50 protein-coding genes, 1 tRNA gene and 4 pseudogenes (2 of these 55 only partly in view) are annotated in these 56853 nt (G+C 65.9%); 32 read left to right on the top strand and 23 right to left on the bottom strand.

The features are described 5' to 3' along the window. A protein-coding gene (locus tag FHY09_RS07485; protein ID WP_166925749.1) for a membrane-bound PQQ-dependent dehydrogenase, glucose/quinate/shikimate family crosses the window boundary here: on the top strand, positions 1 to 1928 show its 3' portion. 622 nt of this gene lie to the left of the window's left edge; the window shows 1928 of its 2550 coding nt (coding positions 623-2550); its start codon lies off the left edge, out of view; the stop codon is at positions 1926 to 1928. 64 nt (positions 1929 to 1992) lie between these two features. On the opposite strand, the gene FHY09_RS07480 is transcribed toward FHY09_RS07485, so the two are convergent. Beyond that, complete coding sequence (locus tag FHY09_RS07480) at positions 1993 to 3159, bottom strand: aldo/keto reductase (RefSeq protein ID WP_166925747.1); 1167 nt, start codon at positions 3157 to 3159, stop codon at positions 1993 to 1995. A 355-nt stretch (positions 3160 to 3514) separates the two neighbouring features. On the opposite strand from FHY09_RS07480, the gene FHY09_RS07475 reads away from it, so the two are divergent. The 3 genes from FHY09_RS07475 (at position 3515) to FHY09_RS07465 (ending at position 5616) form a co-directional block, all read left to right on the top strand. Next, positions 3515 to 4063 carry a YqcI/YcgG family protein gene (locus FHY09_RS07475; RefSeq protein ID WP_456362760.1) on the top strand — a complete coding sequence of 183 codons (549 nt, stop codon included), beginning with the start codon at positions 3515 to 3517 and terminating at the stop codon, positions 4061 to 4063. Beyond that, positions 4053 to 4673, top strand: a complete 621-nt coding sequence (locus tag FHY09_RS07470; protein WP_166925743.1) for a LysE family translocator — start codon at positions 4053 to 4055, stop codon at positions 4671 to 4673. The genes FHY09_RS07475 and FHY09_RS07470 overlap by 11 nt, the downstream gene beginning before the upstream one ends. 421 nt (positions 4674 to 5094) lie before the next feature. Beyond that, entirely contained in the window at positions 5095 to 5616 is a 522-nt protein-coding gene (locus FHY09_RS07465; protein ID WP_166925740.1) for a hypothetical protein, read from the top strand. A 120-nt stretch (positions 5617 to 5736) separates the two neighbouring features. On the opposite strand, the pseudogene FHY09_RS07460 reads toward FHY09_RS07465, so the two are convergent. Then, positions 5737 to 6892 (bottom strand): annotated as a pseudogene (locus tag FHY09_RS07460) (IS3 family transposase). Positions 6893 to 7222: 330 nt separating this feature from the next. Here FHY09_RS07460 and FHY09_RS07455 point away from each other — a divergent pair. Together FHY09_RS07455 and FHY09_RS07450 are read left to right on the top strand one after the other, a co-directional pair. After that, positions 7223 to 7750, top strand: coding sequence for a hypothetical protein (locus FHY09_RS07455; protein ID WP_166925737.1), 528 nt, complete (start codon positions 7223 to 7225; stop codon positions 7748 to 7750). Between the two features lie 142 nt (positions 7751 to 7892). After that, on the top strand, positions 7893 to 10586 hold the full coding sequence (locus tag FHY09_RS07450) for a T6SS phospholipase effector Tle1-like catalytic domain-containing protein (protein WP_166925735.1): 2694 nt from the start codon (positions 7893 to 7895) through the stop codon (positions 10584 to 10586). 194 nt (positions 10587 to 10780) lie between these two features. Here the strand turns inward: FHY09_RS07450 and FHY09_RS07445 are convergent, their stop codons facing one another. Beyond that, positions 10781 to 12976, bottom strand: a complete 2196-nt coding sequence (locus tag FHY09_RS07445; RefSeq protein ID WP_456362736.1) for a hypothetical protein — start codon at positions 12974 to 12976, stop codon at positions 10781 to 10783. 166 nt (positions 12977 to 13142) lie between these two features. Here FHY09_RS07445 and FHY09_RS07440 point away from each other — a divergent pair, with 166 nt between their 5' ends. Both FHY09_RS07440 and FHY09_RS07435 read left to right on the top strand, forming a co-directional pair. Then, positions 13143 to 13934, top strand: coding sequence for an SGNH/GDSL hydrolase family protein (locus FHY09_RS07440; RefSeq protein WP_166925732.1), 792 nt, complete (start codon positions 13143 to 13145; stop codon positions 13932 to 13934). A gap of 11 nt (positions 13935 to 13945) precedes the next feature. Beyond that, positions 13946 to 14281, top strand: a complete 336-nt coding sequence (locus FHY09_RS07435; RefSeq protein WP_166926556.1) for a hypothetical protein — start codon at positions 13946 to 13948, stop codon at positions 14279 to 14281. Between the two features lie 46 nt (positions 14282 to 14327). Here FHY09_RS07435 and FHY09_RS07430 read toward each other — a convergent pair whose 3' ends face one another. The 5 genes from FHY09_RS07430 to hutI form a co-directional block, all read right to left on the bottom strand. Next, positions 14328 to 16451 (bottom strand): TonB-dependent receptor domain-containing protein, encoded by a 2124-nt coding sequence (locus FHY09_RS07430; protein ID WP_166925729.1) that lies wholly within the window; start codon positions 16449 to 16451, stop codon positions 14328 to 14330. A 126-nt stretch (positions 16452 to 16577) separates the two neighbouring features. After that, the gene (gene hutU / locus FHY09_RS07425) at positions 16578 to 18251 is read right to left on the bottom strand and encodes a urocanate hydratase (protein WP_166925727.1); all 1674 of its coding nucleotides are present in this window, start codon (positions 18249 to 18251) and stop codon (positions 16578 to 16580) included. Next, positions 18248 to 19096, bottom strand: a complete 849-nt coding sequence (hutG, locus tag FHY09_RS07420; RefSeq protein ID WP_166925725.1) for an N-formylglutamate deformylase — start codon at positions 19094 to 19096, stop codon at positions 18248 to 18250. Before hutG ends, hutU begins: the two co-directional genes overlap by 4 nt. After that, complete coding sequence (hutH, locus tag FHY09_RS07415) at positions 19093 to 20637, bottom strand: histidine ammonia-lyase (RefSeq protein WP_166925723.1); 1545 nt, start codon at positions 20635 to 20637, stop codon at positions 19093 to 19095. The genes hutG and hutH overlap by 4 nt, the downstream gene beginning before the upstream one ends. Beyond that, the gene (gene hutI, locus FHY09_RS07410; RefSeq protein WP_166925721.1) at positions 20634 to 21857 is read right to left on the bottom strand and encodes an imidazolonepropionase; all 1224 of its coding nucleotides are present in this window, start codon (positions 21855 to 21857) and stop codon (positions 20634 to 20636) included. The genes hutH and hutI overlap by 4 nt, the downstream gene beginning before the upstream one ends. A 67-nt stretch (positions 21858 to 21924) precedes the next feature. Between hutI and FHY09_RS07405 the strand changes: the two genes are divergently transcribed. Next, positions 21925 to 23301, top strand: coding sequence for a formimidoylglutamate deiminase (locus FHY09_RS07405; RefSeq protein ID WP_166925719.1), 1377 nt, complete (start codon positions 21925 to 21927; stop codon positions 23299 to 23301). 19 nt (positions 23302 to 23320) lie between these two features. After that, positions 23321 to 24049: a histidine utilization repressor gene (gene hutC, locus FHY09_RS07400; protein WP_456362735.1), complete on the top strand. Its 729-nt coding sequence runs from the start codon at positions 23321 to 23323 to the stop codon at positions 24047 to 24049. Positions 24050 to 24088: 39 nt separating this feature from the next. On the opposite strand, the gene FHY09_RS07395 is transcribed toward hutC, so the two are convergent. The 3 genes from FHY09_RS07395 to FHY09_RS07385 form a co-directional block, all read right to left on the bottom strand. Next, positions 24089 to 25051, bottom strand: a complete 963-nt coding sequence (locus FHY09_RS07395) for a restriction endonuclease (protein ID WP_166925715.1) — start codon at positions 25049 to 25051, stop codon at positions 24089 to 24091. A gap of 249 nt (positions 25052 to 25300) precedes the next feature. Beyond that, on the bottom strand, positions 25301 to 25804 hold the full coding sequence (locus tag FHY09_RS07390; protein WP_166925713.1) for a phasin family protein: 504 nt from the start codon (positions 25802 to 25804) through the stop codon (positions 25301 to 25303). Between the two features lie 114 nt (positions 25805 to 25918). Beyond that, positions 25919 to 26194, bottom strand: coding sequence for a polyhydroxyalkanoic acid system family protein (locus FHY09_RS07385; RefSeq protein WP_166925711.1), 276 nt, complete (start codon positions 26192 to 26194; stop codon positions 25919 to 25921). A 131-nt stretch (positions 26195 to 26325) separates the two neighbouring features. Here FHY09_RS07385 and FHY09_RS07380 point away from each other — a divergent pair, with 131 nt between their 5' ends. The 4 genes from FHY09_RS07380 (at position 26326) to aroA (ending at position 30949) form a co-directional block, all read left to right on the top strand. Further along, positions 26326 to 27141 (top strand): FHA domain-containing protein, encoded by an 816-nt coding sequence (locus FHY09_RS07380; RefSeq protein ID WP_166925709.1) that lies wholly within the window; start codon positions 26326 to 26328, stop codon positions 27139 to 27141. A gap of 126 nt (positions 27142 to 27267) precedes the next feature. Continuing rightward, positions 27268 to 28353: a 3-phosphoserine/phosphohydroxythreonine transaminase gene (gene serC, locus FHY09_RS07375; protein WP_166925707.1), complete on the top strand. Its 1086-nt coding sequence runs from the start codon at positions 27268 to 27270 to the stop codon at positions 28351 to 28353. A gap of 43 nt (positions 28354 to 28396) precedes the next feature. Continuing rightward, a complete protein-coding gene (gene pheA, locus FHY09_RS07370; protein WP_166925705.1) occupies positions 28397 to 29599 on the top strand; it encodes a prephenate dehydratase in 1203 nt (400 codons plus the stop codon). A 33-nt stretch (positions 29600 to 29632) separates the two neighbouring features. Beyond that, the gene (aroA, locus tag FHY09_RS07365; protein WP_166925702.1) at positions 29633 to 30949 is read left to right on the top strand and encodes a 3-phosphoshikimate 1-carboxyvinyltransferase; all 1317 of its coding nucleotides are present in this window, start codon (positions 29633 to 29635) and stop codon (positions 30947 to 30949) included. A gap of 65 nt (positions 30950 to 31014) precedes the next feature. Here aroA and FHY09_RS07360 read toward each other — a convergent pair whose 3' ends face one another. Together FHY09_RS07360 and FHY09_RS07355 are read right to left on the bottom strand one after the other, a co-directional pair. Then, positions 31015 to 31584 (bottom strand): energy transducer TonB, encoded by a 570-nt coding sequence (locus FHY09_RS07360; protein WP_166925700.1) that lies wholly within the window; start codon positions 31582 to 31584, stop codon positions 31015 to 31017. Between the two features lie 159 nt (positions 31585 to 31743). Next, entirely contained in the window at positions 31744 to 32388 is a 645-nt protein-coding gene (locus FHY09_RS07355; protein WP_166925698.1) for an energy transducer TonB, read from the bottom strand. Positions 32389 to 32506: 118 nt separating this feature from the next. On the opposite strand from FHY09_RS07355, the gene serS reads away from it, so the two are divergent. After that, complete coding sequence (serS, locus tag FHY09_RS07350; RefSeq protein ID WP_166925696.1) at positions 32507 to 33787, top strand: serine--tRNA ligase; 1281 nt, start codon at positions 32507 to 32509, stop codon at positions 33785 to 33787. Positions 33788 to 33937: 150 nt separating this feature from the next. Here the strand turns inward: serS and FHY09_RS07345 are convergent, their stop codons facing one another. After that, a complete protein-coding gene (locus tag FHY09_RS07345; protein WP_166925694.1) occupies positions 33938 to 34516 on the bottom strand; it encodes an NAD(P)H-dependent oxidoreductase in 579 nt (192 codons plus the stop codon). A gap of 120 nt (positions 34517 to 34636) precedes the next feature. Between FHY09_RS07345 and FHY09_RS07340 the strand changes: the two genes are divergently transcribed. The 3 genes from FHY09_RS07340 to FHY09_RS07330 all read left to right on the top strand — a co-directional run bounded on the left by FHY09_RS07340 (position 34637) and on the right by FHY09_RS07330 (position 36887). Next, complete coding sequence (locus FHY09_RS07340; protein ID WP_166925691.1) at positions 34637 to 35629, top strand: LysR family transcriptional regulator; 993 nt, start codon at positions 34637 to 34639, stop codon at positions 35627 to 35629. Between the two features lie 101 nt (positions 35630 to 35730). Next, a tRNA-Ser gene (locus FHY09_RS07335) sits at positions 35731 to 35820 on the top strand. 374 nt (positions 35821 to 36194) lie between these two features. After that, positions 36195 to 36887, top strand: a complete 693-nt coding sequence (locus FHY09_RS07330) for a hypothetical protein (RefSeq protein WP_456362734.1) — start codon at positions 36195 to 36197, stop codon at positions 36885 to 36887. Between the two features lie 50 nt (positions 36888 to 36937). Here FHY09_RS07330 and FHY09_RS07325 read toward each other — a convergent pair. Continuing rightward, positions 36938 to 37663: pseudogene (locus FHY09_RS07325) on the bottom strand (IS3 family transposase); the annotation flags it as partial. On the opposite strand from FHY09_RS07325, the pseudogene FHY09_RS16420 reads away from it, so the two are divergent. Continuing rightward, positions 37611 to 38390: pseudogene (locus FHY09_RS16420) on the top strand (hypothetical protein); the annotation flags it as partial. The pseudogenes FHY09_RS07325 and FHY09_RS16420 overlap by 53 nt on opposite strands. A 123-nt stretch (positions 38391 to 38513) precedes the next feature. Here FHY09_RS16420 and FHY09_RS07310 read toward each other — a convergent pair. Next, positions 38514 to 38702, bottom strand: a complete 189-nt coding sequence (locus tag FHY09_RS07310; RefSeq protein ID WP_166925685.1) for an AlpA family phage regulatory protein — start codon at positions 38700 to 38702, stop codon at positions 38514 to 38516. Between the two features lie 1182 nt (positions 38703 to 39884). Here FHY09_RS07310 and FHY09_RS07305 point away from each other — a divergent pair. Together FHY09_RS07305 and FHY09_RS07300 are read left to right on the top strand one after the other, a co-directional pair. Then, positions 39885 to 40526: a DUF1629 domain-containing protein gene (locus FHY09_RS07305; RefSeq protein WP_456362733.1), complete on the top strand. Its 642-nt coding sequence runs from the start codon at positions 39885 to 39887 to the stop codon at positions 40524 to 40526. Positions 40527 to 40558: 32 nt separating this feature from the next. Beyond that, the gene (locus tag FHY09_RS07300; protein ID WP_166925681.1) at positions 40559 to 43138 is read left to right on the top strand and encodes an XVIPCD domain-containing protein; all 2580 of its coding nucleotides are present in this window, start codon (positions 40559 to 40561) and stop codon (positions 43136 to 43138) included. A 267-nt stretch (positions 43139 to 43405) separates the two neighbouring features. Here FHY09_RS07300 and arsB read toward each other — a convergent pair whose 3' ends face one another. Continuing rightward, positions 43406 to 44476: an ACR3 family arsenite efflux transporter gene (gene arsB / locus FHY09_RS07295; protein WP_166925679.1), complete on the bottom strand. Its 1071-nt coding sequence runs from the start codon at positions 44474 to 44476 to the stop codon at positions 43406 to 43408. Between the two features lie 18 nt (positions 44477 to 44494). Next, positions 44495 to 44809, bottom strand: a complete 315-nt coding sequence (locus FHY09_RS07290) for a metalloregulator ArsR/SmtB family transcription factor (protein ID WP_166926554.1) — start codon at positions 44807 to 44809, stop codon at positions 44495 to 44497. Positions 44810 to 45279: 470 nt separating this feature from the next. On the opposite strand from FHY09_RS07290, the gene FHY09_RS07285 reads away from it, so the two are divergent. The 3 genes and pseudogenes from FHY09_RS07285 (at position 45280) to arsC (ending at position 46826) form a co-directional block, all read left to right on the top strand. Then, positions 45280 to 46014: a hypothetical protein gene (locus FHY09_RS07285; RefSeq protein ID WP_456362732.1), complete on the top strand. Its 735-nt coding sequence runs from the start codon at positions 45280 to 45282 to the stop codon at positions 46012 to 46014. 84 nt (positions 46015 to 46098) lie between these two features. Further along, positions 46099 to 46410: pseudogene (locus FHY09_RS07280) on the top strand (arsenical resistance protein ArsH); the annotation flags it as partial. Continuing rightward, complete coding sequence (gene arsC / locus FHY09_RS07275; RefSeq protein ID WP_166925677.1) at positions 46407 to 46826, top strand: arsenate reductase (glutaredoxin); 420 nt, start codon at positions 46407 to 46409, stop codon at positions 46824 to 46826. The pseudogene FHY09_RS07280 and the gene arsC, both read left to right, overlap by 4 nt. Before the next feature lie 55 nt (positions 46827 to 46881). Here arsC and FHY09_RS07270 read toward each other — a convergent pair whose 3' ends face one another. Beyond that, positions 46882 to 47700, bottom strand: coding sequence for a hypothetical protein (locus tag FHY09_RS07270; protein WP_166925675.1), 819 nt, complete (start codon positions 47698 to 47700; stop codon positions 46882 to 46884). Between the two features lie 68 nt (positions 47701 to 47768). Beyond that, positions 47769 to 48125: a DUF1428 domain-containing protein gene (locus tag FHY09_RS07265; RefSeq protein WP_166925673.1), complete on the bottom strand. Its 357-nt coding sequence runs from the start codon at positions 48123 to 48125 to the stop codon at positions 47769 to 47771. Between the two features lie 314 nt (positions 48126 to 48439). Between FHY09_RS07265 and FHY09_RS07260 the strand changes: the two genes are divergently transcribed. The 3 genes from FHY09_RS07260 to FHY09_RS07250 all read left to right on the top strand — a co-directional run bounded on the left by FHY09_RS07260 (position 48440) and on the right by FHY09_RS07250 (position 51603). After that, a complete protein-coding gene (locus FHY09_RS07260) occupies positions 48440 to 49456 on the top strand; it encodes a histidine kinase (RefSeq protein ID WP_166925671.1) in 1017 nt (338 codons plus the stop codon). Next, the gene (locus FHY09_RS07255) at positions 49453 to 50157 is read left to right on the top strand and encodes a LytR/AlgR family response regulator transcription factor (protein WP_166925669.1); all 705 of its coding nucleotides are present in this window, start codon (positions 49453 to 49455) and stop codon (positions 50155 to 50157) included. The genes FHY09_RS07260 and FHY09_RS07255 overlap by 4 nt, the downstream gene beginning before the upstream one ends. Positions 50158 to 50262: 105 nt before the next feature. Continuing rightward, positions 50263 to 51603: an acyl-CoA thioesterase/bile acid-CoA:amino acid N-acyltransferase family protein gene (locus FHY09_RS07250; RefSeq protein ID WP_166925667.1), complete on the top strand. Its 1341-nt coding sequence runs from the start codon at positions 50263 to 50265 to the stop codon at positions 51601 to 51603. A 97-nt stretch (positions 51604 to 51700) separates the two neighbouring features. On the opposite strand, the gene FHY09_RS07245 is transcribed toward FHY09_RS07250, so the two are convergent. Beyond that, a complete protein-coding gene (locus FHY09_RS07245; RefSeq protein WP_166925665.1) occupies positions 51701 to 52099 on the bottom strand; it encodes a DUF2628 domain-containing protein in 399 nt (132 codons plus the stop codon). A gap of 238 nt (positions 52100 to 52337) precedes the next feature. Between FHY09_RS07245 and FHY09_RS07240 the strand changes: the two genes are divergently transcribed. From FHY09_RS07240 to FHY09_RS07230, 3 genes are all read left to right on the top strand, one after another. After that, complete coding sequence (locus FHY09_RS07240) at positions 52338 to 52940, top strand: biliverdin-producing heme oxygenase (RefSeq protein WP_456362731.1); 603 nt, start codon at positions 52338 to 52340, stop codon at positions 52938 to 52940. Between the two features lie 195 nt (positions 52941 to 53135). After that, positions 53136 to 54344 carry an OmpA family protein gene (locus FHY09_RS07235; protein ID WP_166925661.1) on the top strand — a complete coding sequence of 403 codons (1209 nt, stop codon included), beginning with the start codon at positions 53136 to 53138 and terminating at the stop codon, positions 54342 to 54344. 34 nt (positions 54345 to 54378) lie between these two features. Further along, positions 54379 to 54768, top strand: a complete 390-nt coding sequence (locus FHY09_RS07230) for a DUF6180 family protein (protein WP_166925660.1) — start codon at positions 54379 to 54381, stop codon at positions 54766 to 54768. Between the two features lie 73 nt (positions 54769 to 54841). On the opposite strand, the gene FHY09_RS07225 is transcribed toward FHY09_RS07230, so the two are convergent. After that, complete coding sequence (locus tag FHY09_RS07225; protein WP_166925659.1) at positions 54842 to 55510, bottom strand: NAD(P)H-binding protein; 669 nt, start codon at positions 55508 to 55510, stop codon at positions 54842 to 54844. Positions 55511 to 55631: 121 nt separating this feature from the next. Here FHY09_RS07225 and FHY09_RS07220 point away from each other — a divergent pair, with 121 nt between their 5' ends. Next, the gene (locus FHY09_RS07220; protein WP_166925657.1) at positions 55632 to 55892 is read left to right on the top strand and encodes a DUF3253 domain-containing protein; all 261 of its coding nucleotides are present in this window, start codon (positions 55632 to 55634) and stop codon (positions 55890 to 55892) included. Between the two features lie 39 nt (positions 55893 to 55931). Continuing rightward, complete coding sequence (locus FHY09_RS07215; protein ID WP_166925655.1) at positions 55932 to 56489, top strand: DUF1543 domain-containing protein; 558 nt, start codon at positions 55932 to 55934, stop codon at positions 56487 to 56489. Positions 56490 to 56529: 40 nt separating this feature from the next. Here the strand turns inward: FHY09_RS07215 and FHY09_RS07210 are convergent, their stop codons facing one another. Further along, positions 56530 to 56853, bottom strand: partial view of a type IV secretory system conjugative DNA transfer family protein gene (locus tag FHY09_RS07210; RefSeq protein WP_166925653.1) — the 3' portion only. Its footprint extends 1335 nt past the window's final position; the window shows 324 of its 1659 coding nt (coding positions 1336-1659); its start codon lies beyond the right edge, outside the window; it ends in the stop codon at positions 56530 to 56532.

The following is a 56853-nucleotide window of genomic DNA, read 5'->3' as shown; positions in this document are numbered from 1 at the left end:
TGACGCAGATCACCGCGGACAACGTGAAGGACCTGCAGGTGGCCTGGCAGTTCCGCACCGGTGACCTGCCGCAGAAGCGGTGGGGCGCGGAAACCACGCCGCTGAAGATCGGCAACCGGCTTTACCTGTGCTCGGCACGCAACCAGCTCATCGCACTGGACGCCGCCGATGGCCGGGAAATCTGGCGCTACGATCCCAAGGTCAAGGACGATGCCATTCCCTATACCGCCGCCTGCCGCGGTGTTTCGTACTACGAACAGCCCTCTGCACAGGCCAGCGCAGACGCCATGCTGGCCGAGGCCGCCGCAGACCTGGCATTGCCCGCACCGCCGCCGACGCCGGTGGCCGCAAGCGTTCCCGGCCAGCGTGCCGCATGCACCGCGCGCATCATCGAAGGCACGCTGGACGGCCGCCTCATCGCCGTCGATGCCGATACCGGCACGCCGTGCGCGGGCTTCGGCAACAACGGCCAGGTCGATATCAAGGTGGGCATGGGCACCACCCCGCCGGGCTATGTTTCCATCAATTCGCCGCCCGCCCTGGTGCGGGGCGTCATCGTCACCGGTCACCAGGTGCTTGACGGCCAGCGCCGTGACGCGCCTTCGGGCGTGATCCAGGCCTACGACGCGGTGACCGGCAAGCTGCGCTGGGCATGGGACATGGACCAGCCCGAGCTCACCGGCCTGCCGCCGGCGGGCAAGGAATACACACGCGGTACGCCGAACATGTGGACCGTGGCGACCGGCGACGACGAGCTGGGCCTGGTCTACCTGCCGATGGGCAACTCGGCGGGCGATTACTGGAGTGGCTCGCGCACGGAAAACCAGAACAAGTACGCGACCTCCCTGGTGGCCATCGATGTGACCACCGGCAAGCCGGTGTGGCACTTCCAGGCCGTGCGCAAGGATGTGTGGGATTACGATCTCGGCTCGCAGGCCAGCCTCATCGATTTCCCCACGCCGGCCGGCAAGGTGCCGGCGATCCTGCTGCCCAGCAAGCAGGGCGATATCTACATCCTCGACCGCCGTACCGGCAAACTGCTGACCCCTGCGGCCGAGCGCAAGGTTCCCACCGGCGGCGTGGAGCCGGCGCAGCGCTCGCCGACACAGCTGTTCTCGCTGTACCACACGCTGCGCCGCGACCATGTACTGACCGAGCGTGACATGTGGGGCATCACGCCCATCGATCAGCTGGTCTGCCGCATCCAGTTCAAGCAGGCCAGCTACGAAGGGTTCTACACACCGCCCACCGCGGACCGTCATTCGATCGAATATCCCGGTTACAACGGGGGTTCGGACTGGGGCAGCGTGGCGATCGACACCCGTCGTGGCGTGATCGTGGCCAACTACAACGACATGCCGAACTACAACAAGCTGGTGCCGCGCGCGGAAGCCGACCGCAAGGGCTGGAAGCCCCGCGAGGACGCGGGCAATGATCCGGGCAAGGCCGAAGGTGCGGGCGATCCGCAGGTGGGCACCCCGTATGCCATCGACGTGAACGCGGGGTGGCGCCTGCCGTTCACGGGCCTGCTGTGCAAGCAGCCGCCCTACGGTGGCATCCGCGCGATCGATCTGCGCACCGGCAAGACGCTGTGGGATCGCCCGTTCGGCAGTGCCCGGGCCAACGGTCCGTTCGGCATCCATTCCGGCCTGCCGATCGAGATCGGGACGCCCAACAACGGCGGCTCGGTGGTCACCGCCAGCGGCCTGATCTTCATCGCCGCGGCCACCGATGACCTGCTGCGCGCGATCGACCTGAAGACCGGCAAGGAACTCTGGCACGCCAAGCTGCCTGCGGGCGGCCAGGCCAACCCGATGATCTATGAGCATGCGGGCCGGCAATATGTGGTCATCATGGCCGGCGGCCATCATTTCATGGAGACCCCGGCCGGCGATTACGTGACGGCCTACGCGCTACCGAAGCTGTGATGCGGCCGTAGACACCGAGGCTGCGCGGCCACCCGCATACCGGGCGGCCGCGCAGCGCGAGGCTTCAGGCTTTTGGTACCGGTGCATCACTGGCAATCAGCTTTTCCTGCTTCAATTCCGCCCAGAATCCGGCCGGAATCGCGATGCGCATCGATTCGACATTCGCCCGCACCTGTTCCGGCGTGCGCGCGCCGGGAACGATGCACGACACCACCTCCGGTGCATCGGCGAACTGCAGGGCCGCCGTGCGGATATCGATACCGTGGCGGACACAGATCGCGTTGATCCTGGCCCGCTTCGCCGGCGCCCAGTCCGGGATCGGACTGCCATACAGATAGCGCTCGCGACCCGTGAGATAACCCGCCAGCAGGGGCGAGCCGACCATCACCGAGACGTTCTTTTCAGCGAGTTTGGGGAATGTTTCGTGCAGCGCCACCTCGTGATCGAGCAGCGAATACTGGCAGGCCAGCAGCATGATGTCCGGGTCGGCTTCGGCGACCGCGCGCAACGCCGGCTGCGGACGGTTCACGCCAAATCCCCAGGCTTTGATCAGGCCTTCTTCGCGCATGCGGGTCAGCTCGGGCATCGCCCCGCGCAGTGCCTCCTCGAAACGCTGTTCCCAGGGCATGCCCAGGTCTTTCTCGTTCTCCGGTGACAGGTCATGGATGAACACCATATCCAGTTGCGCGACACCGAGGCGGTTGAGGCTGTCTTCCACCGAACGGCGCGTGCCTTCGGCCGAATAATCGTATCGGTAACGAAACGGTGCCGGATCATGCCAGCTGGTCTTCTGGAGAGGACCCGCGGTGGCGGTGAGCAGGCGGCCGACCTTGCTGGACAGAGCGTACGCCTGCGCCGGGTGGCGATGGAGTTCCTGGCCCATGCGTCGCTCGCTCAGTCCCAGCCCGTACCACGGCGAGGTATCGAACAGGCGCACGCCTGCCGCCCAGGCAGCCGCCAGGGTCGCCTGCGCCGCCTCATCCGAGGTCGGGGCCAGGCTGCCGCCCAGTGGTGCGCCGCCCAGGCCCATCCGGGTCGGCGGCCGGTAGCGTGGACCGGTGCGTGGGTTGGTGGGCAGCGCGGCGTCCTGGCGTGGCGTGCCGCGCGTTGGCAGCACGCTGCCCGGGGCAGGCGAGGGCGCCGCGCTGGCGGTGCGGGCCAACAGCGGGGCAGCGGCCAGGGCGGCGGCGCCGGCAGCTGCAGCGGAAAGGAACTGGCGTCGTGCGTTCACGGAAGACTCCTGGGGTGAGTGCGGGCAGGTCACGCAGGGGCCTCCGAGGGTAACGGCGCGGTCTGTCAACGCAGTGGGAACGGGAGCCGAGGCCGCACTGACCGAATTCCGGAAGTGCAGGTAGGGGCAGGACAAATAGTCTGCAGCTATCGAGTGCTGACCCGGAGGGCAAGATGTGTGACTACCCGGACGCCCATCGGGCCGGCAAGCCGTGGGAGCACGATGCGCTCGGCGCGTTGGCGGCACGGTTGACTGATCCCCGCTTTCCGTGTGTTTTCGCGCGTACCGCATGGCGTGCAGGTGCTGTCCGGATCGCGTTCTGCGATGACGCAGGGGGGAGGCGGCGTACGCGGCGCTGCTTGATTACACCGCGTTCGTGCAGTGCACGCCCGTCAATGACCGCCTGCTGGTGCCGCTGTGTCTGGTGGTGCGGACACCGGACGCGGCAGGGGCCAAAGGGCAGCACGCGCACGCATGGCGTCTGCTCGCGGAACTGCATCGACGCGATCCTGCGCCCTGGCCGGCGACGGTGCCGGTGGACACCGATCACCCGGCCTGGAGTTACTGCTTCAACGGCGTGCAGCTGTTCGTCAACATGAGTTCGCATGCCCATGTGCAGCTGAGAAGCAGGAATCTCGGCCCTTGGCTGACACTGGTCATCAACCCGCGCGAGAACTTCGATGTGGTCGCCGGTGCCGCCACGTCGCACGGGCGCGCTGTGCGCCTGCGGATCCGCGAACGGGTCAAGGCCTACAACGGCAGCGAGCTGCCTCCCAGCCTGGGTTTCCATGGCGAAGCCGGAAACCGTGAGTGGCGCCAGTACCAGCTGGATGAGCCGGCACACCCGGCGCCCCGGACCTGTCCGTTCACCGTGCGCAAGGGGGCCTGTCGAAATGGTCCTTGATCTGCAGCTGCTCGCCCTCTACGTGGTCACCGTCGTGGCGATGATCGCGCTGCCCGGACCGGTGGCGGTGCTGGTGGTGGGGGCCGGCCTGTCCGGTGGCGCGCGCCGCGCCCTGGCGACCATCGCGGGCACCAATGCGGCCTCGCTCCTGTTGATCCTGCTGTCGGTGCTGGTGGTGCGTGGACTGCTGGCGCTGGATGAAACGTTCTTCAACCTCATCAAGCTGCTGGGTGCTCTTTACCTCGGCTACGTTGGCGTGGGGCTGCTTCGTGACGCGCCTGCCGACACGCTGGCGCACGCACGCAAGGGGGCCGGCGGCTTCGCCAACGGCTTCCTCGTCGCGGTCTCCAATCCGAAGGACATCGTGTTCTTTGCGTCCTTCTTCCCGCAGTTCATCGCCATCACGCCACACGCCGGCAGCAGCCTGGCCGTGCTGACGCTGCTGTGGATCGTGCTGGATTTCGCAACGCTGATGCTGATGTTCCATCTCATCAGCCGGCTCCTGCAACCGCGCGTGCAACGCATGCTGCTGCGGGGCTCCGGCGGCGTGCTGCTGGTGGTGGCTGCGGTGGGCGGGTGGGCCGCCGGGTCAGCGTTGTGGGTGTCCTGACGGGTGAGCGGGTCTTCGTGTAACAGCGATTGAGGCTTGATGCAGTGCCTCGTGGCGGTCTGCTGTTCGTGACGGAACTACATCGCCGCACCGTGCTCGATGGGGATGGCATTTTCGACGCATGACATTCTGGGGATTTGAGCGCTGGATTTTTTGATATTCAAGAGACGGGCGATAAGGCACGGCACCAGCGAGGCCGTAGGTCAATTGCGAAGTCGTATTCAAACAGGTTGGGCGTGCCCAGATGCCCGCATGAGCCGCACGAGCGGCCTACTGGACGTTATGCAATGCCGCGGAAGAGGGCACGATTGATCCAGGCGCTATTCGAGGATTGCGGCATTCCGATACTGGAGGATGGAAACTGCCTGTTTTACGCCCTAGGATGAAGGCAGTATCCATCGCGGGACGAGGCAGCCTAACCATGCTGAGCTTGAAATCACTGTTCGCCCCAGCGGACCCGTGGCCGTTGAAGTTCAAGCAACACAACTTCAATGCGTACTGCTACAACACCCTCCGGTGTAGCGTCATCTACAACAAATTCCAGTTCTCGCTCAGCCTGTTCGAATCGTCCGGCCCGACACCGGCCGGCGACTACCGATCCCGCTGGAGTGGAACCAACATTATTGGCGATCATTTTGCCAAACCGGTAAAGGTCGACTGGCTGTCCTTGGATGGCAGCAGACATCACGCGCAGGTAGACCTGGCGAAGATGTTCAAGGACCGGCTGGTACGGCATAACGTGCCCAGAGAGGACATTCCAGAGGGCTGGTTGGCGGCATGGGGCGTTGAACCGTTGGGGGTGGATATCCTGATGGAAGTCAACGACCGCACGATCAGTGTTTATATGAAGGCGCTGATCATCACCAAGGAGCCTCAGATACCAGGTATTCCGGGTAGCAAGGCCCGCGAAGACCTGATTCAGGTCTGGACCAACACCTACTGAGACTTGCGCGAAGTGCGAACTAAGGGGGGCGTAGCATTTGGACCCATCAAACGTGTGCAGAAGCTCGCGCGAACCGCACGAGTGACCTCAGTGACCTGCCCCCTGTAACAGGACCAATTCTTACTTCGTAGAGTCCGTGGTTGCGAGCTTATCGCTCGGGTTTGAGTTCGCAAGTGATCCATGCTCGCGAAGCATGGCGGCGAACTCGGCCGGGGTGCTGTTGCCGAGCGAGCTGTGGGGACGTACCTCGTTGTAGTCACGCCGCCAGACACCGATCGCCGCCTTGGCGTGCTCCAGCGAAGTGAACCAGTTTTCGTTGAGGCATTCATCGCGGAACTTGCCGTTGAAGCTCTCGATATAGGCGTTCTGCGTGGGCTTGCCTGGCTGGATCAGCATCAACTTGACGCCGTTGGCGCTGGCGCACTGATCCAGGGATCGACCCGTGAACTCAGGGCCTGGTCGGTCCGGATGGCCGTGGGATAACCGCGAAAGCGGCACACAGACTCCAGTATGTCGGCAACGCCTTGACCGTTGATTCGGCGCGCGACCGCGATCTCCACAGCTTCCTAGGTGCAGTCGTCGACCACAGTCAGGCATTTGACCGGCTTGCCGTTGGCCAATGCGTCGAACACGAAGTCCATCGACCAGGTGTGGTTCGGCCCGGACGGAACCTGCAACGGGCATCGCTCGACCGCCACGCGCTCGCGCTTGCGGCGCTTGCGCACAGCCAAACCGGCCTGCCGGTACAACCGATGGACCCGTTTGTGGTTGACCACGTAGCCCTCGCGCTCGACCAGGATGTGAAGCCGTCGATAGCCGAATCGCCGGCGCTCACCAGCCAGCTCGATCAGGCGCTGCTGTAGTCCGTCATCCGTCCGCTGTGACTGGTAGTGCAGCACGCTGCGCGACAGATCCAGCAGGCGGCAAGCTCGACGCTCGGAGAGTTGGGTTTGAGCCCGCACGGCCATCACGGCATTGCGCCGCGCCTGCGGGCTCAGAATTTTCCCCGCGCCACGACCTTCAGCGCTTCGTTATCCAGCATCGCCTCGGCCAGCATCTTCTTGAGCTTGGCGTTTTCCGCCTCCAGCACCTTCAGCCGCTTAGCGTCGGGCAGCCGCTTAGCGTCGGGCACATCCAGGCCGCCGAACTTGCGACGCCACTGGTAGAAGGAGGCATCGCTGAAGCCGTGCTTGCGGCACAGCTCCTTGATCGGGGTGCCTGCGGCCGCCTGCTTCAGGAAGCCAATGATCTGCTCGTCGGTGAAACGCTTCTTCATGTCCATCCTCTGTCTGGGAACGGACTCTACTTAAATCAGGTTGGATCTGAAAACTGGGGGCAGGTCAATGGCAACGTTGCCATTGCGCTCGGCGTAATGCGTCGATTGCGATGCCTCGTTTAGCGACACCAATTCAGTCCAGAAACTCTCGCGCACCGCACGAGCTGCTTGGTTGCAGCTGCGAGGTGCGAGGGAATGCGACAGATGTTGACGGACAGGCCTGATGGCGGCGCTTCCACTTGCCGGCATCTCGACGTTGCCCGATGGCAAACATCCATTGTGCGCCGTAGGATGAGGCGCGAATCCATCATGGAACGAGGAAATCCACCTATGCAGGGCTTGAAGTCACTTTTTTCCCCGGCGGACCCATGGCCGCTGAAGTTCCGCAATTACGGCTTCGGCGTGCGTTGCTACAACACACTGCGCTGCAGTGTGGTTTATAACCGGTTTCAATTTGCGTCCGAGAAGGCCATGTTTGGTCCCTCCGGTGAACCGAGATCTCCAGACTGGAAGGATCACTGGGACGCAGGCTACGGCAGCGGAAACAGGTTTGCGCCACCTGTTGAGGTGGACTGGTTATCTTTGGATGGTAGTGAACATCACGCGCAGGTGGATCTAGCGAAGATATTCAGGGACCGGCTGGTACGACACAACGTGCCGAAGGAGGACATTCCGGAGGGCTGGCTGGCGGCGTGGGGAGTTGATCCGCTGGGAGTGGATATCCTGATGGAAGTCAACGACCGAACCATCAGCGTGTATTCCAAGGCTCTGATCATCACGAAGGAGCCTCAAATACCCGGTAATCCGCACAGTAATGGCCGGCGCGACCTGATTCAGGTGTGGACCCACACCTACTGAACCTCACGCAAGGAGCGCGGTAATGAGTGACAAGGACCTGATCGGCATCACGCCGATGGATGACGATGTAACGTTCTATGCTGCCGATGAAGCCCGGCTACGGAGCTAGCAGGAGGCCAGCGAGGCACTGTCTCGTTTCGAGGTGCCTCGGCTGGTTGACTCTGGAAATCCACATGAGCGGCTATTCATCGCCGCGTTCGATGGAACCGGGAACAACTTTCACAAGGACCCGTTGCATGCGACGAATGTAGCGCGCATCTTCAAGCAGCTGGAGGACGTTGAAGCCGAAGGCGATCCGATTTTCATTCGCTATTTGGAGGGCCCTGGAACCCAAAGCAATCCGATCACACGTACCGTAGATGCAGCTCTTGGCCATACCTACGAAGAGCGGCTTGAACAGATGTATGCTGATTTGGCGGATAAAGCAAAGGAATGGAGGCAAGCAGATCCGGAGGTGCAGATTCGTGTCTTCAGCACCGGCTTCAGCCGTGGTGCCAGCCAAGCCGCTGGCTTCACCAATCTGCTGCACGAGCGCGGCATCGTCGATCTGGCCAGCCGCGCCGTCGACGCCAATGGCCGAACCATCTACACCCGCCATATCGCCGCCCCCGGCCTGACCCCACAGGCCGTGGGCCTGTTCGACCCGGTGGCCACCGGCATTCCCGAGCGGTTTGATCGACGCCTGGCCCCGTCGGTAGTGTCCGGTTTGCAGATCACGGCGCTGGACGAAACCCGCGTCCGGTTCCCCAGCGACCAGGTGATACCACCCGGCGCCTCCGCCGATGGCCGTTTCCTCAACCTGCAGGTGGCCGGTGCGCATTCGGACATTGGTGGCGGCTACCTGCGGGATGGCCTGGCCATCCGCAGCTGCAACCTGATGACTGACTACTGCAATGCCCTGCGTCCCGGCGCCCCGTTGCTGGAGAAAGTTCATGAGCCCAGCGATCCGCGTCTGAATGTGGTGCATCGCTCCCACGAGGGCATGGTGCTCTTTCAGGTGGATCGTCAGGTGGACCGGGCTACGCCGGAGGGGGTGAACGCACGTCTGGCACCGGACAGGCTTGCTGCCGCCGATGCCTTGGCACACGCCCCCAAACCGGTGTCGCGTGCGCTGGAGCGCGGCCCGTTGGACCGTGTGTCCATCGGGCTGGTACCGTCCGAGGCAGGTGATCTTGCGATGGCAAACCTGCGGCGTATTGAAGCGGCAGAGGCGGCGGGCATTCGCCCGGCGAGCGGAGCCACAAAACTTGCACGGTCACTGAGCCACGGCGCTGCCGTGGTAACCACGGGCGTAGAAGCGGTCAGCGTCGCGCACGATTACAGCCAGCTGCGCAACCAGGGAAACCTGACCGCGGCCCGGGCAACTGTCAGCCGTTCGGCAAGCACCGGTGCCGGCACGTGGCTTGGCTTTGAAGCAGGCATGGCGGTGGGCAGCCCGCTGGGACCCGGCGCTCTGGCGACGGGAGCGGTGGGCGCCGTCATCGGCGGGGTGGCCGGTGACAAACTGGCCGATGCCATGGAACACCGTCGCATCTACACCCAGCGCGGCAGCGACGGCAATACTTGGCAGGCCGACCCGACCCATCCGGAGCAGGGCTGGAGGCGCCAGACTCTGCCGCCACTACCCAGCTCGCCGCAGGGCCAGTACGCGATTGCCAGCCCTGCATTGGCCGACGAACTAAATTACAAAGCCGTGGCCAAAGCCACCGAGCTGGGCATGGCCGCAGCGACTGCGCGTGATCCGTTCAAGCTACCGGCCAGCAGCGCTGATGGGTTCAGTGGGTATGGGGGTGATTGGCGGCGTAACCCGGCCAATGGTGAGTGGCAGCGGCAGATCAACTATGACAAGCCCGGCTTGGGCCACACCGAGACCGCGGCGCCGGAGCGGGCCCAGCAGCTGGACAGCCAGTCCCGCCAGATAGTCGCCGACAACGCCGCACGCAGTCCTGCCGCCCTGGCTGCAGCCTTCAGTGTCCTGTATGCACAAAACAACTGGCAAGCGCATGGCAAGTTGCCTGAGGCAGTTGACAACAACCTGGCGCATCCGCAACGGGTGACCGCTTCCGATGGCCTGACCTATGACCGCAACGCCAACGGTCAGTGGACGCATGACGGAGTGTTCTGGAACAGCCATGCCGACGGCAACCTGCGGACCGAGCTGGAGTTGGCCGTTGTGGCCCAGCGCGAACACGTACAGAAACTGATGCATCCGGGACGTGGCCCCGAACCCGCAACGCCGACTCTGGAAACGGTGCGCGTGACGCCATCTCCCGAACAGCAAGCCGAAGGCCCGCACGTTGCGCCTGCGCCAGTGACGCCAGATGATCCCGACAAGGCACGTTCGGTGTCGATGGAGCACCAGTCCCCGCAGGGCCCGCACGGAGCAGCCCACCACGCACGGGATGAAGGCACGCCGCGTCGGCTGGCCGACCTCAGGCCGGGCCACCCCAGCCATGCGCTCTACGCGCAAATTGCAGAAGGGGTCAGCAAGCTGGATGCGGCGCACGGCCGGAGTTTCGATGAAACGAGTGAACGGCTGACCGCCAGCCTGCTGGTTCGCGCCAGCGAGAGTGGGCTGAGCCGGGTTGATCACGTGCTGCTGAACATGCAAACCGCCAAGGTAGCCGCCGGTGAGAAGGTGTTTCTCGTACAGGGCGACCCGAGCGACCCTTTGCACAAGCGAGTCACGATGGCCACGATGGAGGCCCTGCAGACGCCGGTGGAGGTGTCTCTGGCACAGCTCCCCGCAGCCGAGGAACAGGGTAGGCACGTGGCGGCCATGCAGATGGACCAGCAGGCTGTGACGATGCAGGCGCAGCCGCTTCAGATGGGTTGAGCGCGGTCCCATCCGCATTGCGCGCGCCCTCGTCATCGGTGCACGTGGTCTACCACCTTGCCAGTCCCGAGGTGCGTGATTTTCACCCGGATCTCCGCGCCTGCACGGGTGTGTGGAACTGCTGCTCAGCGAGCCGTCGTGCGGCACTGCGCGGGCCAGGACGTACGGACGCGCTCGGGCGGGCAGAGCGCCCCTCAGCGCGGCGGCAGCAGCCGCGGACGTCTGTCGTACCACTCGCGCGCGCCACTCAGGTGCCATTGCTTCTGCTCGCCATCCAGTTCGATGCCCGCACCGAGGATGCCCCAGCGCAGGTACAGATCGCCCCGCCGGCCGGCTTCGCCGATGGCCAGCCGGCCACGCAGCGAAAGCCGCTGGTTCTCCGCGTGCAGATCATCGACCAGCAGTTGCCCGTTCTGCCGCCAACGCAGCTGGCCCGTGGCCTGCACTTCACCCGAGTCGATCAGCCCGAGCACCCAGCGCGGTGACTTGCCGCGCTCGCTGAAGATGTCCAGGATCGGCCCGGCGTCGCGCAGGGTGATATCGGCCACCGCGTCGGCACGCAGCGGCGCGGCGGCGGAGAGGTGGCCCTGCCGGATGGCCACCTCGCCCCACCAGCCGGCATCGCCGCCCGCGCCGACGCGCACGTCCTGCAGGCGCACCGTGGTGCCATTGAGATCGAATTGTTTCTGCTCGAAATCCGCGCGCTTCAGCCGTGCCTGCACGGCGGCGTTGCCGCTCAATGCCAGGCCGGCCAGGCGCAGGCGCGCACCATTGCCGCGCAGGTCCGCGTGCCCGCTGCCGACCCGTCCGGAGGTATCCAGTTCCACGTCACCGCTGAGCAGGCCGGCCCCGCCCAGCAGCTCGAGCTGGTCGTTGCCCACATAACGGTTGTAGCGGGCGAGGTCGGGCACGCGTGCATCCTTGAACGCCAGCTGCACGCGGCCGCCTTCCTTCAGTTCCTGCAGGCGCGCGTCGCCGTTGAAGGTCATGCGCATGTCCTTGCCGTCGAACAGAACCTGCTTCGGCGCATCACCCGGCGCGGCCTTGAACTCGGCAAGGGTCACCGCGACCTGTGCCTGCGGAGTGCGGCCTTCGATGATGCGGCCACGTGCGTGGGCATCACCCTGCATGCGCACACCGGCGACCTCGGCCACCGCCGCTACGCGCGGGATCTCCGCCGTGCTGCCCGGCGCCAGTTGTCCATCGGCGAGGGTGACGTCCGCCTTCACCGTACCGCCGCCCTGCAGGCGGAACCACGGCTTGCGCACGATCAGATCGGAGATCCAGTTGAGTGAATCGAACGCCCACGCCGTCTGCACCCGGCCGGAGGTGCGCGGCAGCAGGGCGGACAGCGCCTGGAACGGAACATCGCGACCGCGGACGCGCAGGTCGGCATCCAGGCGGTTGCCGCTGTCTTCGTCCGGTGGCAGGCGCGCCTGTACCCGGATGTCCTCGGCGACATCGAGCTGCAGTGCAAGCAGCCCCTGGTCCTGCGTCTGCCGGCCGAGCAGCACCGGCAGCCGCCAGACCAGGTGCCCGCCAGGGCGCAGAGCGCCGTGGTCGATCGCCAGGTCTGCCTGCAGGCGAGCGGTGGAAGGCACCGTGCCGACCGTGGCCTGCGCGCCGCCGGTGTCCACGCGCACGGCCTGGCTGCGGCCCTCGATCTTCAGTGCGGCGGTGAGAATGTTCAATTTGCGCACGCCCGGCGCTTGATCGCGGTAATGGCGCGGGAAGTGCGCACTGGCCTGGACATCGGCCTGGTCGAGCAGCGTGGTGCCATTCCAGCTGATGCGCGCGTTGCGGAAATGCGCCTGCGAAGGCAGCAGCTCGGACGGGCCGCCGCGGATCTGCTTGACGAAGCCCACCGTTGCGCTGGCCTCACCGGAAACAAGCAGTTTGCCGAACTCGCCACTGCGGATGCTGTCGCTGTGGATTTCGTCCATGCGCACGGTCCAGCCTTTGTCGCTACGCGGAGGCGGTTCAATCCGGTCTTCAACATTCCCGATGACAGCGCGCACGCCATCGGCGTCGGTCCGCGGGATATGGATCTCGCGGCGGAGCAGGGCCGGCAGCGAGATCGTGGCGCTGGCGCGTTCGGCGGAATAGATCTGCACCGTCCGTCCTGCATGCACGCGCACATGCACGTTCCAGAACACCACGTGGCCGGGCACCACGGTGAAGCCCGGACCGGTGCGAAGCTGGAACTTCTCCGGCTTCTGGTTGGTGGTCATGTCGAACAGCGGGGTGTTGAGATAGACGTTGCCCGCAACGAAGTACAGCAGGTAAAGCAGCAACAGCGCCGCCAGGACCCAGCGTACGGGGCGTGGCCAGGCCGGCATGCGCGAGAGCAGTGCGGCTGGAGAGGAACCGCGGCGGATCTGCAGGGGCATGGGCGGAAGCGGTCTGGTCGGCAGACTGCACTATGGACAGACGCCCGGCGCCGCAACGTGAAGAGGGCAGCCTCTCGCGCAGGCCATCGTGTCGTTATCGGCTTGTGGGTGCCTGCACGGCGAACGTACCATGCCTCCACTGTCTTTCTGATCGGATCCTTCGAGCATGGGTATGTCTGCTTCCCGCATCGTGTGCGGTCTCCTGTTGTCGGCTGCGGTGCTTTCCGCGCATGCCGCGCCTGTGACCGGGCCAGCCATCAACCCGTTGCTGACCCGAGCGCCCGACACGCTCTCTACCGATGATGTGCGCGGGCTGCAGCTGCGCGTTGCCGACTTCGGGCAAACGGCGCATTACCGGCAGGCGAATGCGATCCTGAAGCCGTCGGCCGCGCCGCGCGTGGTGTTCTTCGGTGACTCGATCACGCAAGGGTGGGGTGAGCAGGCCGGTGCCGCGTTCTTTCCCGGCAAGGGCTACATCAACCGTGGGCTGTCAGGACAGACGACGGCCCAGATGCTCGTGCGCTTCCGCGAAGATGTGATCGACCTGGCGCCGGCTGTGGTGGTCATTCTGGCCGGCACCAACGATATCGCCGGCAACACCGGTCCGGCACCGCTGGAGACGATCGCAGGCCATCTGTATTCGATGGCGGAGCTGGCGCGTGCGCATGGCATCGACGTCGTACTTTCTTCGGTGCTGCCGGTCAGCGAGTACCCGTGGCAATCGGGCGTGGCGCCCGCACCCAAGGTGCGGGCACTGAATGCTGCGCTGAAGGCGTACGCCACGGCGGGCAATGCGGTGTACCTGGATTACTACACGCCGATGGCCAATGCTGCCGGCGGACTTGATCCCGCACTGGCCAAGGATGGCGTCCATCCCACGCCGGCAGGGTATGCGGTGATGGCACCGCTGGCCGAGCAGGCGATCCAGCAGGCGCTCGACCAGCGCGGCAAGCGCTGAGCGCCAGCGCACTGGCCACGCACGCGCCCGCACCCCTGCGTACGCCGGATGGCCGTTACCTGGTGGTGCGCGGGCGTCTATGGCGCACCAGCAACCCAGCGCTGCCGGACGCCCAGCGCCAGCGCCTGGTCACCCAGCTGATGGATGCAAGGCGCGCGGTGAAGGATGCGCTGGCGTCCGGTGACGAGCAGGACCTTCGCGATGCGCGCGGTGACGTCGATGCAGCCAAGGTGGCGCTCGGCGAGCGCGGGCCGGTGTGGTGGGAGGACGGCGCGCCGGATTACAACCGCCATCTGGCGAAGAACACGCCCTATGCGGCGTGGTTCGCGCAGCAGGGCGGTGCGTGACCGCAACGGGACTGCAGCCTGCCGACCCGCACGCCATCGGCGTGCCTCAGTCGAACCGCAACCGCACCCCCGCAAACACGCCACGGCCATCGCCCGGCGTTGACCGCGCGACGTCCCGGCCGCCGTCGTCGTACCCCGGCGTCACGGTGGCCGCATAGCGTCGGTCGCCGATGTTGCGCATCTCCGCCCAGGCCTGCCAGCGGCCGTCGGGTGCGTCATACCCGATGCGGCTGCCGAAGATGGCGCGGCTGTCGGCCCAGAAGCTGTTCGCGTAGTCCACTGCGATGCGTGAAGCGTACTCGGTGTTGAGCGCGGCGTAGAACCCGGAGCCGTGGTCGAAGCGCAGTTCGCCCTGGTAATGATGGCGGGGCAGACCCGGCAGCCGGTTGCTGCCGAAACGCGCATCATCGCGGTAGTGGAAGTCACTGAACGTGTAGGCCTGGCGCAGCGAGAGGCGCCCCGCGCTGCCTTGCCACACGGTGCCATCCAGCCCCGCTTCGATGCCACGATGGACCGTGGCACTGGCGTTGTTCTCGGCGATGAACAGATTCGGCACCGGCGCGACCTCCACGCTGAGCAGCTCGTGGTTCACGCGCGCGTGGTAGGCGGTCAGCTCCCAGCGTCCCAGCGTGCTTTCGCCTCGCGCGCCCAGCTCGAACGTGGTCGCGGTCTGGTTGTCGAGCGGCACGGGCGCGCGCTGGCGGCCGGTGGAGGCGCCGTTGCCGGCCGCGAAATACTGGTTGGACCCCCAGATCATCGACCACGGATGGGGCGGCTCGACCGAGCGGCTCACATTGCCGAACCACTGCAGCTGCGGGTTCTGCTGCCAGGTGAAGCCGATGCGCGGGGCGTAGTCCCATTCGCGCACGGCCAGCCGTGGCTGAGCGGCAGGCCAGGTGACCTGCACCTCGCGCCGCGTCTGCAGCAGCGCCAGGCCGGTCTGCAGGCGCAGCGTCTGGTTGAGCATGAGTTCGTTGCCGAGGTGCAGCACGCTGTCGGTACCGTGGTGGGAGAAATCGCGGGTAGGCGTGCCTGCTGCATAGCCATTGCTGGCAAAGCGCAGGGTTTCGCGCGCGTCCGCATCCAGGTCATGGGTGAGCTTCAGTCCCACGGTCGTGACCGCCGCGCGGCCAAACAGCCGGTGCCGCTGCGTGTAGTCCAGCGTGGCGTTGAGGTTGGTGTAATCCAGCTGCTGGCGGTACAGGCTTTCGTTCAAGTCCATCGGATAGTGGTGGTACACCAGGCCGGCCTGCAGCGATGCGTCCTCGTCGATGCGTAGCGTGGTCAGGCTGCCGAGCCAGGTGCTGCCCGGCTGCGGCCGGCGTGCATCGATGGCGAGGTTGGCCGGGTTGGAGGCCCGTGGCGTGGTGCGGATCTGCGCGCGGGTCAGCCGTCCGGGCGTTTCGTGTTCGGTTTCGCGGTAACGGACGAACAGGCGCGTCTGCAGGTCGGGGGTGATCTGCCAGCCGATGTTGGCCATGCCGCCCCGTCCCTCGCCGGCGGCATGGTGCTGGTACCCATCGAACGCGGTGTCGGTGTAGTTGAGGTAATAGTCCAGCGTGCCGTGGGTGCCGCCATGGCCCAGGCCGCGTTTCTCGTAGCCGCGGCTGCCGGCCTCATAGTGGATTTCAGTGCCCGGTGATTGCGCGCCGTTGCGGCTGATGTAGTTGATCGCACCGCCAAGGGCGAGCGCGCCGCGCGCCAGTCCGTTGGCCCCGCGAAGCACCTCCACGCGGCTCAGCCACAAGGGTTCGAGCAGCTCGTAGGGGGTGCCCCCGGGGCCGCTCAGTGGCAGGCCATCGAGTGAGACCGCGATGCCTGACGCATGCGCGCCGGGCCCGCGGTTGATGCCGGAGCCGCGGATGGACACCTTGACGCCCTCGTTGCCCGGCGACTGCGCACTGATGCCGGGCTGGTAGGCGAGCACATCACTCGTGCCGCCCACACGGCCCTGGGCCACCCGCGCCAGGTCGATCACGTTGCTGGCGCCGGGCACCCGGGCCAACGCCGCGCGCGCCTGCGCGGCGGCATCGGCGGCAGTCACGTTGATCCTGTCGAGGGTCGTGGCCGGATCCCCGGAGCCGGCCTGTGCCGCAACGGGGAGGGCGAGCGCGAGCGCCGTTGCCAGCAGGGTCGGGGCAGGAGGCAGACGCAGGATGATGAGCGACATGGAACGCCTGTAAACTATTTCGAAGGCGCGCAAGTTAACAGCTCGGGCGGCGTTCGTCACGCGCGGGCACGGGGTGCGCTCCCGCATGACCCTTTGTTGAGAGGCCGGGTAGCGCCCGGCCTTGACTCAACGGTTGCCGAGGATCCCCGGCAGGTCCAGGCCCTTCTCCCTCGCGCAGTCCAGCGCGATGTCATAGCCCGCATCGGCATGCCGCATCACGCCGGTCGCCGGGTCATTCCACAGCACGCGAGCGATTCGCCTGGCGGCCGCCTCGGTGCCATCGCACACGATCACCATGCCGCTGTGCTGGGAAAACCCCATGCCGACGCCGCCGCCGTGGTGCAGGGACACCCAGGTCGCGCCACTGGCGGTATTGAGCAGCGCGTTCAACAGCGGCCAGTCGGACACCGCGTCGGAGCCGTCGGCCATCGCTTCGGTTTCGCGGTTCGGCGAGGCCACGCTGCCCGAATCCAGGTGGTCGCGGCCGATCACCACCGGCGCCTTCAGTTCGCCGTTGGCCACCATCTCGTTGAAGGCCAGGCCGAGCCGGTCACGGTCGCCCAGCCCGACCCAGCAGATGCGTGCGGGCAGGCCCTGGAAGCTGATTTTCTCGGCGGCCATGTCGAGCCAGCGGTGCAGGTGCGGGTTGTCCGGAATCAACTCCTTCACCTTGGCGTCGGTCCTGGCGATATCTTCCGGATCACCACTGAGCGCGGCCCAGCGGAACGGGCCGATGCCGCGGCAGAACAGTGGGCGGATGTATGCCGGCACGAAGCCGGGGAAATCGAACGCATTGGCCACGCCTTCTTCCAGCGCCATCTGCCGCAGGTTGTTGCCGTAATCCACGGTCGGCACGCCAAGCGCATGGAAGCGGAGCATCGCGCGGACGTGGTTGGCCATCGACGCGCGCGCGGCGGCTTCCACGTCCCTGGGCGCGGACACGCGCTTCTCATCCCACTGCGCCACCGTCCAGCCCTGCGGCAGGTAGCCGTTGACCGGATCGTGCGCGGAGGTCTGGTCGGTCAGCAGGTCCGGCTTGATGCCACGCTCGAGCAGTTCGGCCAGCACATCGGCCACGTTGCCCAGCAACCCCACCGAGCGCGGCGTGCCACTGCGGCAGGCCTCGTCGATCAGTTGCAGCGCGTGATCCAGATTGTCGGTCCATGTGTCGAGATAGCCGGTGCGCAGCCGCATGTCGATGCTGCTCTGGCGGCATTCCACCGCCAGGCACGAGGCACCGGCCATCACCGCGGCCAGCGGTTGTGCGCCGCCCATGCCGCCGAGACCGCCGGTGAACAGCCAGCGCCCGGTCAGGTCGCCGCCGAAGTGCTGCCGTCCCATCTCCACGAAGGTCTCGTAGGTGCCCTGTACGATGCCCTGCGCGCCGATGTAGATCCAGCTGCCGGCGGTCATCTGGCCGTACATCGCCAGGCCCTTCCTGTCCAACTCGTTGAAGTGGTCCCAGGTGGCCCAGCGCGGCACCAGGTTGGAATTGGCGATCAACACCCGCGGCGCATCGGCGTGGGTGCGGAACACGCCCACCGGTTTGCCGGACTGCACCAGCAGAGTCTGGTCGTCCTCCAGCCGCGTAAGCGCCTCGACGATCGCATCGAAGCTCTGCCAGTCCCGCGCCGCACGCCCGATGCCGCCATACACCACCAGTTCCTGCGGCCGCTCGGCCACGTCCGGGTGCAGGTTGTTCATCAGCATGCGCAGCGGCGCTTCAGTCAGCCAGCTCTTGGCGGTGAGCGTGCTGCCGGTGGGCGCGACGATGGTGCGGGAAGAGTCGTGACGGGTCATGCGGCGCTCCGGTTCGAGGCGAAATCAAGGCAGGCGTTGAGGACCTGCGCCAGCGTGCGGCGCAGCGGTGCGGCGTGGTCGTCGTCCAGGACGGTGGGCCAGCTGTGGGCGTCCACCACGGCCGGTTCCAGCATGTAGCCCCGGCAGGCCAGCTCCATCTGCAGGGTATGCACCCCGGCGGGCACATCGCTGTAGTGGCGTGTGATCCAGCCGCCCTTGAACCGCCCGTTGCGTACGTAGGACTGTCCGCTGAGCCGGCACAGGTTTTCCACCACGTCGCTCAGCGCGTTGTCGCAGGCGGTGTCCGGCGTGCCGGTGGGGCCGGCCGTGCCGAGGTTGAACTGCGGCAGCTCACCCTCGAACAGGTGCGGGATCCGTGAGCGGATCGAATGCGCGTCATACACCACCAGCGTGCCGTGCTGTTGTTTCAGGCGCGCGATCTGCGCGCCGAGCGCATCATGGTAGGGCTTGAAATACGTGTCACGGCGGCGCGCGATCTCGGCTTCGCCCGGCGTCTGCCCCTCGCGGTACAGCGGTTGGTTGTCGAAGGTGGTGAGCGGGCACAGTCCGGTGGTGTTCTGGCCCGGGTACAGCGAAGCTCCGGCCGGATCGCGGTTGAGGTCGATCACCGAGCGCGAGATCGTCGAGCGCACGGTGGTGGCGCCCATGCCGCGCGCGAAGTCATACAGCGTGTGCACCCACCAGTCCGCATCGCGCCGCGCCAGCCACGGCGAAACGAAGCCGTCTGCGCATGCTTCGGGAAGCTCGGTTCCGGTGTGCGGGAAGCTGATCAGCAGCGGCGCGGATCCTTCATGCACCTCCAGCCAGTACGGATGCGCACTCACGCTTGCGGCTCCACGCCCGGCAGTGCGTCATGGGCGAGGTGCTGCAGCAGCGCACCGCTGCGTACCAGGTCCGTGGCGGCGAGGATATCCGGATGGAAGTAGCGATCTTCCTGCAGCGTAGGCACGCGCTCGCGCAACAGCCTGCGGATGGTCTCCAGCGCCGCGCTGGAGCGCAGCGGCGCATGGAAATCGCAGCCCTGCGCGGCGGCCAGCAGCTCGATGCCCACCACGTTCGCCGCGTTCTCCGCCATCGGCAGCAGGCGCCGCGCACCGTGCGCGGCCATGGACACGTGGTCCTCCTGGTTGGCCGAGGTGGGAATGGAATCCACGCTGGCCGGATAGGCGCGCTGCTTGTTCTCCGAGACCAGCGCGGCGGCAGTGACCTGTGGAATCATGAAGCCGGAGTTGAGCCCCGGGCGCGGGGTCAGGAACGCGGGCAGGCCGGACAGGGCCGGGTCCACCAGCATCGCGGTGCGGCGCTCGCTGATCGAGCCGATCTCGCACACGGCCATGGCCAGCATGTCAGCGGCGAAGGCCACCGGTTCGGCATGGAAATTGCCGCCGCTGAGCGCCTCGCCGGTATCGGTGAACACCAGCGGATTGTCGGACACGCCGTTGGCTTCGATCTCCAGCGTGGTGGCCGCCTGGCGCATGATGTCCAGCGCCGCGCCCATCACCTGCGGCTGGCAGCGCAGGCAGTAGGGATCCTGCACGCGGACATCGTTGTCGCGGTGCGATTCGCGGATCGCCGAGCCCTGCATGAGCGTGCGCAGCGCGGCGGCGGTAACGATCTGGCCGCGCTGCCCACGGATGGCGTGGATGCGCGGATCGAACGGGGTGTCCGAGCCCTTGGCGGCTTCGACGGAGAGCGCGCCGGTGACCAGGGCGGACTGGAACACCGTTTCGATTTCGAACAACCCCGCCAGGGCGTAGGCGGTGGAGAACTGGGTGCCATTGAGCAGCGCCAGACCTTCCTTGGCGCCCAGCTCGAGCGGGGCAAGGCCCACCCGTTCCAGGGCATCGAGGGCGGGCAGCCGCTCGCCGGCAATGAACGCTTCGCCCACGCCCAGCATCACGCTGGCCAGGTGGGACAGCGGCGCCAGATCGCCGGAGGCACCGACCGAACCCTGCGCCGGGATGACCGGCACCAGGTCATGCACGAGGAACGCTTCGAGCAGGCGCAGCGTCTGCTCGCGCACTCCGGACGCGCCCTGGGCGAGGCTGACCAGCTTCAGGGCCATCATCAGCCGCACCACGGCGACGGGCATCGGCGCGCCGACGCCGGCAGCATGCGAGAGCACGATGTTCCGCTGCAGCGTGGCCAGGTCATCGCGCTCGATGCGCACGCTGGCAAGCTTGCCGAAACCGGTGTTGATGCCATAGACCGGCTCGCCCCGGGCGACGATGGCTTCGACCACTGCGGCACTGGCGCGCACCGCCGGCAGGGCATCGGCATCCAGCGTGATCGCAGCGCCACGGTAGACCTGCCGCCACTGCGAAAGGGAAACGTGGCCGGGACGCAGGACCAAAGGAGTGTTCATGGGGTGCTCCAGGAAACGGGCAGATCGGGTTGGCCGCGCCGTACGCGCGCGTGCAGGGGATTGAAGCCGATGCGGTAGACCAGATCGGCCGGCGACTGGATGTCCCACAGCGCGAGGTCGCAGTCCAGGCCGACCGCGAGCCGGCCGATGCGGTCGCTGCGACCCAGCGCGCGCGCGGCCTCGCGGGTGAACCCGGCGATGCATTCTTCGACGGTCAGGCGGAACAGCGTGGCGCCCATGTTCATGGCCAGCAACGGGCTGGTCAGCGGTGACGTGCCCGGGTTGCAGTCGGTGGCCAGCGCGAGCGGAACGCCGGCCGCGCGCAGCGCGCTGATCGGCGGCGGCGTGGTGTCGCGGGTGAAGTAGTACGCGCCGGGCAGCAGCACCGCGACCGTGCCGGCGGCCGCCATGGCCGCGATGCCCGCATCATCCAGGTGCTCGACATGGTCGGCCGACAGCGCGCCGAAGCCGGCCGCGAGCGCGGCGCCATGCTGGTTGCTGAGCTGCTCGGCATGGATCTTCACCGCAAGGCCGTGGGCGCGTGCCGCTTCGAACACCTGCCGTGCCTGTGCGTGGGAGAAGCCGATGGTCTCGCAGAACACGTCCACCGCTTCAGCCACTCCTTCGGCGGCCAGCGCGGGAATCATCCGCGCGCACACCTCATCGATGTACGCCTGCGCGTCCCCGCCGGGCGGCACGGCGTGCGCGCCGAGGAAGGTCGGCACCACGTTCATGTCACACGCTGCGCCGAGATCGCGGGCGACCTGCAGCTGCTTGCGCTCGTCTTCCAGGGTGAGGCCGTAGCCGGATTTGATCTCCAGCGTGGTCACGCCTTCAGCGCGCATCGCCAACATGCGCGGTCGGCTTTCCGCGGCCAGCTGCGCGGCCGACGCCGCACGGGTGGCATGGACCGTGGCCACGATGCCGCCGCCCGCGCGGGCGATCTCTTCGTAGCTGGCGCCCTCCAGCCGCCGTTCGAACTCGTTGGCGCGGTTGCCGGCGTAGACCAGGTGGGTGTGGCAATCGATCAGGCCGGGTGACATCCAGCGGCCCTGACAATCGATGCGTTGGACGGGTTTCAGGTGACGGCCGCTGCCGGCCGGGCCGACATGCACGATGCGGCCTTCGTGGGCGGCGAGCTCGGCGTCGCGCAGCAGGCCCAAACCGGGGCCGTCGAGGGTGATCAGGTGGACGCCGGTCCACAGGGTGTCGCAGATCATGGAGTGGCCGTTACCGCATCGCTGATATGTCTATACAATACGAGCGTCCTTTTCCGGTTGTCCAGCCATGACTGACCCGCACGCCACGATGACCCTGCACGCCGCGCAGGCGCTGTTGCCCGACGGCTGGGCGCGTGATGTGCGCTTGCAGGTGGCCGATGGCCGCCTGGTGGCAATCACCGCAGGCCAGCCTGCAGCGCCCGGTGACGTGCGCCTGGCCATCGCGGTTCCGGGACTGCCCAACCTGCACAGCCATGCCTTCCAGCGCGGCATGGCGGGGCTGACCGAGGTTGGCGGCGGGGATGGCGACAGCTTCTGGAGCTGGCGCGAACTGATGTACCGGTTTCTTGCACGGCTGCGTCCGGAGGCGGTCGAAGCGATCGCCGCGCAGGCGTACATGGAGATGCTCGAGACCGGTTTCACCCGCGTCGGCGAGTTCCATTACCTGCACCACCAGGCCGACGGCACGCCGTATGTCGAGCGTGCCGAAATGTGCGCACGCCTGGCCGGTGCAGCCGCCAGCACGGGTATCGGACTGACCCTGCTGCCGGTGTTCTACGCGCATGCCGACTTCGGCGGCGCACCGCCGAACCCGGCGCAGGTCCGCCTGATCCACGACGTGGACGGATTCGCGCAGCTGCTTGAAGGTGCACGCGCGGCGCTTGCCTGCTTGCCGGATGCGGTGCTGGGCATCGCGCCGCACAGCCTGCGCGCGGTCACCGGGCAGGAACTGGACGCGCTGTTGCCGCTCAATGATGGACCGGTGCATATCCATATCGCCGAGCAGCTGCGCGAGGTGGAGGCCTGCGTGGCCTGGAGCGGGCTGCGCCCGGTGCGTTGGCTGTACGAACACGCGGCGGTGGACGCGCGCTGGTGCCTGGTGCACGCCACCCATATCGACGATCAGGAACGCGCGCGCATGGTGCGCAGCGGTGCGGTGGCTGGCCTGTGCCCGATCACCGAGGCGAACCTCGGCGACGGTCTGTTCCCGATGCAGGCCTTCGTGCGCGAGGGCGGCCGCTTCGGAGTGGGTTCGGACTCGAACGTGCTGATCGACGCGGCCGAGGAACTGCGCCTGCTCGAGTACGGCCAACGCCTGACCCTGCGCGGCCGCAACGTGCTCGCGCCGGACGCCGGCCGCAGCACCGGCCGCTACCTGTACGAATCGGCGCTGGGTGGTGGCGCCCAGGCGCTGGGCGTGGCGGCCGGACTGCAGGTGGCCGCGAGCGCGGACGTGCTGGAGCTGGATCCGGCGCATCCTGCGCTGCAGACACGCGCCGGGGATGCGCTGCTTGACAGCTGGATGTTCGCCGCCCGTAATGGCGCGCTGCGCGCGGTCTGGCGACATGGCCGCCAGTACGTGGCCGACGGCCGCCATCTGCAGCGCGACGCGATCACGGCGCGTTTTGCCCAGGCCCTGCAGGGTGTGCTGGGTTCCGCCTGATCCCCTGCCCGAGACCGCCGTGAACGCCCGCAACGCCACCACGCTCAACCAGCGCATCCGCCGGGATCTGGAGCACCAGATCCTCAGCGGCGCGTGGGCGCCCGGCTTCCGCATCCCGTACGAGCATGAGCTCATGGCGCAGTACGGCTGTTCGCGCATGACCGTCAACAAGGTGCTGACCGCCCTGGCCGAAAGTGGAATGATCGAGCGCCGCCGCCGCGCCGGTTCGTTCGTGGCGCGGCAGTCGCCGCACCTTGAGCAGGTGGCGCTGGAGATCCCGGATATCGCCCTGCAGGTCAGCGCGATGGGACTGCGTTACGGCTACCGGCTGCTGCAGCGCCAACTGCGCGGCCCCCATGCACATGACGAAGGCGAAACCGCGCTCGCTGCGGGCGCGCAGGTGCTTGCACTGCGCTGTCTGCACCTGGCCGATGAAAGGCCCCTGGCCCTCGAACACCGGCTAATCAGCCCGGTGGGCGTGCCCGAAGCAGGCGCGGTGGATTTCAGCCGCACCGCGCCGGGCAGCTGGCTGCTGCAGAACGTGTCATGGACACGTGCCCAGCATCGGATCAGTGCATGGGGCGCCGATGCCCCGACGGCGAAGGCGCTGGACGTCAAGACGGGCACCGCGTGCCTGGTGATCGAACGCCACACCTGGCGCGGCGACCAGGCCATCACACGGGTGCGGCAGATCTTCCGTGGCGATGCGTGGGATCTGGTGGCGCGCTTCGCGCCGGGTGGGCGCTGACACGCGCTGCCCGGACCGCCGGCGCGGGCAGGCCAACGCTCACAGGGTGGCGCACTGCCGCCAACGCACCGGTTCGTCCACGCCCGGGCGGGCATTGAGCTGGATCCGCACCGTGCGCAGCGCGGGATAGGCGATGACCTGTTCGCAGATCCGCGGCCAAACCTGTTCCAGCGTGCCCGTGCGGCTCACCACCAGCGTCTGCCGGGTCTGCCAGATTCCGCTGGTCACGCCCGGCACTCTCAGCAGCGCCCGCGACACGGCCTGCTGGTAGGCCTGCAGCGTACTGTCATCCGGGTCCGGCTCCAGCATGGGCGGTGCGGGCTGCGCAGGCGATGCCGTTGCCACCTCGGGGCGCTGCCGCAGAGCGGGGGGCTGCGTTGGGGCGGGTGCTTCGACCGCCGACGCCGGCACGCCGCGCTTGAATCCCACGGCCGCCGCGAGGCCGATCGTGGCGCACGCAAGCGCGGCGATGACGGTGCGGCGGACGGCTTCGCGGCGCGCGGCGTCGCGCACCCGTGATTCGATGTCGCCGGGCAGATAGGGCAGCAGCAGCGGCCACAGCCGCGGGCCGTCGAGCACTTCGACCGCCTGCTTTTCCGCCGTTGCCAGGCTGGCACGTTCCACCCGGCCTTCGGTGATCAGCAGTCCACCGCGTGCGCCGGCAAGCCGTGCCGCCGCACCAAGTTCGTTGATGGCGGCGGTGCCGATGCGGTACGCCAGCCCATGCTTGCACCAGACCAGCCACGGACCCTCGGCGCTGCCGAGCAGGAAATCACTGGCGGGTTGGCGGCTTCCGTCTTCCGCGTGTGGCAGCGTATGCAGGTCGCGCTGCTCGCGCAGGGCGCGCTTGACCAGCTCGGAGAAGTCGCGCCAGTGCATGCCGGCGAGCGCCTGCAGGCCCAGTTCGCGTTCAGTCGCCCGGCGCTTGACCAGCCACAGGTAGAGCGTAGCGACAACAAACAGCACGGCAGCCAGCAGCAAAGCCGGAATCCAGGGAAACATGCAGGCGGCGGACAGGGGACGGAAGAGGGCGGACAGTGTAGCGGCGACCGGCCTGCGCCGCGTCGGGAGCATCCCTACACACAGGGCGGTCTTCAGGACTGAAAAACCCGCCGATGCCGGAATCCGAGAGGGGAGGGAACAGTCGGAAGGCACAGGCGGGTCACAGCGATTGTGGCGCGCATATTGTTGCTTTGCAACATGGCGCGCCGCCTGCCGCAGGTGCCGGCGGGAACCGGCACCGACACCCCATCAGGGCAGGCTGTTGGGGGACTGGTGGGAACCGGGAGCGGGCTCACCGGACGCGGGCTGGGACGCCCGGCTTTCCAGGCGGTTCAGCCGCGTGGTCAGCGCATCGATGCGTGCTTCCAGCGCCGCGATGTCATCTGCACCAGGGACCTTCATACGGCGCAGCACGCCCTGCACCTGGTCATCGAAGGCCTTCTCGACCTTGCCCCACGTGCCGCTGGCCTTCTCGCGGGCCTGACCGAGCTGGTCTTCGACGTTGTCGCGCCAGTTGGCGCCCTGCTCGCTGGTGCGGCCCCGGCGGCGCTCTTCGAACGCTTCGCCTTCCTTCACCAGCCCTTCGAAGAAGCGGTTGCCTTCCGCCTGGGCGCGGCCGAGGGCGCCGAGGCCGGCCAGCCACACCTGCTGTGCGGAGTCGCTGAAACGGCGCGAGATGCGCTCGGCCTGGTCCTGGAACGAGGCCTTGTCCTGGCCCTCGTGACGCGGGTCGTGTTCGTCGTACTGGCTCATCGTAGAGGCTCCTGCTGTGACGGTCGCAGAAGGCAGCCTAGCGTGCCGGATGAAGGAACGGCGTGATGGAAACGCGCACGACGGCCTGCTCGGCGCGCCTCACGGCGGCGCTGTTCAGCCCAGCTTTTCCTTGAGCACGCGCTGGATTTCGCTTTCGACCATGCTCTTCATCGACGAGAGCAGGAAACCGAGCTTGGCCGTCACCCGCACCGCACCGGGCTGCAGTTCGATGGCGCCGTCCACGCCGCTGCCGTTGAAATCGAGCACGTCACCGCGCCACTGCGACGCCAGTCCGAAGCGTTCGGCGAGTTTCGCCGCCACCTCTTCCATGGCGGTGCGGGCCTGCGGATCGGGCAGGGCATGGGCGTGACGGATATCGATGGTGGACATGGCAGCTCCTGGCGGCGGAAGGGCGGGGGTTAAGGGCGGGAGGGGCGTGCATTGTGCGGACCTGCAGGACAAACGCCAAGCCACGCATTGACGCTTTCCGTCCATCATCGCAACCTGCTAGGCTGCGGCGCGTGCACAGTCTGCTCGTCCATTTCCCCCATCAAACGCAACCTGACCAGCCGCTGCTGGCCGGCGTGCAGCGCATCGTGCGCCAGGCCAATGGCAGCATCGCCGTGGTCGCCACCAGCCAGGGGGCGCTGCTGCTCGCCCAGTTCTGCCTGGACGGGCGCGGGCTTTGGCTGCAGGTGGCTGCCGGCATCCGCGGCGTGCATGTCAACGGTCGCCCGGTGCGCCGCATGGCGATGCTGCGCGCGGGTGATGCGGTGTACGTGGACGGCGTGGAAATGATCGTGCGCGGGATGGCCGAGGCGGTGGCACAACCGCCCGCTCCGTCGCAAGGCGCGGCGGGCGAAGGCGCGCTGGCCGGAAGCATTGCCGTACTGCGCGGCGTCGGCGGTGGCCACCACGGACGCAGTTTCCCGCTTGACCGCCCGCGCGTGATCGGTCGCGACCCCGACGCGGACATCGTCATCGATGAGCCAGCGTTCGCACCGCGCCATGCGCGCGTGGAGCGCATCGGCGAGCGCGTGCTGCTGCGTGACCTGGGCTCGGCCGAGGGCACCCGGGTCAACGGCGTGAACGTGCGCCATTGCTGGCTGCAGGGCGGCGATCAACTGGTGTTCGATGGCCACCACCGCCTGGTGGTGGAACTGCCCGACGATCCGCGCACGCAGCCACTGCACAATGAAGATGCGCTGCTGCCCGAGTTCCGAGCCGAGGACCTGCCGGACGTGCCGCGGCGCGTGCGTCGCTGGCCCTGGCTGCTCGGCAGCGCCCTGCTGCTGGCCGGCGTGCTGAGCCTGCTGCTGCTGTTCGGCGCGCGCTGAAGCAGTGTGACGCTTGTGGCCCGGTGGCCGCGCGATGGATTCGGATGCAACCAAATTCCCTTGCCGGACAAGGCGCGGACGCTGATGCGCTGCGGCATACTAGGGGTCTTGCCTCATAGGTGTGACATGACCCGCGCGTACAATTTCAGTGCCGGCCCTGCGGCACTGCCGGAATCGGTCCTGCGTCAGGCGCAGGCGGAAATGCTCGAATGGCACGGTGCCGGCGCCTCCATCGTCGAGATGAGCCATCGGGGTGCCGAGTTCATGGCCGTGGCCGCGGAGGCCGAAGCCGACCTGCGCCAACTGCTCGATATTCCCCAGGACTACGCGGTGCTGTTCCTGCCCGGTGGCGCCACCACCCAGCAGGCGCTCATTCCCCTCAATTTCGCCGCTGCCGGTCAACGGGCGGATTATGTGATCAGCGGGCACTGGGGGCAGACAGCGGTGAAACAGGCCGCCCCGTACGTGGAGGTGAACGTCGCCGCCAGCAGCGAAGCCGGGCACTACCATGACCTGCCGCCGCGCGCCGGCTGGCAGTTGTCCGACGACGCCGCCTACGTGCACATCACCGCCAATGAAACGATCCATGGCGTGGAGTTCCGTGACATTCCGGACACCGGTGAGGTGCCGCTGGTCGCCGATTTCAGTTCCTCCATCGCCAGTGAGCCGCTGGACGTGCGCCGTTTCGGCGTGATCTACGCCGGGGCGCAGAAGAACCTGGGCCCGGTCGGCATCGCCGTGGTGATCATCCGCCGCGACCTGCTCGAGCGCAGTGGACAGCGCCGCGCGGACATCTTCGATTACCGCTCGCACGCTGCACGCGATTCCATGCTCAACACCCCGCCGACCTGGAACTGGTATCTGGCCGGACTGGTGTTCAAATGGATGCTCGCCGAAGGCGGCGTGGTGGCGTTCGCCGAGCGCAACGCGGCCAAGGCGGCGTTGCTGTACGCCGCCATCGATGCGTCCGGCGGCTTCTACCGCAACGACATCGCGGTCTCGGCACGCTCGCGGATGAACGTGCCGTTCTTCCTGCCGACGCCGGCGCTGGATGCGCGTTTCGTGGAAGACGCCAAGGCGGCGGGGCTGCTTGCGCTGAAGGGCCACAAGGCCGTCGGTGGCATCCGCGCCTCGCTCTACAACGCCATTCCGCTCGCGGCCGTTGAAGCGCTGGTGGGCTTCATGGCCGATTTCCAGCAGCGTCACGGCTGAACTTCCGGCGCACGCCTGTGCGCCCAGCACTACAGGATCCCCGATGGCACGCAAACCTGCCGATCCAGCCGCTTCAAGAACGACCCGGAAAGCCACCCCGGCCACGCCGGCGGCCGCAGTGAAACCGGCGTCCCGCACCACCGCCCGCGCGGCCAAGGCGGCACCACCGCTGGTGCTGGCCGATGTGCGCGCCAACATCGACCAGATCGACCGCGACATCCAGGCTCTCATCGCCGAGCGCGCCCGCTACGCGCACCAGGTTGGCAAGGCCAAGGGCAAGCTCGCCGCCGCAGTGGACTACTACCGCCCCGAACGCGAGGCGCAGGTGCTGCGCATGGTGGTGGACCGCAACGAAGGCCCGCTCAGCGACGAGCTTTTGGTGCATGTCTACCGGGAGATCATGTCGGCCTGCCTGGCCCAGCAGGAGCCGCTCAAGATCGGCTACCTCGGTCCGGAGGGCACCTTCAGCCAGCAGGCCGTGCTCAAGCATTTCGGTCGCTCCGCACTCGGCCTGCCGATGGCGAGCATCGAGGAAGTCTTCCAGGAAGTGGAGGCCGGCAATGCCGATTTCGGGGTGGTGCCGGTGGAGAATTCGGGGCAGGGCACCATCCAGATCACCTTGGACATGTTCCTCACTTCCAACCTGAAGATCTGCGGTGAAGCCGAGCTGCGCGTGCAGCAGTACCTGATGTCGCGCAGCGGCCGCCTGGAAGACATCGAGCGCATCTACGCGCACCCGCAATCGTTCATGCAGACCTCGTCGTGGCTGCGCGCCAACCTGCCCCGGGCCGAGAAAATCCCGGTGGCCAGCAATGCCGAAGGCGCTCGCCGGGCGCGCAATGCCGATGATGCGGCGGCCATCGGCGGCGAGAACGCCGGCCACGTGTACAACCTGAAGAAGGTGGTCACCAAACCGATCCAGAACGATGCGGACAACACCACGCGCTTTCTGGTCATCGGCCGCAGCATCTTCCCTTCGTCCGGCCACGACCGCACGTCGGTGCTGGTCTTCATCCATGACAAGCCGGGCGCGCTGTTCGATGTGCTCAGCCCGTTCGCGCGGCATGGCATCAGCATGAACCGCATCGAGTCGCGGCCCTCGCATCACGGCAAGTGGGAATACGGCTTCTTCATCGATCTGGCCGGCCATGTGGACGATGCGCCGATGCAGGCGGCGTTGGCTGAACTCGAAACCCATGCGGCCCAGGTGAAGATCCTGGGTTCGTACCCGGTCGCCGTGTGCTGAAACGCACGACGCCGCTGAAGGATTGAATCACGCATGAGCACGACGCAGTACTGGATCGCCCGCAAGGGCCGGGCCTTGACGGGCACATTGGCCATTCCCGGGGACAAATCGGTTTCCCATCGTGCGGTGATGTTCGCCGCGCTCGCCGATGGCACCTCCACCATCGAAGGGTTCCTGGAAGGCGAAGACACGCGCGCCACCGCGCGGATCTTCAGCCAGCTCGGGGCGCGGATTGAAACACCTTCGCCATCGAGGCGGGTGGTGCATGGCGTGGGCATCGATGGCCTGCAGGCACCGGCCGCAGCACTGGACTGCGGCAACGCCGGCACGGGCATGCGACTCATCGCCGGCGTCCTGGCCGGGCAGGCGTTCGACAGCGTGATGATCGGTGACGCATCGCTGTCCCGGCGGCCCATGCGGCGCGTGACCGGACCGCTGGCGCAGATGGGCGCACGCATCGAGACCGAGGCCGATGGCACGCCGCCGCTGCGCGTGCACGGCGGCCAGGCGCTGCAGGGAATCGCGTACGAATCGCCCGTGGCGAGCGCGCAGGTGAAATCCGCGGTGCTGCTGGCCGGCCTCTACGCAAAGGGCGAGACGTCGGTCGTGGAGCCGCATCCCACGCGTGACTACACCGAGCGCATGCTGGCGGCCTTCGGGGTGGCCATCGACTACGCTCCCGGCAAGGCGAGGCTGCAGGGCGGACAGCGCCTGCGTGCGACCGATATCGTGGTGCCTGCGGACTTCTCGTCGGCCGCCTTCTTCCTGGTGGCCGCCAGCATCATCCCCGGCTCCGCGCTGCGGCTGAAGCAGGTCGGCCTGAACCCGCGTCGCACCGGGCTGCTGCACGCGCTGCGCCTGATGGGGGCCGACATCCGCGAAGAAAACCTGGCCGAGCAGGGTGGCGAACCCGTGGCGGATCTGGTGGTCCGCCATGCCCCGCTGAAGGGCACCACGATCCCTGAGGCCCTGGTGCCGGACATGATCGATGAGTTCCCGGCGCTGTTCGTGGCCGCCGCGGCCGCCGAGGGTACAACCGTGGTGACCGGCGCGGCCGAGCTGCGTGTCAAGGAGTCCGACCGACTGGCCGCGATGGCCACTGGCCTGCGTGCGCTCGGCGTACAGGTGGACGAGACCGGCGATGGCGCCACGATCCATGGAGGCGCCGTGCTGGGCAGCGGCACCATCGACAGCCACGGCGACCACCGCATCGCCATGGCCTTCGCCATCGCAGCTCAACTTTCCACTGGGGAGGTCCGGATCGAGGATGTCGCCAACGTGGCAACGTCGTTCCCGGGGTTCGATACCCTGGCCCAAGGCGCAGGGTTCACGCTGGACGTCCACGCCTGACCGGCGCTGCCTGGCCAGTGCCCATCAAGCGGGCGCCGGACGACCCGGCGCCCGCTTGCGCATCGTCAACGTTCGGTACGGAAATCCACCGGGACATTGACCACGCTGGCAATCGCGCGTCCATCGCGGATGGCCGGTTCGAACTTCCAACCGCGCACGGTCGTCAGCACCGCACGATCCAGATCGCGGTCGCGCTGGCCGTTGCGGGAGACGATGCTCGCATCGGTGACCTCGCCGTTGGGAGCCACCTGAAGGCGCGCCGTCACGCTGCCCTGCACACCGTTGCGCAGTGCGCTCACCGGATAGCTCGGCTGCGCATTGCTGGCCAGCGGACGGGCCTCGCGGTTGCGGATCGCCGGGGCGGCCTTGCGCTGCGACGTGGCCGGGGCAGCGCGCTCGACCGGTGCGGCGGGCCTGTTGGCCACGGGCGTGGTGGTCTCCGGCAGCATGCGCTGGCCCACGGGCGCAGGCGCTACGGTGTCGTTGGTCATTCGAAGCCAGGCCAGGGCGCCGGCAAACATCGCAAGGATCAGGGCAAACCAGAGCCAGGGGGACGTGCGGCGATGGCTGCGGCCGGGTTCAAGATCGTCCCGGGGGACGGTATTCGTAGCATGGGGAGCGTGCGTTGCATTCATGTGGCAACCTCCAACATGTCGTTTCCGACGACATCCCGAGTGTTGCCCGAGCCCCCTCAACCGGATGTCATTTCTGCGTCAACGGCGTGCGCGCGGTTCAGCCCCCGTAGGGCCGGGTCTTGCGCTGCACGCTGTTGAGAGCGCCGCCAGCCCGCCTGTTCAGTTGGGCAGATTGAACTCGAACGGTACCTCGATACTGCCCGGGATCGGCTGTCCATTGGCCATGGCCGGGGTGAAGCGCCAACGTCGCACAGCCACGGTCGCGGCACGGTCCAGATCGCGCGAGCCACTGCGCTGGATCAGGGTGACCGCGCTCGGCTGGCCTGCCGTATCCACGTCCACCCGCAGCACCACCGTGCCGGATTCGCCGCGGCGCAGCGCCGCAGGCGGGTAGGCCGGCGCCGGCGACTGGGCGGCAATCGGGGTGGGACGATCGCTTGACACGATGCCACCGCCCTGCGAAGCATCGCCCGCGGGCACGGCGGTGGTCGGTGCAGGCGGCGCAGGCGCCGTCTCGACAAGTTGTGGAATCTCTTCGGCCGCCGCCGGGGCAGGGCGCGCGTCAGGCATGTCGCTCGAACCGGCCGCGGCGGCCCGGGGTTCGGGCAGCGGCTCCACCTCGGCGACCTGCTGCGGTGTCTGTGTGGCCGGGTCTGCCTTGTAGAACCCCTTGTCGCGGCTGGAGAACCAGACGACGGCAAACAGCACCAGGCCTGCCACGAAGGCGGCGCCGGCGATCTTCAGGCTGTTGCGGGGGATCTGCAGGGTGAATGACGAACCGGACGTGGGGCGGTGAGCGGGCATGGGCAGACCAGGTGGCACGTGAAAAGTCCGCCCGATTCTGGCACAGGCGCAATGAACCGGCGGCAGAAAAACGCATTACAGGCGATAATCCCGGTTCGGTCCAAACAAGATGCCTGCCATGCTCGATCCAGCCCTGCTCCGCCACCAGCCTGCCGATCTCGCCGAACGCCTGCGCAGCAGTCGCGGCTTCGAGCTGGACGTGTCCGCGCTGGAGGCGCTGGAAGCAGACCGCAAGCGGATCCAGGTGCGCACGCAGGAGCTGCAGAGCCTGCGCAACAGCCGCTCCAAGGCGATCGGCCAGGCCAAGGCCAAGGGTGAAGACGTTTCGGCGATCATGGCCGAAGTCGCTGCCTTCGCCGACGAGCTGAAGGCCTCGGAAATCGCGCTGGACGCACTGCGCGAGAAGATCGAAGCCATCGCGCTGGACATCCCCAACCTGCCGGCGGCCGATGTGCCACACGGCGCCGACGAGAACGACAACGTCGAGCAGTCGCGCTGGGGCACGCCGCGCACGTTCGATTTCAAGGTCCTCGACCACGTGGAACTCGGCACCCGCAACGGCTGGCTGGACGCTGAAACCGCGGCCAAGCTGTCCGGATCGCGCTTCACCGTGCTGCGTGGCCCGATCGCACGCCTGCACCGGGCCCTGGCGCAGTTCATGGTGGACCTGCACACCGGCGAGCACGGCTATGAGGAAACCAATGTCCCGTTGCTGGTGAACGCCGCTTCGCTGCATGGCACCGGCCAGCTGCCCAAGTTCGAGGACGACCTGTTCCAGACCGCGGTGGGTGATTCCACCCGCTATCTGATTCCCACCTCCGAAGTGCCGCTGACCAACATCGTGCGCGATGAGATCGTCGACGCCGAGCAGCTGCCGCTGCGGATGACGGCGCACTCGATGTGCTTCCGCGCCGAGGCCGGCAGCGGGGGCCGCGACGTGCGTGGCATGATCCGCCAGCACCAGTTCGAGAAAGTGGAACTGGTGTCGGTCTGCCGCCCTGAGGACAGCGAGGCCGAGCACCAGCGCATGACGCGCTGCGCCGAGGTCGTCCTGGAAAAGCTGGGCCTGCCGTACCGCAAGGTGCTGCTGTGCACCGGCGACATGGGGTTCTCGGCAGTGAAGACCTACGACCTGGAAGTGTGGCTGCCTTCACAGGAGACCTACCGCGAGATTTCTTCGTGCTCCAACACCGGTGATTTCCAGGCCCGCCGCATGCAGGCGCGCTGGCGCAATCCGGAATCCGGCAAGCCGGAGCTGGTGCACACGCTCAATGGCTCCGGCACCGCCGTCGGCCGGGCGATGATCGCGGTGATGGAGAACTACCAGAACGCCGACGGCTCGATCACCGTGCCGGACGTGCTGCGCCCCTACATGGGTGGACTGGACACCATCGGTTGAGCGATGCGGTGGTGCCGGGCGCTTTCCGCCCGCACGTTGAAGACAGAAACGGCCCCGCCGAAGCGGGGCCGCAGGGGTGGGCCGGAAGGGGGGAGGGGAGCTTCCAGCCCCAGGCGGTGCGCCCGACGAGGACAGCGACCGCCTGTGAACTCAGGCCTCGGCGAGCTCGGCGTCCGGCAGATTGGCCAGGGCCGCGGCGAGGGCATCCTCACGATGCTGGGGCGAGTAAGCGACGCCTTCGGCGCGCACGAACGTGACGTCGTCGATGCCGAGGAAGGCGAAGATCTGGCGCAGCAGCGGTTCCTGGAAATCGCCGGCCGGATCGGCGTAGATGCCGCCGCGGGCGCTGGCCACGATCACACGCTTGCCGCCGGACAGGCCAACCGCCCCGTTTTCCGTGTACTTGAACGTGCGCCCGGCGACCGCCACGCGATCGATCCAGGCCTTCAGGGTGGACGGAATGGTGAAGTTGTACATCGGCGCACCGATCACCAGCACGTCGGCGGCGAGAAACTCTTCCAGCACCTCTGCCGCCAGCGCCGCTTCGGCGGGATCGCTCTGCGCCAGTGAACCGCTGCGCAGGTGCGGAATGGGGTCCTTGTCGAGGTCGCGATAGGTGACCTGGAGCGCGCTGCCCTGCGCGGCGAACTGCGCGACAACCGCCGCGGTGAGGGTGCGGGACACCGAGTTGTCGCCGAGTGCGCTGGAATCGATATGAAGGAGCTTCATGGCCATACCTTGATGATCTGGGAGGGGCGGTGTGCCGCCGACCCGATCAAGATAGGTTGTTGCCAAGGTGGGATAAAGGTGGTTGAATGCCACGTATTGTTCTAGATATGGAATTGCGACATGCAAGACCTCAACGACCTCTATTACTTCGCCATGGTGGTCGACCATGGCGGTTTCGCTGCGGCCGAGCGCGCGCTGGGCATTCCGAAGTCGCGTCTCAGCCGCCGCATCAGCCAGCTTGAAACGGACCTCGGCGTGCGCCTTCTGCAGCGCTCCACGCGGCGCTTCGCCGTCACCGACGTGGGCAACAGCGTGCATCGCCATGCGCAGACCATGCTCGCTGAAGCGCAGGCCGCGCGCGAAGTGGTTGATCGCCTGAGCGCCGAGCCCCGCGGCCTGGTGCGCGCCAGCGTGCCCGTGTCGCTGGCACAGATGCAGCTGCCCAAGCTGCTCCCGAAGTTCCTGGAGCAGTACCCCAAGGTGCGCTTGCAGTTGAACATCAGCAACCGCCGCGTGGACATCATCAATGAAGGCTACGACGTGGCGCTGCGCGTGCGCTCGCGGTTGGACGACGACGGCAGCCTGGTCATGCGCAGCTTCGGCCAGGTGCAGGAGTTGCTGGTGGCCAGCCCGAAATACCTGGACCGGGCCGGTCGCCCGAAGGATCCTGAGGAGCTGGCGAACCATGTCACGCTGAGCATCAGCGAAGACGAGGCACGGCAGCGCTGGGAACTGCACGGACCGGAAGGCGCGGTGCGCCGCGTGGACCTGCAGCCGCGCGTGGCCGGCTTTGATTTCCCGCTGCTCCAGAGCATGGTCAAGGACGGTTTCGGCATCACGATGCTGCCGGAAACCGTATGCGCCGAGGCCGTCCGCAATGGTGAACTGGAGGTGGTGCTGCCCGACTGGTCACTGCCGCAGGGCATCTGCCACGCGGTGTTCGCCTCGCGCCGTGGCCTGCTGCCGGCCGTGCGGGTGTTCATTGATTTCCTTGCCGAACACCTGCCGCCGGAGCTTGAAGCCTCGCGCCTGCATTGCGGCGGGGCGTGCGAACGGGCCAAGGAGAAGATCAAGGCGACCGCACTGGGCGCGATGGCGGTGGATGCGGGCTGAGGGTCCAGTTGACGGCGCGGGCCGGGCGTGCCCATGGGCAAACGGCCCCGCTCCATGCGAGAATACGCCTCCCCGGTCAGCCGCCGGGCGCGCTGCACATCGGAGAGATGGCCGAGCGGTTTAAGGCACCGGTCTTGAAAACCGGCGAAGGGTCAAACCTTCCGTGGGTTCGAATCCCACTCTCTCCGCCAGATCCGCGTAGGTGATTGATTGTGAAATACGTTCAGGATTTTAAGAGCTGCAGGGGCAGGACTTAAATCGGGAAAGATCCCGATGCCAATCCCCCATCATTTCAGCCGGTCCGACCCAGTCATCCCCCACGATCAGCAAGGACCTCTTGGCTCAGACGGAAACTCTTCAAGTCTGCCATCTGTCCAGCCAGGATGAGGCCCGTGCGTTGGGACGAGTGCAGATCACTTCTGAGGGTATCGAGCAGGACATCCCCAGAGCCAAGACAACCGGTTATATGCGCATGCTTACCATGTCGCATCCGCCAGGTGCCTGCCTGGTAAGAGCACAAGAACTGACAGTGAGCTTTTGAATCTCAAGCGCCGGACTGGTTGTCATGGATATATTTCACAAAGCAACCCACATCACCAAAGCTTTCTCGACAGGTGCTTTGCTGTTGGGATTGGCCGCATGTGCGGAGCCGTCGAAGGCTCAACAGGAGAAAGCAGTGCAGGAAGCGACCTCCGCTGACCTTCAGCGCGAGCAGGACCGTGCCGCCGCCATCTCTGACGCAGCGCTGCCACCTGGTTCGTCGCCGATGATGAGCTGGGCCGGTTACCCCGGGTTCAAGGCAGGGCCCGAACTCACATCGAACCAGCTTTTCAAGCAGATCCAAGCAATCGCCCTAGCCTTCCACGCACAAGCTGATTCCGAGCCCGCCAACGTGGAGCGGCTTCTGGGAATCGAGCTGCCTCCTGACGCCGAAGGAGAGCGGAGAGGCGTGAGCGGGAAGACGGGCAATGGCACTTACGGCTGGGCAGTGTGGAAGGGTTCGCCGAACCTCCCTGGGCACCGGGTGGAGCTGACCCTCACTCCGGACGGTTGCCTCGCTTACGACACGCTGAAGAAGCAGATGGAGGCCGACGGCTTTCGGGTGTATGTGCCGACATTTGGCGACGACCAACGGATCACGTTCGACAAGACCGTTGGCCCGTCGCTTGGTCTTTACATCGCCACAACCCCTGACCAACGGGACGCGCCGACCTGCGTGAGGGTCGTGAGCTTCGAGATGGAGCGTAGCGATGCTTGATCCTCGCATCGAGCGCATGCTCCAGGAAACGGAACAGCAATCGTTGGGCTCTACCCCGATATCACGGACGGTTCTAAAAGAGCTGCAATCTTCTGATTCTGCGTAGCGAGCCTTCGCCGCATCCTAGGGCTGGGGCGTGGCTCGATGTAGTCAAACACATCCGCTCTTGCTGCATCCCGTGTGGGGGAGCTCGTTCGATAGAACCGCTCACGCTTGAGCAGGCCAAAAAAGCCTTCGCAGGCCGCGTTGTCACCGCAGTGCCCCGCCGAGCTCATTGAGCAGATCAGGCTGTTGGCGGCCAGATATCCCTGGTAGTCACCGCTGCGGAACTGGTTGCCACGGTCGGAATGCAGGATCACCGCATGACTTCCTTGCCGCTGCCACACCGCCATCTGCGCCGCTCGGATCACCATCTGCCGGTCCTGCCGATCGTGAATTGGCCACCCCGCAACGCGCTGGTCGTAAAGATCCAGCACTATGCACAGATACAGCTTGCCCCGCTCGGTCTTGATCTCGGTGACATCGGTCACTCACTTGGTCTCTGGCTCCAGCGCGACGAAATCACATTCGAGCAGATTGACCACGCCCGGTGGTATCACGGCTGGACGGGCACGCTGTCCGCGACGCTTGCGCTGGGGCCAGCCCTGCAGGCCGTCGGCTGCCATCAAGCGCGCCACCCGGTTCAGGCTGGCAGTCTCGCCCTCCTCAGCCAGGTCTTCGCGCATGCGGCCAGCTCCCAGCGTACCCCGGCTGTCTTCGTGTAGTTCGCGCATCCGTACAATCGGACCGCTAGCCGAATACCAAAACGGCATGCTTGAGCGATTAGATCGGCTGCAGTCGACACGAGACGGCCACCTGGCCTTGAGCGGCGACACGGAGGCGATAGACCGAGTCGCAAAACGTGTCGAACAGCTGCGCGATACCGTTAAGGTCGGGCTGATCAACAACGACTTGAATACCAACACGCCGGTTGGTGAGCTTCCAGCACAGACCAATCGAAGGGTGCGCCAGTTCTTTCGTGATATACCGGCCTACTATTAGAGCCATGCCCAGCAGATCGATGGCCTGCAGGGATTCACTGGAGTGGACCATGGCTGGGGAGCGGTCGTGCACTCTGAGTCTCGAATTGTCACTACGCTCAACCAGATTCAGGCCAGCAATAGCGCGATCGTTCGAGGTGGAAATATCGAGCTTCAGCGCAGCGGATTGTCGCTTGCCATCAACAACGCCCATCACGGTGGGCGTATTGTGATATCCGAGCGAGGGATCGGAGTAATCGAGCAAACCCTGGCAGAAGACGCCGCGCAGAATCTACGTGTGCCCCGCGGGCAGCGCGGCGAAGTCTCCATGCAGCTGTTGATGGGCAAAGCGTTCGACAAAGGTGCCGATCTGCTGGACGACCGCGCCATTTATAACCAGACCGACAACAACGGGGTAGAGTGGCAGTTCAACGGGAGGGATTGGGAACGTCAGGGCCTTTTCGAGCGCGGGGCCGATGGACGAGATCGAGATCGAGCGGGTGCGCTCTCCGCCAGTTGCAGCCAAAAGCCCCTTCAAAACGGGGCTTTTTTGTTGCTTAGGACGTTGCTACCCGCCCAGCTACCCGTCCAGCTGCATAGGCCTGTTCTACGTGATCTGACGCCGAACCCCGCCCTGCACCTCCCATTGTATCCAGAGAGCGCGGCGCCCGATGCGGATCGATCGCGGGAATCTGCTCGCGTTGATCTCACCGTAGATGAAAGTCTTACCCATGCCGGTCATGGCGCGGACGCGATGAAGCGACAGCAGTTCTTCGAATTTCTCAGCGGCTCCCATGTGTCCTCCTGTGGGTCTCGTCAGTGCCCAGCAGCCGCAATGGCATCTGCAGGACGTTGTCGTGGCCGAGCTAGGCGGCGGGCTTTTTGGCGCTCCGCGCCGGGCGGTTGATGCGGCGCCATCCGGCGATCGCGGTTTCGGCATCGGCTCGCTTCGCAGTCGCCTTGCAGCGACATTCAGCGAAGTGGTCACCGCCGGGGGCGGCGCTGCGCGCGTCGTAGATGTGGCGCGCGCGCTGTGCCCGGCGGAGCAAGGGGCAGTCCTTCAGGGTGGCTGACGTGGCGCTGGGTCATTGAGTAACTCCAATAGAGATCACAGGCCAGTGGCTAAGACCAGGATAGCGAGCTGCCCAAACGAGACCTGCGCGTTGGGATGGATATTCGTGGATACGGCCGAAGGGCAGTTGCGCGGAGCGACGAAGTACTCGATTACGTCAAAGATGTTGGTGTGTTGCGTGGGACGCGTCACAGGGGCATTTCGACCAGTAACGGGAGCGGAGTGGCGACACACATTGCTCAGCAGCATTTGACGCTTCGACGCAATGCTGTGTGTGGATGATCTTCTGTTGACGCTGGAGATCGCGCTGCTCGCACAAGGCCTCTTGACAACGCGCCGTAGTCTCGGCGAGGTTGGCTGAAAATTCCAATGAGGCGGCGCCGAAGCAGAGGGAGTTTGGTGATTGGGTGGTCTGGACGTCGGTTGAAAGCGATGGAGAATCGGGCTGCCGAACTGCGCTATGGGCCAAGAATGAAAGTCGAAGGATTCTCCAGCCGGCCTATCTAAAGGGATTCCGCCTTTCGCAGGCTAAACAGGCGACTGATTTCCCAGCACTGCATCATCAAGCGCCGTTTCTCCAGCATAGTGCCCCGCTTGTCGACTGCCTTTGCTTTGTCGCGAATTTGATGAGCCAACGCAGCCTCCGACAGGTCATCTGTGTAGTCCGTTGTCTCACTGCCCCAGTCTTTGAACGGCGATCGGAATCCATGCACCGTGATGTGGCCAAACCCAGGGATGCGGCGAAGGGTCGCCAGCGAGGATCAGGAGGTTGCAGCTCTTTTAGAACCGCCCGCGATATCAGGGGAGAACTGCGTCCATCCAGACGAGAAGCACGCACAGTAATGATAGAGCTACACTCTGTCGCAGTGATCCGAAGGCAATGACCCTATGGATGGAATGCAACGCATGGATACAACGATGACCAATCAGCCCAGGCCGGGTGCCTTCTACATGGTCGTATCGGACATGGAGAGCAACAGGCAGCCCTGCGGCGTGATGTTCGACAATCTCCGTCAGCTGCTGTCGCCACCACGCGTGATTTTGCGTCCAGAAGGAGTCGGCTTTCCTTTAATGCTCGAGCAACCGCAGATGACCTATGATCCCAGCGAAGGCCCCGAGCCTCGCGATCTGGAGCCGGGGTTTGGCGGTTATTGGTTGGTGTCCGAGCGACTCCATGACGCCATGTGCTCGGTTGATCCCAGCGCCTTTGCGTTCACCGAGGTGGATTACCGCTTGGCCGATGGCATCAGGGGGCCACGCCACTTCCTGTGCGACGTGGTTCGAGAGCTGGATGCCTTGGACGAAGAGTCATCGCGGCTGAGGGTCAAGGTCGATGACGAGTATGTGCGTGGGAAGTTCTATTCCCTGGGTGGGGGAGCCAGCCTTGCCTTCCGGCGAGAGGTGTTGGGAGAGTCGCACGTGTTCCGGGTGCCGTTCAACCCGTCCGTGTTCTGCGATCGGAAGTTCAAGGATGCGGTTCATCATGCTGGGATACCTGACGACGCAGAAGTCAGCGGCATCTCGTTCATCGACGCATCGGATATCTGATTCCACCAGGCGACAAGGAAGGATCCTGGACCATGCCCGGCAAGCCGCTCTTTCAATCGCATCACGCCATCGAGCAGCAGGCGTTTACGCGTGACCCTCTATTGCAAGCGCTGGTGGACTCCGGCCGGCTCAGTAAGGACGCGGCCACCAACCTGATCAATTTGCCTAATGACAAGGCACTTGCTCAGGCCATTGGGGTTACGCCACATACGGGCCGCCCCATCAGAGAATATGGCCTCGGTTTGAAAGATGCCTTGGAAGACTTGGCTGCCACGAAAGATGGCCAAGCGGCGTTGAGGGCGGATCCGGACGCGTTAGATCGAGTGGCCCTCAAGGTTCAGCGATTGAGCGACACCGCGCAGGTGGCGCTCATCAATGGCGACCTGCGCACGAACATTGCGCTGGGGCAGACGATGGACCAAACACGGGCTGTCACCCAGGCATTCTTCGGTGACCCGAACGGCTACGCCATCCAAAACGCGACGCAGTTGAACGCATACGGCCAGGCCAGCGCCAATGCGCGCCAGTGGAGCGGGGTGACACACAACGAAGGCCGCATCGTTTCCACGTTGCAGCATTTCCATAGCTCCGGACAGCCACTGCTTGGCGGCGGCAACCTGGATCTTCAGCGCCAGGGCCTGTCCCAGGCCATTTCCAGCGCTTATCACGACGGCCGCTTGACCATGTCGACGGGCGGCGTTGCTGTGGTCGAGAATACCTTGGGTGAAGAAGTCGCACGCAACCTTCGTGTGCCCCGCGGGCAGCGCGGCGAAGTCTCCATGCAGCTGTTGATGGGCGAGGCGTCCGCCCGCGGCCTGACCCGTGCCGGGGGACTCCTGACCACAGGTGCCGACGCTGTGACGACCGCACGCACGGCGGCTGCGCTGATGGAGCAGGGCAACACCACGGCTGCCCAGTCGGAGGTTCAGCACGCCATTGCTCGCAATGCAGGCGGCTGGGCCGGCGGTGCATCCACGGCCGCAGTACTGGGCGGAACCGGCGTCGTGCCTGCGGCGTTGGTGGTGGGCGATGCGCTGTTGATGAGCAAAGCGTTCGACAAAGGTGCCGATCTGCTGGACAACCGCGCCATTTATAACCAGACCGACAAGTACGGGGTGGAGTGGCAGTTCAACGGGCGGGATTGGGAGCGCCAGGGCCTTTTCGAGCGCGGGGCCGATGGACGAGACACTCCCAGTCAGGCTCCGGTGGGAGCCAGCTACGTCAAGTCCCAAGAGTTGAACGCCATGGCGAATGCCAAGGGCGCCGAGTTGGCACTGGGCAAAGCGCCACCACCGCAGGATCCGTTCAATCTCCCGGCCAAGCCTGGCGATCAGACTGGACTGGACAATCAGAACTGGCAGCGCAATCCGGCCAACGAGTCCTGGGAGCGCCAAGTTAAGACTGGCGTGGCGGGTGCTAACGGCAATGGCGTCTACGAGCTGCAGACCGCTACCCCGGTGCAGGCGCAGCGTTTGAACCAGGAATCCCTGGCTCGGATCGAGAACAACATCGCGACCGGTCGCGAGGCCGTCGCCCAGGCATACCTGGAGAACCATGCCGCGCAGCGGGGCGAGGACTACGGCGTGGGCGTGCCAGCCGCGGTGGAGAGCGCCCGGGCGAAGCAGGACCAAGTGCACGGCCACGACGGCCACCTCTACCAGCGCACTGCTGATGGGCAGTGGGCGGGCAAGAACGGGGTGGCCACCGGCAACCTGGCCGTGGAGCTGGAGCTCACCAACCAGATGCGCCAGCCCTCGTTGGAGCGCGCCCAGGAGAAACTGACGGTCATCCAGTCCCGCCCAGCGCCCACGGCCGTACAGCTCGAGAAAAACGAGGTCTTGCATCGCTACCGCAGCGCTGGCGTGGATCTGAACGCCCAGCCCGACAATTTGCCGGCCGTGGAGCTGGCGACCCAGCGGACGCGGGAGGCCAATGGCATCTCCGGGTCCACGATGCAGCAGCTCAAGCCCAACGAGCAGGGGCAATACGGCTACGACAGTCCCGTCGCTCACCTGCAGACAGGTCCTGACGGAGTCGCCCGCGAGTTCGCGGTGACTAGCCCGGAAGAGATTCGCCAGGCCAAGGCCGAGCTTGGCCAGCCCGCTCTGGCCCACGTGCCGACACTGGGCGCAGTCTCGGTGACAGCGCCTGGCCGCAGCAAGAAACAGGATCCTGAACCGTCGCAGGAGAAGGCTGCTGCTGATCCGTTGCTGGCCGACAACCCCGCTCATCCTGACCATTCGACCTACCAGCGGATCCATTCCTGGGTGCGTGGCACGGGCAACTGGAACGACGAAGAGAGCAAGAACGTCACCGCGTCGCTCTACAAGCAGCAGGCCGAAGACCCGTTACTGAAGCGGGTCGACAAAGTCACAGGCGGGCTGGGTAAGGACGGTGCCGAGAACGTGTTCGCTGTCTACGCTCCGTTTGGTGAGAAAGGTCCGTTCTTTCATGCTCTGGTAGATGGGCGAGAAGCGTCTCAGCAGCCGGCGCAGCAGAATATGCAGCAAGCCGAAGCCATCAGGCAAGATCAGTTGCGTCAGCAGGCGCTGGAGCAGACCGGACAGCAGACGACACAGCAGGACCACGCAGGGCCAGTTCTGGATATGTGAAGTACGAGCCGATCAGAATTGCACTGTGTTCAGTCGCAAATCGGCACTGGTCCTTGAGATCGTCCAAGCTTGCCGAGCCGACGCACAGCGGCTGGATTGCTGGGCATGGACAAGAACTACCGTCCAGCGGATCTCCAGTTCCATCACCAGCGGCCACATCAGGCGCTGAAGATGATGGCCCCGGACGCGGCCTAGGCCGCTGCATTATCCGCATGACCTGAGCAGAAACCGGTGGGTCATTACACGCTCTCCCTGCGCAAGCCTCAGTCACCGCTCCGACTCTGTCGCACGCTCATCCGTCGGAAAAAAGCGCTTGCCCAGCCGCAGGGCAACGTGCACCAGCAGGATCAGGACGGGCACTTCCACCAGGGGACCAATGACGGCAGCGAACGCAACCGGCGATGCCAGGCCGAAGGCTGCGATGGCCACGGCAATGGCGAGTTCGAAGTTGTTGCCGGCCGCAGTAAAGGCGATCGCGGTCGTCCGCGGATAGTCTTTGGCAATGAGCCGGCCCATCCAGAAGCTCAACAGAAACTGGAGGATGAAGTACAGCGTCAGCGGGATGGCAATGCGGACAGCATCCAGCGGGATGCGCAGCACGTCGCCGCCCTTGAGGCTGAACATCGCCACGATGGTGAGCAGCAGCGCAGCGAGGGTGATCGGGCTGATCGCAGGCAGGAACGTCTCCTCATACCAGCGCACGCCCCTGCGTCTTGTCAGCCAGCGACGGGTCAGGAAGCCGCCCAGGAACGGGATGCCCAGATACACCAGCACGGCTTCGGCGATGGCCCAGACGCTTACATCGATGACGCTCGCCTGCAGACCAAACACCGGCGGCAGCCACGATAGAAAAAACCAGGCATAGGCGCCGAACAGCAGAATCTGGAAGATCGAATTGAAGGCCACCAACCCGGCCACGTACTGGCTATCGCCACGCGCCAGCTGGTTCCAGACCAGCACCATGGCGATGCAGCGGGCCAGGCCGATCAGGATCAGGCCGGTCATGTAGTCGGGATGGTCGCGCAGGAGAAGCACGGCAAGCCCGAACATCAGGAAGGGGCCAACGACCCAGTTCTGCAGCAATGACAGTGCCAGGACACGCTTGTCGTCGAAGACGCGCGGCAACGCCTCGTACTTCACCTTGGCCAAGGGCGGGTACAGCATCAGGATCAGGCCGATCGCGATCGGCACGTTTGTAGAACCGACGGAAAGGCTGTTGAGCGCGTCCGGCCACCCGTCAAAGGTGGCCCCCAGCCCAATACCCAAGGCCATTGCCGCGAAGATCCAAAGGGTGAGATGCCGGTCGAGGAAGGACAAGCGTGCAGGCAGCGTGCTCATGAAGCTCCAGAGAAAGCGTCAGCAGGTCGACGGGCGATCACAGGCCCGATCATCGGCGCAGCAGTTTTCGGTGAGGTAGCCCACCAGTGCCGTCATCGTTTCGAATTCGGCCCGATAGCAGATCGTGCGGCCGCGGTGCTCCGCGCTGATCAAGCCCGCCGCAAGGAGCTCCTTGAGATGGAAGGACAGGGTGGCACCGGGTAGCGAGAGGGCCTGGGCAATGTCGCCGGCCAGCCTGCCGCCCCTACCGGCCTGCACCAGCAAGCGGAAGATCGACAGACGGGTAGGGTGCCCCAGGGCGGCAAGCGCATGGGTTGCGTTCTTATGTTCCATGATTCTAGAATAATCGAATAGACGACGCGGAACAATCTCATGCAGCACCTCCGCAACGTGGTAGCGGATGCCCTGGACACCCCCTCGGTCGCCCAGCTCAACGGCGCCAGGTGACCATTCCCAACCAGTCGTCGGTGCCCAAGGCGTGGTCGGCGGCAGCCTGTCGGCCGGCGTGCTGCGCAACGCGGTGCAGACCGGCACCACGCAGACGTTGGGCACCGACGTGCTCAACGGCCCGTTTCGGACCAACGGCGGCAACCGGACCGTCACGCTCAGCTTCGTGCGTAAGGAAACCCATGGAGAAGAGGATCGTGAGGATTTGAGGAGCCAACGCTGCGGCGTATCCTCGAGGCGCTGCGTGGGCGTGACGCATCCTTTGGAGGCTGAACGACTTGACCCGCATCCGACAGTTCCGCTGTTTGGCCTGCTGGGCTTACTGTGCGGATAGACTGAGGCTCCGAACTCTTCGCATGAGCTCGCTTATGGACTTCGGTCGCGACAGACGCCCTCCTTCCTGTCCACTGGTCAAGACATTGGCCGCAGCAGTTTTGACTTCAGGACTGGCGGCGTGCGCTCAACCTTCGGCTTCGCCTCAGTATATGACTGTGCCAAACCTGCCAAGCCAGGCCCCTTTTGAGGCCGAACAGAACACAGCTGCTGTAGCATCTGATAGGGCGGTCGACGCTGCAGCGAACGGCTCACCTCGGATTGTCGATGAAGACGCTTACCCCGAGTTGCAGGCGGGGCCCGCGTTGACCGTCCCCGTGCTGACCAGCGCGCTGGCTCAGTTGGCGCGGGCTCTCCGCTCCCAAACGGACACGGCTCCAGAGGTTGTCGAGCAGGCCATAGGGTTTAAGTTACCTCCGGATGGCAAGGGGCGGCGCTATGGGGTCAAAGGCGCGTTAGGGCAGGGTGGCTACGAGTTGGCGGTCTGGAAGCCTTACTCCAAGCACCCTGGACACTTGATAGAGGTATCGGTTGACCCGCCTGACTCATGCGAACTCACCATGGTCGAGGTGCAGGCCCCATTGGTGTCCGCTGGCTTTCGGACTACCAAGCCAGCTTATGGTGATGACCATCGGATCATGTTCGACAAGCAGGCCGGGCAGAACCTTGGGGTCTACATCGCCGTCAAAACAGACAACCGCGACGATCCTCACTGTGTTTCGAGAGTGACCTTCGAGTTGGAGCCAATCGATGGTTGATCCACGTGTCGAATAGCTGCTCAATGAGGTAGAGAAGCAACCCGGGTTGCCGCCTTCGGCTGCTCGGGACATTCGCGAGGCTGTCGAAACCTCACCATATCTTGCGTCTGCGATGGTCGCCAAGCTCAACGGCGGCAGGTGACCATTCCCAACCAGTCGTCGGTGCCCAAGGCGTGGCAGGAGTTCGATGACCAGGGTCGGATGAAACCCTCCGCCTATTACGATCGCGTGGTGGATGTCATGGAGGAACTCGTCAAGTTCACCCTGCTGGTGCGGGAGCGCAGCGAGTACCTGGTGGACCGTTACAGCGAGCGCAAGGGCGCGGTGGAAGCCGCCGCCCTCGCGGCGGCTGCGGGCGTGGTGGAACACCTTTCAAGCAACGAGGAAAGTACGTGAAAGCGGTCATCTATCACAATTCCAAATGTGGCACGTCACGCAATACGCTCGCGATGATGCGCTTCGCTGGCATCGAGCCGGAAGTGATCGACTACCTGACGCATCCACCCAGCCGCGAGCGGCTCATGGCGTTGATCGCGGCTGCTGGATTAGGCGTACGCGACGCGATCCGGCAGAAGGACACCCCCTACGACGCGCTGGGCCTGGCCGATGCCGCGCTGTCCCCGGACGACTTGCTCGATGCGATGCTCGCTCACCCGGTGCTGATCAACCGTCCCTTCGTGCAGACCCCGATGGGGGTGCGACTGTGCCGGCCCTCCGAACGGGTGCTGGACATCCTTCCGCCGTTGCCAGGCCCGTTCCGGAAGGAGGATGGCGAGTGGGTGGTACAACGCCGTCCAGGCACACCTGGGTGACCTCAGCGCAGGGCCGCGTTCGTTGCACGGTTCATCGATCGGCGCTCATCGCTCGTCAGCGGCTTTCAGCGCTTCTACCGATACCTGGATCTGACTGCCTCTGATCGAGGATGTGCCGTGACAATTCGTTTCCCCGGCGGAGCTCCTGCGGGCTCAGTCCGTCCATCGACTGGTGCAGGATTTTTCCGGCATATCTCTGTGTGCCTGCCTGGAAGAATGCATTTGCATAGGCGTAGGAGAGGACGGGATCTCCGTCGGCAAGATTGCCGTCGCTGTAGATACTGCTGAGCCTCAGGTAGGCTTCGCTCTCTCCGCTACGTCCAGCGGCCTCGAGGAAGCGGACGGTGTTTGATTTGAGTTCGCGGATGAAGTCCGGATCAAGCGCATATCTGGGGTCATCGAAGAGCGCCGCCACATAGCCGGCATAGTGGAGCTGGGCAAGGACGTGTCCCTGCTCGGCTGCGAGCGTTATCGCCTGGTAAATCTCATCGTTGGAAAGCGGCTTTCTTGTCAGTTCGTCGCATAGCGCGTCGTCCGTACTGAGCTTGATATGGTCGATTGAATCTGCATCGCGATCTATCTGGCATTTGAGATTACCGCTGACCAATGCAAACGCCACAGACGCATCGGCTTCTGCCGCGTCGGAGGATGCTGCCGCATCATAGAGCGTCGCGTCACTTCGGCTGCCGGCGCTATCCGCTAAGCGGCGGGCATCGACTCTTTTCACTGCTGAAGCAGCGGGCGCACCACGCGCTGACGCCACGGCCCGTGTATCCGGGTCTACCGGGCTGTCCCCTTGCGTGAGCACCCATGCCGCCCCAGCGAGCACAAGCGCCGACCCTGCGGCCAGCGCCGTCAACGTTCCCCGTTCCATCTGGACGTCCCCCCGTGCTCCACCGCCATTGAAGCGAACGCCAGGGTGGGGCGTCAAGGCGGCTTTCCTCAGGGGAGCTCTACGACAGGAACGAACCCCCCGAAAATCATCCGTTTGCCGTCGAAGGGCATCGGATTGTTCGCCGGGTCCATCCGGGGATCGTCCATCATCTTCTGCACGCCTGCATCGCGGGTGGCTTTGTCGGGCCATTCGATCCAGGAAAAGACGACCGTCTCATCGTCCGTGGCTTTCACCGCGCCCTGGAAATCTGTCAACGTGCCGCGAGGCACGTCCTCGCCCCAACACTCCACCACCCGCGTCGCGCCAAGTTCGAGCACCAGCGCGTCCATGGTGCGCGCATGGTCGATGAAGGCCTGCTTGTTCGCGGTTGGTACGGCAAGCGCGAATCCGTCGATGTAGCTCATTGAATCGCTCCACGTGACCTGCAGGATGCAGGCGTTCCAAAGAGGACGTACCACCCCTTCGCCCGCCAACCACGCTCCAGGGCCCGGGAGGTCATGCCCGCTGTCTACAGGCACGAACCGTCAGGCAGTGTGAAAGCCGGGCATCCAAGCTCTTGCGGGCCCCGGACAGCAGGGCTGCAGAGGAGCTGAGCGGTTAAGCTGGAACCCTTCGCCTCACCTGCTTGTCCATGAATCGGTTCGGCTCCGTCACTGCACCTGAAAAGCAGATTCCGCGACGCGGGTTGCCCGAACGCACGTCGTGGAACGTGATTGTCTTGTGCTGGCTCCTTCTCGCGCTGGCCTACACTCCGGCGGTCGTTCTGACTTCGCCGCCTGCTCAGGCGCGCGGCCTGGCAGCGTTTTTCGAAGCGTTCGTGTTCCTGATCGGCAGCTACCTGCCGTGGGCGCTGGGCACGCCAGCACTGCTGCACCTTTCCAAGTGCTGGATCGTCGATACCGGCAGGCGTGCGCGGCACCTGGTGCTGCTTGCCAGTGGGGGCGTGCTGGCCATTCCGCTGCTGACGGCGCTGGGCTGGCTGGCCGGCCACGCCCTGGTCCGGATGACGGGGGGCGCTGAGTCCGTGCTGTTTGATCTGCGCGCCAACCAGAGCGCACTCGTGGCAACGGCGCTGTTCGCGATTCCGCTCTACCTCGCGGTCATGGGCATCGGCCAGCTGCTCGGGCACGCAGCACTGAGGCGCGGACGAGAACGCGAGCTTGCCGGCTTGAATGAGGAGGCGCTGCGCTCAAGGCTGCAGCAGCATTTTCTGTTCAACGCACTCAATGCCATCGGCGAGCTTGGTTACCGTGACGCCGCGCTGGCTGACCGCGCCCTTGGCCATGTGGCGCGCCTGCTGCGCGCGTTGCTCGAGCGCCCACCCGAGGTGTCGCTGCGCGAGGAAATCGGCACGGCCGCGGAGTTCATGCAGCTCCACCAGGTACTGGCGACAGCGCCTGCGATGCACATCGAGGTCGAACCTGCCGCCTGGCATGCCAGCGTACCGTCGATGGTGCTGCAGCCGCTGCTGGAAAACGCAATCCAGCATGGGGCGCCGAGTGGCCACGGGCGGGGGATCCTGATCAGTGCAGCCGTCAGCGATGCGACGCTTGTGCTTTCGGTGGAAAACAGTGTCCAGGACGAGCGTGCGGGCGGCCTCGGCATTGGCCTGGACAACCTGCGCAGGCGTCTGGCGCTGCTGTACGGTCCGCCAGCCACGCTCACCACGCAGCGTGAGGGCCAGCGGTTCACCGCGACGGTGCGCATGCCCTGGGTCAAGGCCGCCTTGCCATGATCCGCACGCTGATCGTGGACGACATCCCGCTCGCGCGTGCACGCCTCATCCGCCTGCTTGCCAGTGAACCTGGCGTCCTGCTCGTCGGCGAAGCGGCCGACGTCGAGTCCGCACTCGATCGTGCGCGCCGTGGCGATGTGGATCTGGTGCTGCTCGACATCGGTCTGCCCGATGGCAGCGGCCTGGATCTGGTGCGGCATCTCCAGGCCCTGGTGCCGCACGTGGTTTTCGTGACGGCGTACAGCGAGCACGCATTGCGCGCCTGGGAGATCGGCGCCGTCGATTATCTGCTGAAGCCGGTCGATGCCGATCGCCTGCAGCTCGCGTTGCGTCGGGTGCGGGATCGCAGCAGTGGCGTGGTACCCCAGGCATCGCGACTGGCTGTCCCGTCAGGCGATCAGACCGTGTTCCTGTCACCCCATGAGATCGATCATCTGGATGTGGCCGGACATTACGTCTGCATCCACGTGGGTCGGCGCGTTCACCTGCTCCGCGACAGCATCGCAAACGTTGCAGGCCTGCTGGCGCCGCATGGGTTCGTCCGCATCCACCGTTCCTCGGCAGTGAACGTGGCACGCGTCGTGGCGCTCACGGCCGGCCGCAATCAGGACGCGCAGGTGACCCTGCTCGACGGCACGGTGCTGCGCGTCAGCCGGCAGTACCGGGCCCAGCTCGCGGCCGCCTTGCCCCACCTGCCATAGGCCCGTTGCACGGTCCACGCCATCAGGTGCACGGCTGGCGCCAGGGAACGGCCCGCACAGGCCGCATGGGTGCACGCTGCCTGCCCCTCTATGGAGTCCGCCGCCATGCGCCGTCTGGCCGTCTTACCGTTTCTGTTTCTCTGCCTCCACGCCACCGCCGCCCAGCTCCATGTGGCGGCGCCGGACAGCCTTGCCGATGCGCCGCTCGGCGTGCACGTCTCTGGACTGCAGCCCACCGGGGTGGTGGAGCTGAGGCTGTCGATGCAGGACGCAGGGGGCGGTAGCTGGCAGTCGCGCGCCGTCTATCGCGCCGATCTTCAAGGCCGCGTCGACCCCTCCACGAGCGCATCGGAATCCGGCACCTACCTCGGCGTGGACCCTACCGGCCTGCTCTGGTCCATGCAGCCCGAAGGCCCGGCCCGCCCCCTGCCGTTTCCGGTGAAGAAGCAGGACGGGCGGTTGGACTTCATGCCCGCCGAGTTCACGCTGGACGTCGTCCAGGCCGGGCAGGTCGCAGCAACGCGGTCGTTTCGACGCTGGCTGGGCGGCCAGAAGGTGACCACTGCGGCGGTGGAGCACGCCGGGCTGACGGCCCATCTCTATCTGCCCGCCCACGCACGCACGGACGGCCGACGCCATCCCGCCGTCATCACGCTGGGTGGTTCCGAGGGCGGCATCCAGAGTGCGGACATGTACGCGGCGTGGCTGGCCTCGCACGGTTTCGTGGCAATGTCCGTGGCGTACTACCGCATGCCCGGGCTGCCCAAGGACCTGGTGCGGGTGCCCATCGATCCGGTCTTCACCGCCGTGGATTGGCTGCAGGCACAGCGATTCGTCGACCCTTCGGGAATCGGGGTGATGGGCGGCTCGTGGGGCGGCACGGTCGCTATGGCGGCGGCCTCGCACGATCCCCGGCTGCACGCGGTCGTTTCGTTCGTGGGCAGCCCGGCACCGTTCCGGGGCATCCGCCGTGACGTTGCGCCGGCCGACTTCCGTGCGGTCGATGAGCCGGGGCTCACCCTCGCAGGGAAGGACCTTCCCTTCCTGCCGTACCGCGAGGATGCACCCTGGCTCGATGAGGGGGATGCCCAGGCACAGGCGCAGCTCAGCGCGGCCATGCTGCCCATCGAAAAAATCCAGGGGCCGTTGTTGCTGGTGGCGGGGGGCGATGATCAGTTGGGGGCCTCGGGCGAGATGACCGTCGTCGCGCAGCGCTACCTTGCGCGGCACCCACGTACTTACCCCGACCGTTTTCTGTATTTCAGCGATGCCGGCCACCTGATCTCGCCGCTGTGGCAGCCCACCACACGCCGGCATGACCTGGGTCCGCACCTGAAGGTCGGGGGCACACCGCAGGGCTACGCACGGGCGGACCGGGAGAGCGGGACGGCGGTGATCGCGTTCCTGCGGTCCGTGCTGCAGAAAGCGCCTGCGGCTTCGCCATGAGCTGCCACGGCTGAGCCGGACAACAGAAAAGGCCCGGATCGCTCCGGGCCTTCGACGTGCTCGCTGCGTCAGGCAGCTGGGCTGCGCTCTACGGCACTCAGAACAGGCCTTCGAACGGGTTCCAGCTTTCCTTGCCCTTTACCTTTTCCAGGTAATAGCCGTAGTTGGTGCTCATCGCCACCGCAATGCCGAGGGTGGCGAACAATACGCGCATGATCAGCGGCGGCAACAGGAACGAGGCAATGATCAGCACGACGTTGATGCCGATGACCACCAGCGCCTTGCGCCACATGCCCAGGATCAGCAGGTAGATCCAGCCGAAGAACAGCGCGAACAGGTTGATGTTCACCTTCATCTTGCCGGCGAAGGGCAGGGCCTTGAGGGCCTGGCGGTACTCCTTGGTCTTCGGGGCGCCATGGCGGGCGAAGAAATCGAAGCGGTACTGCCACTTCGGGCTCGGAGCGGGGCTCGGGGTAAGGGTGTTCGGGGTTTCCATTTTTACTGCGTGGCTCCATGTAATCGTTTACATGGTAGCGAGAATGATTGTCGTCTGTCACCTACCGTGCGTCCGGAACGCGCGTTGACGCTGTTTCACGTCAGCCCGGTCATCGACGTCCAGCCCGGACGTTTATCATCTCGAATCGCCGGCGCTGCACGGGATGCCGGCCCCGGCTGCATCGCGCCGCTGGCCTTGGACCGACCGCTCCCGCTCTATGGATTCGCAGACCCCTGCCATGAGTTCCGAAACCTGCCTCGACCCGGACCTGTCCGACATGCCGCGCAGCCTGCGTCTGAAGGCTGCTACGCGCGGCAGCCATGATGCGTTGGACAAGCGCATCATGGCCGGCGACATCTTCGGCAGCCGCCTGCGCTTCGCGCGCTTCCTGCGGGTGCAGTACCAGTTCCACAGCGTGGTGGATGCGCTGTACGCCAGCGATGAACTGACGACCGTGCTGCCCGACCTGGACGGCCGGCGCCGTCTGCAGAAGATCGCGCAGGACCTGTCCGACCTGGGGCAGCCCCTGCCACCGGTGCCTGCCATCTCTCCGCTGGTGGGTGCCCCGCTGCCGACGGCACTGGGCTGGCTGTACGTGGCGGAAGGATCCCACCTGGGCGGCGCTGTGCTCTTCAAGATGGCTGCCCGGCTGGGGCTGGACGCGGGCTTCGGCGCGCGCCATCTGGCGGCCCACCCCGACGGCGTCGCCCGTCACTGGCGCCAGTTCACGTCCGCGCTGGATACCCAGGCATTGATGCCGGAACAGGAGCGGCAGGTGATCGAGGCAGCCGACGAAGCGTTCCGCAGCGTGCATCGGTACGTGGAAGACGCGTTTGCGTGACGGCCGCCCGTGGGCGTGCGTGCGGCAGGGCCGCGCGGGCGTGCACGCCGATCTCGATCCGCACCGGAAAGCCTCATGCCCCTGCGCGACAGGACGGCCATGCGCTGCGTCTGCGCGCCGTTGCCGGCTTCACGTGGCATGAAGGGGCGCCGGATAGGATGCTGCCCAGCCCGCAGTCCTGGATGGATCCATCAGATGAGCTCCTTTCCGCGTCCTTGTCCGCTGTACCTTGCCCCCCTGTTTCTCGTCGTGCTCGCCGGGTGCTCGCGCTCGCCGCAGGGGGCGGACACCGCAGCCCCTGAGGAGCGTTCCACAGCGTCCCGCATGGAAGCCCCCGGCGCTGCGGAGGAGACGTCCGCCGATGTGCCCGAGATGCCGGTCATCCCCACCATCGTGGTGCCGGACATCATCGGCGTGACACCGGCCCAACGTGCGCTGGAATCTTCCCTGCAGGCCATCCTCGACCCGATGGCCGGGGTCACCGTGGCGCCGGCCCGCTGCGGCAGCTCGGGCAGCCTGATCAACGCCGGTGGCATCACCCGCGTCGATGAGAACGGACAGCTGTTCCGCAACGGGGACGAGGGCATCTTCATGATCAACCCCGATGGCAGCGGCACCGCCAATTTCGAGGGAGGACTGGTGCGCGTCAACGCCGATGGCAGCGGCACCATCAACGGCCGCGCCGAAGGCGGGGGCGACGATGCGATCATCACCGTGCAGGCCGACGGGTCGGGCACCTACAACGGGCCTGCCGGACTGATCCAGCTGGACGGCAAGGGCGCCGGTACCTGGAACGGCGACAGCGGGCTGATCACCAACAATGGCGATGGCAGCGGCACGTGGAACGGCCCGATGGGGCTGGTGCGCATCAACGCGGATGGCTCCGGCACCTGGAATGGCGAGGCCGGGCTGATCACCAACAACGGCGATGGCACCGGTACGCTCGGGCCTCCCGCACGCGCGGTGAAGATGCCGCCGATGCCGCGACTGCCGCCGGCAGGCAGATTCCCACCGCTGAAAAAGTTCGCACCTCCCGGTGCGCCCTGCGGTTACCTGATCACCTTGAACGACCGTGTGCTGTTTGACTTCGACAAGTCGGACATCCGACCCGACGCGGCCAGCCTGCTCGACACGCTGGCCAGTGCCTTGGCACAGGTGAAAGCCAGCGGCATGGAGGTGCGTGGACACACCGATTCCAAGGGGGCCGACGACTATAACCAGGCGCTCTCCGAGCGGCGCGCCGCATCGGTGGTGGCGGCGCTGCGGCAGCGCGGTGCAGCACAGCAGGCGTCGTCGCGGGGCTATGGCGAAACCGAGCCGGTGGCGCCCAATGCGCTTGATGGCCAAGACAACCCGAGCGGCCGCCAGCAGAACCGCCGTGTTGAAATCTTCGTACGTTCATGACCGCCGGCCCGGTCCCGGCCGCACAGGAGGCTGCATGAAGATACTTGCTCTAACGCTGCTGGTCGCAGGTTCGGCGATGGGCGTGGCGCGCCCTGCGGCCGCCGATGATTTCAGCCTGGGCTACGACGTGGACCGTTTTCCGGCAACCCGGCTGAGCATGAGCGCGTGCCGTGCCGCCGTCGCGCGTGGGGCCGCTGCACTGGGCTATACCACGCGGGTGGACCAGGATCAGAAGACGCTGGCAGTACACGTCTCCGCGCCGCGCAACGCGGGGCGCTCGCTGGTGTCCTACTGCATCACCGCCGGCGACCAGACAATGTTCCTGATCCAGGCGTTCGATTACGCCGGCCCTGGCAACCCGGACGTTGACCGCGTCAAGGCCCGCGTCGGTGCGGAAGTCCGCAAGGCCGCAAGCGCTCGCTGAGCCGGCGGCCGTGCCGCAGGGCCAGACCTGACCCGGCCGGGGTGCCCGAAGGCAGGGCGGGGCTGTCTGCGGATCAGGCGTCCTGTTCCCCACCCAGTGCGTTGATTTCGCGGTTCTCCACCACGCGCGGCGGGTACTGCATGCGCGCCACGGCGAGCATCGCGCGGCCCAACAGGGCGTTGGTGGTGGCCATCGCCGGCAGGCCTTTGACCAGCGCGCCCTTCAGCGGCCGCGTCAGCGTATGCAGTGTGCGCAGCAATCCATGGGGACTGGCCGTTCCATCTTCGGGCAGGATGCCGCCGGGCCGCATCATCACGGTGGGGATGGGCAGCTGTTCCAGCGCACGCTCGGTCTGGCCCTTGATCCGCAGCGCCATCATGCTGCTCTCCGGGTCCGATTTCGCGCCGGAGACATAGATGAAGCGGCCGTGCGGATTGGCAGCGGCAAAGGCGCGCGCCACGGCCAGGGTGAGGGTGAGCGTAACGCGCCGGTATTCGTCCTCCGCCGTGCCCACCGGCGGTGCGCCAGCACAGTAGAACACCGCATCCATCCCGGCCAGCTGCGCCTGGAGGGCGCCGGCCTGCGTGAAATCCTCCAGCACGATCTCGGCCACGCGGCCTTCGGTCGAACGCGTCGGCCTGCGTGAGAGCAGTGTCACGGCCGTGACGTCCTGCGCTGCCAGGCAGCTGTTGAGAACGCCTTGACCCACGAGTCCGGTGGCACCGGTGAGGAGGACATGCATGGGAGGGCTCACTGCGTGACGGGGAGGGCTGCAGCATACGGTGCTGACCAGGGCAGGCAGGTGAATCGCGGCCGCCGGTATGTGAAAGAAATCAGGCTTCAAGGGCTGATACGCTCGGCACATGGATTCCCTGAGCCGTTGCATCCTCGAACTGCTGGGCCAACGCGCCCCTGCAGCGTCCATCTGCCCTTCCGAAGTTGCCCGTGCGCAGGCGGACGATGAAGCGCAGTGGCGGGGCCTGATGCCATCGGTACGCGAGGCGGCGACGGCGCTGGCACGGTGCGGCGTCATCGAGATCACGCAGGGCGGCACACAGCTTGATCCCGACGCCAGGGCAGCCGGTCCGATCCGGTTGCGGCGCGGGCCACGATTCCCGGGCTGAGGGCGGTACGCTTGTCGGCCTTCCATCCGGCTTGCCCACATGCCTACCGTGCCGCGCAGCAGCCGTCGGCTGTACCTGTTCTACATCGGCGGCACGGCGGGCCGCAGCAACATCGAGGTGCACGACGTGCAGTTCGCTGCGGTCAAGCGCATCCCCGATGCCTATCCATCACTGCGCGATGCCTGGTTCGGGGATCCGTCGAGCCTGCACCTGGACGGCTATGCCGCCGTCGTGTGGGCAGATGGATTCGATGTCACGCTCGCGCCTGCACCCGAGCCCTCCGGCTGGAAACTGTTCTTCGTCAACATGGGCGGCTACCGCCGCGGCGTACTGGCCGAACTGCATGAGTTCGGCCTGTTCGTCGCGCGCGATGCCGCAGGCGCGAAAACCAAGGCGCGCCAGCACCTGCTGGCCGGGGCCGAGCAGCTGCACAAGGACGACCTGCGCGAGGTCGACAACTGCCTGCTGCTGGCGCAGGTGGACGGGCTGTTCGTCCACCTTTCACCCAACCCGCACGGCACGCCGATGACACCGCAATGGCAGGGCTATCGTCCGATCGGGCGCGAGGAGGATCCGCGGGCCGGGGCGTTGTTCTGAGGTGGCTCCCACGGCCTCCCGCGTTGCAGCCCCGGTCGGCTCAGCCCAGCGTCAACGGACGCACGTCCGCCTTCGGAAGCAGGCGCTTGGTGAAGTAGCCGTCCTTGTAATAACGGATCTTCTTGCAAAGGACCGGATGCGCCAGTCCCTCATAGAGAACGATCTCCTTCTCCGGCCCCATCGACTTGAGCTCCTGCGGGAGCATCAGCGCACGCCGTTCGATCACCTCGTTGTCCGAGACCGAGCCGGCCCGGCCATGCGATCTCGTACGTGAGCGGCGCTTGATCGTGGTGTAGCCAAGCATTTCCGAATAATCATTGGCGTCCTGCTGCTCACGAGGCGCGTAGATGATCTGGAGCGCGTG

The sequence above is a fragment of the Xanthomonas sp. 60 genome (assembly GCF_011761925.1).
The sequence above is the reverse complement of the archived record's forward strand: the minus strand, read 5'-3'. Positions and strand labels throughout refer to the sequence as shown.

Bases quoted from the DNA above. Each gene is read 5' to 3' on its own strand.
- FHY09_RS07470 (WP_166925743.1), top strand. From the start codon at position 4,053: ATGGTCCTTGATCTGCAGCTGCTCGCCCTCTACGTGGTCACCGTCGTG.
- FHY09_RS07465 (WP_166925740.1), top strand. From the start codon at position 5,095: ATGCTGAGCTTGAAATCACTGTTCGCCCCAGCGGACCCGTGGCCGTTG.
- FHY09_RS07455 (WP_166925737.1), top strand. From the start codon at position 7,223: ATGCAGGGCTTGAAGTCACTTTTTTCCCCGGCGGACCCATGGCCGCTG.
- FHY09_RS07445 (WP_456362736.1), bottom strand. From the start codon at position 12,976: ATGCCCCTGCAGATCCGCCGCGGTTCCTCTCCAGCCGCACTGCTCTCG.
- FHY09_RS07440 (WP_166925732.1), top strand. From the start codon at position 13,143: ATGGGTATGTCTGCTTCCCGCATCGTGTGCGGTCTCCTGTTGTCGGCT.
- FHY09_RS07430 (WP_166925729.1), bottom strand. From the start codon at position 16,451: ATGTCGCTCATCATCCTGCGTCTGCCTCCTGCCCCGACCCTGCTGGCA.
- hutU (WP_166925727.1), bottom strand. From the start codon at position 18,251: ATGACCCGTCACGACTCTTCCCGCACCATCGTCGCGCCCACCGGCAGC.
- hutH (WP_166925723.1), bottom strand. From the start codon at position 20,637: ATGAACACTCCTTTGGTCCTGCGTCCCGGCCACGTTTCCCTTTCGCAG.
- hutI (WP_166925721.1), bottom strand. From the start codon at position 21,857: ATGATCTGCGACACCCTGTGGACCGGCGTCCACCTGATCACCCTCGAC.
- FHY09_RS07405 (WP_166925719.1), top strand. From the start codon at position 21,925: ATGACTGACCCGCACGCCACGATGACCCTGCACGCCGCGCAGGCGCTG.
- FHY09_RS07395 (WP_166925715.1), bottom strand. From the start codon at position 25,051: ATGTTTCCCTGGATTCCGGCTTTGCTGCTGGCTGCCGTGCTGTTTGTT.
- FHY09_RS07390 (WP_166925713.1), bottom strand. From the start codon at position 25,804: ATGAGCCAGTACGACGAACACGACCCGCGTCACGAGGGCCAGGACAAG.
- FHY09_RS07385 (WP_166925711.1), bottom strand. From the start codon at position 26,194: ATGTCCACCATCGATATCCGTCACGCCCATGCCCTGCCCGATCCGCAG.
- serC (WP_166925707.1), top strand. From the start codon at position 27,268: ATGACCCGCGCGTACAATTTCAGTGCCGGCCCTGCGGCACTGCCGGAA.
- pheA (WP_166925705.1), top strand. From the start codon at position 28,397: ATGGCACGCAAACCTGCCGATCCAGCCGCTTCAAGAACGACCCGGAAA.
- aroA (WP_166925702.1), top strand. From the start codon at position 29,633: ATGAGCACGACGCAGTACTGGATCGCCCGCAAGGGCCGGGCCTTGACG.
- FHY09_RS07360 (WP_166925700.1), bottom strand. From the start codon at position 31,584: ATGAATGCAACGCACGCTCCCCATGCTACGAATACCGTCCCCCGGGAC.
- FHY09_RS07355 (WP_166925698.1), bottom strand. From the start codon at position 32,388: ATGCCCGCTCACCGCCCCACGTCCGGTTCGTCATTCACCCTGCAGATC.
- serS (WP_166925696.1), top strand. From the start codon at position 32,507: ATGCTCGATCCAGCCCTGCTCCGCCACCAGCCTGCCGATCTCGCCGAA.
- FHY09_RS07345 (WP_166925694.1), bottom strand. From the start codon at position 34,516: ATGAAGCTCCTTCATATCGATTCCAGCGCACTCGGCGACAACTCGGTG.
- FHY09_RS07340 (WP_166925691.1), top strand. From the start codon at position 34,637: ATGCAAGACCTCAACGACCTCTATTACTTCGCCATGGTGGTCGACCAT.
- FHY09_RS07330 (WP_456362734.1), top strand. From the start codon at position 36,195: ATGGATATATTTCACAAAGCAACCCACATCACCAAAGCTTTCTCGACA.
- FHY09_RS07310 (WP_166925685.1), bottom strand. From the start codon at position 38,702: ATGGGAGCCGCTGAGAAATTCGAAGAACTGCTGTCGCTTCATCGCGTC.
- FHY09_RS07305 (WP_456362733.1), top strand. From the start codon at position 39,885: ATGGATACAACGATGACCAATCAGCCCAGGCCGGGTGCCTTCTACATG.
- FHY09_RS07300 (WP_166925681.1), top strand. From the start codon at position 40,559: ATGCCCGGCAAGCCGCTCTTTCAATCGCATCACGCCATCGAGCAGCAG.
- arsB (WP_166925679.1), bottom strand. From the start codon at position 44,476: ATGAGCACGCTGCCTGCACGCTTGTCCTTCCTCGACCGGCATCTCACC.
- FHY09_RS07290 (WP_166926554.1), bottom strand. From the start codon at position 44,809: ATGGAACATAAGAACGCAACCCATGCGCTTGCCGCCCTGGGGCACCCT.
- FHY09_RS07285 (WP_456362732.1), top strand. From the start codon at position 45,280: ATGAGCTCGCTTATGGACTTCGGTCGCGACAGACGCCCTCCTTCCTGT.
- FHY09_RS07270 (WP_166925675.1), bottom strand. From the start codon at position 47,700: ATGGAACGGGGAACGTTGACGGCGCTGGCCGCAGGGTCGGCGCTTGTG.
- FHY09_RS07265 (WP_166925673.1), bottom strand. From the start codon at position 48,125: ATGAGCTACATCGACGGATTCGCGCTTGCCGTACCAACCGCGAACAAG.
- FHY09_RS07255 (WP_166925669.1), top strand. From the start codon at position 49,453: ATGATCCGCACGCTGATCGTGGACGACATCCCGCTCGCGCGTGCACGC.
- FHY09_RS07250 (WP_166925667.1), top strand. From the start codon at position 50,263: ATGCGCCGTCTGGCCGTCTTACCGTTTCTGTTTCTCTGCCTCCACGCC.
- FHY09_RS07245 (WP_166925665.1), bottom strand. From the start codon at position 52,099: ATGGAAACCCCGAACACCCTTACCCCGAGCCCCGCTCCGAGCCCGAAG.
- FHY09_RS07240 (WP_456362731.1), top strand. From the start codon at position 52,338: ATGAGTTCCGAAACCTGCCTCGACCCGGACCTGTCCGACATGCCGCGC.
- FHY09_RS07235 (WP_166925661.1), top strand. From the start codon at position 53,136: ATGAGCTCCTTTCCGCGTCCTTGTCCGCTGTACCTTGCCCCCCTGTTT.
- FHY09_RS07230 (WP_166925660.1), top strand. From the start codon at position 54,379: ATGAAGATACTTGCTCTAACGCTGCTGGTCGCAGGTTCGGCGATGGGC.
- FHY09_RS07225 (WP_166925659.1), bottom strand. From the start codon at position 55,510: ATGCATGTCCTCCTCACCGGTGCCACCGGACTCGTGGGTCAAGGCGTT.
- FHY09_RS07220 (WP_166925657.1), top strand. From the start codon at position 55,632: ATGGATTCCCTGAGCCGTTGCATCCTCGAACTGCTGGGCCAACGCGCC.
- FHY09_RS07215 (WP_166925655.1), top strand. From the start codon at position 55,932: ATGCCTACCGTGCCGCGCAGCAGCCGTCGGCTGTACCTGTTCTACATC.